Annotated in this window: 62 protein-coding genes and 8 pseudogenes (1 of these 70 running past the window's edge); 31 read left to right on the top strand and 39 right to left on the bottom strand. The window is 35.5% G+C overall.

Annotated elements, in window-relative coordinates:
• Nucleotides 1-275 carry the 3' portion of a DUF2621 domain-containing protein gene (locus AC1M36_RS22900; protein WP_336453072.1) on the top strand. It extends 157 nt beyond the left edge of the window, so 275 of the gene's 432 nt are visible here — the last part of the coding sequence; the start codon falls outside the window, past its left edge; it ends in the stop codon at nt 273-275.
• 26 nt (nt 276-301) lie between these two features.
• Here AC1M36_RS22900 and AC1M36_RS22895 read toward each other — a convergent pair whose 3' ends face one another.
• Nucleotides 302-808, bottom strand: coding sequence for a CcdC family protein (locus tag AC1M36_RS22895; protein ID WP_336453073.1), 507 nt, complete (start codon nt 806-808; stop codon nt 302-304).
• Between the two features lie 89 nt (nt 809-897).
• Nucleotides 898-1,605 carry a cytochrome c biogenesis CcdA family protein gene (locus AC1M36_RS22890; protein WP_336453074.1) on the bottom strand — a complete coding sequence of 236 codons (708 nt, stop codon included), beginning with the start codon at nt 1,603-1,605 and terminating at the stop codon, nt 898-900.
• 657 nt (nt 1,606-2,262) lie between these two features.
• Between AC1M36_RS22890 and AC1M36_RS22885 the strand changes: the two genes are divergently transcribed.
• Nucleotides 2,263-3,171, top strand: a complete 909-nt coding sequence (locus AC1M36_RS22885; protein WP_479846225.1) for an EamA family transporter — start codon at nt 2,263-2,265, stop codon at nt 3,169-3,171.
• Nucleotides 3,172-3,186: 15 nt separating this feature from the next.
• Here AC1M36_RS22885 and AC1M36_RS22880 read toward each other — a convergent pair whose 3' ends face one another.
• Entirely contained in the window at nt 3,187-3,348 is a 162-nt protein-coding gene (locus AC1M36_RS22880; protein WP_336453076.1) for a hypothetical protein, read from the bottom strand.
• Nucleotides 3,349-3,637: 289 nt separating this feature from the next.
• On the opposite strand from AC1M36_RS22880, the gene AC1M36_RS22875 reads away from it, so the two are divergent.
• Complete coding sequence (locus AC1M36_RS22875; protein WP_336453077.1) at nt 3,638-4,783, top strand: M20 peptidase aminoacylase family protein; 1,146 nt, start codon at nt 3,638-3,640, stop codon at nt 4,781-4,783.
• 53 nt (nt 4,784-4,836) lie between these two features.
• Here AC1M36_RS22875 and AC1M36_RS22870 read toward each other — a convergent pair whose 3' ends face one another.
• The 3 genes from AC1M36_RS22870 to AC1M36_RS22860 form a co-directional block, all read right to left on the bottom strand.
• Nucleotides 4,837-5,781: an ABC transporter permease gene (locus tag AC1M36_RS22870; protein ID WP_336453078.1), complete on the bottom strand. Its 945-nt coding sequence runs from the start codon at nt 5,779-5,781 to the stop codon at nt 4,837-4,839.
• Entirely contained in the window at nt 5,774-6,685 is a 912-nt protein-coding gene (locus AC1M36_RS22865) for an ABC transporter ATP-binding protein (protein ID WP_336453079.1), read from the bottom strand. The genes AC1M36_RS22870 and AC1M36_RS22865 overlap by 8 nt, the downstream gene beginning before the upstream one ends.
• Before the next feature lie 92 nt (nt 6,686-6,777).
• On the bottom strand, nt 6,778-7,353 hold the full coding sequence (locus AC1M36_RS22860) for an ABC transporter permease (RefSeq protein ID WP_336453080.1): 576 nt from the start codon (nt 7,351-7,353) through the stop codon (nt 6,778-6,780).
• Nucleotides 7,354-7,548: 195 nt separating this feature from the next.
• Between AC1M36_RS22860 and AC1M36_RS22855 the strand changes: the two genes are divergently transcribed.
• Nucleotides 7,549-8,160 (top strand): hypothetical protein, encoded by a 612-nt coding sequence (locus tag AC1M36_RS22855; protein ID WP_336453081.1) that lies wholly within the window; start codon nt 7,549-7,551, stop codon nt 8,158-8,160.
• A 21-nt stretch (nt 8,161-8,181) separates the two neighbouring features.
• Here the strand turns inward: AC1M36_RS22855 and alsR are convergent, their stop codons facing one another.
• Nucleotides 8,182-9,084, bottom strand: a complete 903-nt coding sequence (gene alsR / locus AC1M36_RS22850) for an acetoin biosynthesis transcriptional regulator AlsR (RefSeq protein WP_336453082.1) — start codon at nt 9,082-9,084, stop codon at nt 8,182-8,184.
• A gap of 149 nt (nt 9,085-9,233) precedes the next feature.
• On the opposite strand from alsR, the gene AC1M36_RS22845 reads away from it, so the two are divergent.
• Complete coding sequence (locus AC1M36_RS22845) at nt 9,234-9,599, top strand: CidA/LrgA family holin-like protein (RefSeq protein WP_016131827.1); 366 nt, start codon at nt 9,234-9,236, stop codon at nt 9,597-9,599.
• Nucleotides 9,596-10,273, top strand: a complete 678-nt coding sequence (locus tag AC1M36_RS22840; protein ID WP_336453083.1) for an LrgB family protein — start codon at nt 9,596-9,598, stop codon at nt 10,271-10,273. The genes AC1M36_RS22845 and AC1M36_RS22840 overlap by 4 nt, the downstream gene beginning before the upstream one ends.
• Before the next feature lie 160 nt (nt 10,274-10,433).
• On the opposite strand, the gene AC1M36_RS22835 is transcribed toward AC1M36_RS22840, so the two are convergent.
• Nucleotides 10,434-12,074, bottom strand: a complete 1,641-nt coding sequence (locus AC1M36_RS22835) for a M20 family metallopeptidase (protein ID WP_336453084.1) — start codon at nt 12,072-12,074, stop codon at nt 10,434-10,436.
• Nucleotides 12,075-12,150: 76 nt separating this feature from the next.
• Nucleotides 12,151-12,900 carry an IclR family transcriptional regulator gene (locus AC1M36_RS22830; RefSeq protein WP_431613244.1) on the bottom strand — a complete coding sequence of 250 codons (750 nt, stop codon included), beginning with the start codon at nt 12,898-12,900 and terminating at the stop codon, nt 12,151-12,153.
• A 254-nt stretch (nt 12,901-13,154) separates the two neighbouring features.
• On the opposite strand from AC1M36_RS22830, the gene AC1M36_RS22825 reads away from it, so the two are divergent.
• Both AC1M36_RS22825 and AC1M36_RS22820 read left to right on the top strand, forming a co-directional pair.
• Complete coding sequence (locus AC1M36_RS22825) at nt 13,155-14,579, top strand: amino acid permease (RefSeq protein ID WP_336453086.1); 1,425 nt, start codon at nt 13,155-13,157, stop codon at nt 14,577-14,579.
• Nucleotides 14,580-14,778: 199 nt separating this feature from the next.
• Nucleotides 14,779-14,979, top strand: a complete 201-nt coding sequence (locus tag AC1M36_RS22820) for a DUF3903 domain-containing protein (RefSeq protein WP_336453087.1) — start codon at nt 14,779-14,781, stop codon at nt 14,977-14,979.
• Nucleotides 14,980-15,283: 304 nt separating this feature from the next.
• Here AC1M36_RS22820 and AC1M36_RS22815 read toward each other — a convergent pair whose 3' ends face one another.
• From AC1M36_RS22815 to AC1M36_RS22790, 6 genes are all read right to left on the bottom strand, one after another.
• Nucleotides 15,284-15,874 (bottom strand): DUF2238 domain-containing protein, encoded by a 591-nt coding sequence (locus AC1M36_RS22815; RefSeq protein ID WP_336453088.1) that lies wholly within the window; start codon nt 15,872-15,874, stop codon nt 15,284-15,286.
• 27 nt (nt 15,875-15,901) lie between these two features.
• Nucleotides 15,902-16,657, bottom strand: a complete 756-nt coding sequence (locus AC1M36_RS22810) for a sulfite exporter TauE/SafE family protein (protein WP_336453089.1) — start codon at nt 16,655-16,657, stop codon at nt 15,902-15,904.
• Between the two features lie 119 nt (nt 16,658-16,776).
• A complete protein-coding gene (locus tag AC1M36_RS22805; protein WP_336453090.1) occupies nt 16,777-16,923 on the bottom strand; it encodes a BC1881 family protein in 147 nt (48 codons plus the stop codon).
• Nucleotides 16,924-17,628: 705 nt separating this feature from the next.
• Nucleotides 17,629-18,192, bottom strand: a complete 564-nt coding sequence (locus AC1M36_RS22800; protein WP_336453091.1) for a hypothetical protein — start codon at nt 18,190-18,192, stop codon at nt 17,629-17,631.
• Between the two features lie 30 nt (nt 18,193-18,222).
• Nucleotides 18,223-19,266, bottom strand: coding sequence for an NERD domain-containing protein (locus AC1M36_RS22795; protein ID WP_336453092.1), 1,044 nt, complete (start codon nt 19,264-19,266; stop codon nt 18,223-18,225).
• Nucleotides 19,267-19,884: 618 nt separating this feature from the next.
• On the bottom strand, nt 19,885-21,492 hold the full coding sequence (locus tag AC1M36_RS22790; protein ID WP_479846224.1) for an esterase/lipase family protein: 1,608 nt from the start codon (nt 21,490-21,492) through the stop codon (nt 19,885-19,887).
• Nucleotides 21,493-21,865: 373 nt separating this feature from the next.
• Here AC1M36_RS22790 and AC1M36_RS22785 point away from each other — a divergent pair.
• Nucleotides 21,866-22,384: pseudogene (locus tag AC1M36_RS22785) on the top strand (YxiF family protein).
• A gap of 34 nt (nt 22,385-22,418) precedes the next feature.
• Here AC1M36_RS22785 and AC1M36_RS22780 read toward each other — a convergent pair.
• The 5 genes from AC1M36_RS22780 to tkt form a co-directional block, all read right to left on the bottom strand.
• Nucleotides 22,419-24,182, bottom strand: a complete 1,764-nt coding sequence (locus tag AC1M36_RS22780) for an ABC transporter ATP-binding protein (protein WP_336453094.1) — start codon at nt 24,180-24,182, stop codon at nt 22,419-22,421.
• Entirely contained in the window at nt 24,182-25,933 is a 1,752-nt protein-coding gene (locus AC1M36_RS22775) for an ABC transporter transmembrane domain-containing protein (protein WP_336453095.1), read from the bottom strand. Before AC1M36_RS22775 ends, AC1M36_RS22780 begins: the two co-directional genes overlap by 1 nt.
• Before the next feature lie 123 nt (nt 25,934-26,056).
• Nucleotides 26,057-26,278 (bottom strand): YneF family protein, encoded by a 222-nt coding sequence (locus AC1M36_RS22770; RefSeq protein ID WP_003199214.1) that lies wholly within the window; start codon nt 26,276-26,278, stop codon nt 26,057-26,059.
• A 78-nt stretch (nt 26,279-26,356) separates the two neighbouring features.
• Nucleotides 26,357-26,797, bottom strand: a complete 441-nt coding sequence (gene sirA / locus AC1M36_RS22765) for a sporulation inhibitor of replication protein SirA (RefSeq protein WP_336453096.1) — start codon at nt 26,795-26,797, stop codon at nt 26,357-26,359.
• Nucleotides 26,798-26,954: 157 nt separating this feature from the next.
• The gene (gene tkt, locus AC1M36_RS22760; protein ID WP_336453097.1) at nt 26,955-28,955 is read right to left on the bottom strand and encodes a transketolase; all 2,001 of its coding nucleotides are present in this window, start codon (nt 28,953-28,955) and stop codon (nt 26,955-26,957) included.
• Nucleotides 28,956-29,306: 351 nt separating this feature from the next.
• On the opposite strand from tkt, the gene AC1M36_RS22755 reads away from it, so the two are divergent.
• On the top strand, nt 29,307-29,606 hold the full coding sequence (locus AC1M36_RS22755) for a hypothetical protein (protein WP_336453098.1): 300 nt from the start codon (nt 29,307-29,309) through the stop codon (nt 29,604-29,606).
• On the opposite strand, the pseudogene AC1M36_RS22750 reads toward AC1M36_RS22755, so the two are convergent.
• Nucleotides 29,603-30,084, bottom strand: a pseudogene (locus tag AC1M36_RS22750) (coproporphyrinogen III oxidase). The gene AC1M36_RS22755 and the pseudogene AC1M36_RS22750 overlap by 4 nt on opposite strands.
• A gap of 156 nt (nt 30,085-30,240) precedes the next feature.
• Here AC1M36_RS22750 and AC1M36_RS22745 point away from each other — a divergent pair.
• A complete protein-coding gene (locus AC1M36_RS22745; protein ID WP_431613243.1) occupies nt 30,241-31,824 on the top strand; it encodes a bifunctional metallophosphatase/5'-nucleotidase in 1,584 nt (527 codons plus the stop codon).
• Between the two features lie 43 nt (nt 31,825-31,867).
• On the opposite strand, the gene AC1M36_RS22740 is transcribed toward AC1M36_RS22745, so the two are convergent.
• Together AC1M36_RS22740 and AC1M36_RS22735 are read right to left on the bottom strand one after the other, a co-directional pair.
• Nucleotides 31,868-32,107 carry a DUF896 domain-containing protein gene (locus AC1M36_RS22740; protein ID WP_017151388.1) on the bottom strand — a complete coding sequence of 80 codons (240 nt, stop codon included), beginning with the start codon at nt 32,105-32,107 and terminating at the stop codon, nt 31,868-31,870.
• A gap of 45 nt (nt 32,108-32,152) precedes the next feature.
• A complete protein-coding gene (locus tag AC1M36_RS22735; RefSeq protein ID WP_336453100.1) occupies nt 32,153-32,809 on the bottom strand; it encodes a YneB family resolvase-like protein in 657 nt (218 codons plus the stop codon).
• 142 nt (nt 32,810-32,951) lie between these two features.
• Here AC1M36_RS22735 and lexA point away from each other — a divergent pair, with 142 nt between their 5' ends.
• A complete protein-coding gene (gene lexA, locus AC1M36_RS22730) occupies nt 32,952-33,572 on the top strand; it encodes a transcriptional repressor LexA (RefSeq protein ID WP_336453101.1) in 621 nt (206 codons plus the stop codon).
• A 29-nt stretch (nt 33,573-33,601) separates the two neighbouring features.
• On the opposite strand, the gene AC1M36_RS22725 is transcribed toward lexA, so the two are convergent.
• The 6 genes from AC1M36_RS22725 to AC1M36_RS22700 form a co-directional block, all read right to left on the bottom strand.
• A complete protein-coding gene (locus AC1M36_RS22725; protein ID WP_336453102.1) occupies nt 33,602-34,402 on the bottom strand; it encodes a DUF4097 family beta strand repeat-containing protein in 801 nt (266 codons plus the stop codon).
• 5 nt (nt 34,403-34,407) lie between these two features.
• Complete coding sequence (locus tag AC1M36_RS22720) at nt 34,408-34,950, bottom strand: DUF1700 domain-containing protein (RefSeq protein WP_336453103.1); 543 nt, start codon at nt 34,948-34,950, stop codon at nt 34,408-34,410.
• Between the two features lie 4 nt (nt 34,951-34,954).
• Nucleotides 34,955-35,266, bottom strand: a complete 312-nt coding sequence (locus tag AC1M36_RS22715) for a PadR family transcriptional regulator (RefSeq protein WP_336453104.1) — start codon at nt 35,264-35,266, stop codon at nt 34,955-34,957.
• 325 nt (nt 35,267-35,591) lie between these two features.
• Nucleotides 35,592-36,014: a YfmQ family protein gene (locus tag AC1M36_RS22710; RefSeq protein ID WP_336453105.1), complete on the bottom strand. Its 423-nt coding sequence runs from the start codon at nt 36,012-36,014 to the stop codon at nt 35,592-35,594.
• Between the two features lie 281 nt (nt 36,015-36,295).
• Nucleotides 36,296-37,207, bottom strand: a complete 912-nt coding sequence (locus AC1M36_RS22705) for a DUF2935 domain-containing protein (RefSeq protein ID WP_336453106.1) — start codon at nt 37,205-37,207, stop codon at nt 36,296-36,298.
• Between the two features lie 169 nt (nt 37,208-37,376).
• The gene (locus AC1M36_RS22700; RefSeq protein WP_241816275.1) at nt 37,377-37,712 is read right to left on the bottom strand and encodes a YmaF family protein; all 336 of its coding nucleotides are present in this window, start codon (nt 37,710-37,712) and stop codon (nt 37,377-37,379) included.
• Nucleotides 37,713-37,876: 164 nt separating this feature from the next.
• Between AC1M36_RS22700 and AC1M36_RS22695 the strand changes: the two genes are divergently transcribed.
• Together AC1M36_RS22695 and AC1M36_RS22690 are read left to right on the top strand one after the other, a co-directional pair.
• Nucleotides 37,877-38,056: a small acid-soluble spore protein H gene (locus AC1M36_RS22695; RefSeq protein WP_336453107.1), complete on the top strand. Its 180-nt coding sequence runs from the start codon at nt 37,877-37,879 to the stop codon at nt 38,054-38,056.
• 127 nt (nt 38,057-38,183) lie between these two features.
• Nucleotides 38,184-38,285: pseudogene (locus tag AC1M36_RS22690) on the top strand (IS3 family transposase); the annotation flags it as partial.
• Between the two features lie 50 nt (nt 38,286-38,335).
• Here the strand turns inward: AC1M36_RS22690 and AC1M36_RS22685 are convergent.
• Nucleotides 38,336-39,307 carry a glycoside hydrolase family 25 protein gene (locus AC1M36_RS22685; protein ID WP_336453108.1) on the bottom strand — a complete coding sequence of 324 codons (972 nt, stop codon included), beginning with the start codon at nt 39,305-39,307 and terminating at the stop codon, nt 38,336-38,338.
• A gap of 310 nt (nt 39,308-39,617) precedes the next feature.
• Here AC1M36_RS22685 and AC1M36_RS22680 point away from each other — a divergent pair.
• The 5 genes and pseudogenes from AC1M36_RS22680 to cdiI all read left to right on the top strand — a co-directional run.
• Nucleotides 39,618-40,379: pseudogene (locus tag AC1M36_RS22680) on the top strand (cytoplasmic protein); the annotation flags it as partial.
• A gap of 31 nt (nt 40,380-40,410) precedes the next feature.
• Nucleotides 40,411-40,773 carry a hypothetical protein gene (locus AC1M36_RS22675; RefSeq protein WP_336453109.1) on the top strand — a complete coding sequence of 121 codons (363 nt, stop codon included), beginning with the start codon at nt 40,411-40,413 and terminating at the stop codon, nt 40,771-40,773.
• A gap of 268 nt (nt 40,774-41,041) precedes the next feature.
• Nucleotides 41,042-41,341 (top strand): contact-dependent growth inhibition system immunity protein, encoded by a 300-nt coding sequence (locus tag AC1M36_RS22670; RefSeq protein WP_336453110.1) that lies wholly within the window; start codon nt 41,042-41,044, stop codon nt 41,339-41,341.
• 201 nt (nt 41,342-41,542) lie between these two features.
• Nucleotides 41,543-41,794, top strand: coding sequence for a CdiA family toxin C-terminal domain-containing protein (locus AC1M36_RS22665; RefSeq protein WP_479846223.1), 252 nt, complete (start codon nt 41,543-41,545; stop codon nt 41,792-41,794).
• A 27-nt stretch (nt 41,795-41,821) separates the two neighbouring features.
• Nucleotides 41,822-42,202 (top strand): ribonuclease toxin immunity protein CdiI, encoded by a 381-nt coding sequence (gene cdiI, locus AC1M36_RS22660; protein WP_431613242.1) that lies wholly within the window; start codon nt 41,822-41,824, stop codon nt 42,200-42,202.
• 208 nt (nt 42,203-42,410) lie between these two features.
• Here the strand turns inward: cdiI and AC1M36_RS22655 are convergent.
• Nucleotides 42,411-42,524 (bottom strand): annotated as a pseudogene (locus tag AC1M36_RS22655) (N-acetylmuramoyl-L-alanine amidase); the annotation flags it as partial.
• Between the two features lie 290 nt (nt 42,525-42,814).
• Between AC1M36_RS22655 and AC1M36_RS22650 the strand changes: the two are divergent.
• From AC1M36_RS22650 to AC1M36_RS22630, 5 genes and pseudogenes are all read left to right on the top strand, one after another.
• Nucleotides 42,815-42,901 (top strand): annotated as a pseudogene (locus AC1M36_RS22650) (TIGR04197 family type VII secretion effector); the annotation flags it as partial.
• The gene (locus AC1M36_RS22645) at nt 42,894-43,076 is read left to right on the top strand and encodes a hypothetical protein (protein ID WP_431613241.1); all 183 of its coding nucleotides are present in this window, start codon (nt 42,894-42,896) and stop codon (nt 43,074-43,076) included. The pseudogene AC1M36_RS22650 and the gene AC1M36_RS22645, both read left to right, overlap by 8 nt.
• Before the next feature lie 15 nt (nt 43,077-43,091).
• Nucleotides 43,092-43,400, top strand: coding sequence for a hypothetical protein (locus tag AC1M36_RS22640; protein WP_431613240.1), 309 nt, complete (start codon nt 43,092-43,094; stop codon nt 43,398-43,400).
• 296 nt (nt 43,401-43,696) lie between these two features.
• Nucleotides 43,697-44,395 (top strand): SMI1/KNR4 family protein, encoded by a 699-nt coding sequence (locus AC1M36_RS22635; RefSeq protein ID WP_431613239.1) that lies wholly within the window; start codon nt 43,697-43,699, stop codon nt 44,393-44,395.
• A 196-nt stretch (nt 44,396-44,591) separates the two neighbouring features.
• A pseudogene (locus AC1M36_RS22630) lies at nt 44,592-44,948 on the top strand (tyrosine-type recombinase/integrase); the annotation flags it as partial.
• A gap of 118 nt (nt 44,949-45,066) precedes the next feature.
• Here the strand turns inward: AC1M36_RS22630 and glnA are convergent.
• From glnA to hflX, 4 genes are all read right to left on the bottom strand, one after another.
• Nucleotides 45,067-46,401 (bottom strand): type I glutamate--ammonia ligase, encoded by a 1,335-nt coding sequence (glnA, locus tag AC1M36_RS22625; RefSeq protein WP_336453114.1) that lies wholly within the window; start codon nt 46,399-46,401, stop codon nt 45,067-45,069.
• Between the two features lie 48 nt (nt 46,402-46,449).
• Nucleotides 46,450-46,839, bottom strand: coding sequence for a transcriptional repressor GlnR (gene glnR / locus AC1M36_RS22620; RefSeq protein ID WP_002014475.1), 390 nt, complete (start codon nt 46,837-46,839; stop codon nt 46,450-46,452).
• A gap of 174 nt (nt 46,840-47,013) precedes the next feature.
• Nucleotides 47,014-48,285, bottom strand: a complete 1,272-nt coding sequence (locus AC1M36_RS22615; RefSeq protein WP_336453115.1) for a methionine gamma-lyase family protein — start codon at nt 48,283-48,285, stop codon at nt 47,014-47,016.
• Complete coding sequence (gene hflX / locus AC1M36_RS22610; RefSeq protein ID WP_336453116.1) at nt 48,278-49,555, bottom strand: GTPase HflX; 1,278 nt, start codon at nt 49,553-49,555, stop codon at nt 48,278-48,280. The genes AC1M36_RS22615 and hflX overlap by 8 nt, the downstream gene beginning before the upstream one ends.
• A 92-nt stretch (nt 49,556-49,647) precedes the next feature.
• On the opposite strand from hflX, the gene AC1M36_RS22605 reads away from it, so the two are divergent.
• Together AC1M36_RS22605 and AC1M36_RS22600 are read left to right on the top strand one after the other, a co-directional pair.
• On the top strand, nt 49,648-50,271 hold the full coding sequence (locus AC1M36_RS22605; RefSeq protein ID WP_336453117.1) for a trimeric intracellular cation channel family protein: 624 nt from the start codon (nt 49,648-49,650) through the stop codon (nt 50,269-50,271).
• A gap of 248 nt (nt 50,272-50,519) precedes the next feature.
• Entirely contained in the window at nt 50,520-50,654 is a 135-nt protein-coding gene (locus tag AC1M36_RS22600; RefSeq protein ID WP_001051869.1) for a hypothetical protein, read from the top strand.
• Between the two features lie 42 nt (nt 50,655-50,696).
• On the opposite strand, the gene spoVK is transcribed toward AC1M36_RS22600, so the two are convergent.
• Complete coding sequence (gene spoVK / locus AC1M36_RS22595) at nt 50,697-51,653, bottom strand: stage V sporulation protein K (RefSeq protein WP_479846222.1); 957 nt, start codon at nt 51,651-51,653, stop codon at nt 50,697-50,699.
• Nucleotides 51,654-51,772: 119 nt separating this feature from the next.
• Between spoVK and AC1M36_RS22590 the strand changes: the two genes are divergently transcribed.
• The 4 genes and pseudogenes from AC1M36_RS22590 to AC1M36_RS22575 all read left to right on the top strand — a co-directional run bounded on the left by AC1M36_RS22590 (nt 51,773) and on the right by AC1M36_RS22575 (nt 55,562).
• Nucleotides 51,773-52,735 (top strand): tyrosine-type recombinase/integrase, encoded by a 963-nt coding sequence (locus tag AC1M36_RS22590; RefSeq protein WP_336453119.1) that lies wholly within the window; start codon nt 51,773-51,775, stop codon nt 52,733-52,735.
• A 115-nt stretch (nt 52,736-52,850) separates the two neighbouring features.
• Nucleotides 52,851-53,291: pseudogene (locus tag AC1M36_RS22585) on the top strand (collagen-like repeat preface domain-containing protein); the annotation flags it as partial.
• Between the two features lie 43 nt (nt 53,292-53,334).
• Nucleotides 53,335-55,179, top strand: coding sequence for a hypothetical protein (locus tag AC1M36_RS22580; protein WP_479846221.1), 1,845 nt, complete (start codon nt 53,335-53,337; stop codon nt 55,177-55,179).
• Nucleotides 55,180-55,214: 35 nt separating this feature from the next.
• Nucleotides 55,215-55,562, top strand: a complete 348-nt coding sequence (locus tag AC1M36_RS22575) for a Gly-Xaa-Xaa repeat protein (protein ID WP_336453192.1) — start codon at nt 55,215-55,217, stop codon at nt 55,560-55,562.
• Between the two features lie 71 nt (nt 55,563-55,633).
• Here AC1M36_RS22575 and hfq read toward each other — a convergent pair whose 3' ends face one another.
• Together hfq and miaA are read right to left on the bottom strand one after the other, a co-directional pair.
• Nucleotides 55,634-55,858, bottom strand: a complete 225-nt coding sequence (gene hfq / locus AC1M36_RS22570; protein WP_000813896.1) for an RNA chaperone Hfq — start codon at nt 55,856-55,858, stop codon at nt 55,634-55,636.
• Between the two features lie 25 nt (nt 55,859-55,883).
• Nucleotides 55,884-56,834, bottom strand: coding sequence for a tRNA (adenosine(37)-N6)-dimethylallyltransferase MiaA (gene miaA, locus AC1M36_RS22565; RefSeq protein WP_336453121.1), 951 nt, complete (start codon nt 56,832-56,834; stop codon nt 55,884-55,886).
• Nucleotides 56,835-57,163: 329 nt separating this feature from the next.
• Between miaA and AC1M36_RS22560 the strand changes: the two genes are divergently transcribed.
• On the top strand, nt 57,164-57,400 hold the full coding sequence (locus AC1M36_RS22560) for a hypothetical protein (RefSeq protein WP_336453193.1): 237 nt from the start codon (nt 57,164-57,166) through the stop codon (nt 57,398-57,400).
• Between the two features lie 90 nt (nt 57,401-57,490).
• Here AC1M36_RS22560 and AC1M36_RS22555 read toward each other — a convergent pair.
• Nucleotides 57,491-57,671 (bottom strand): 3D domain-containing protein (locus AC1M36_RS22555; protein WP_479846220.1); only part of this gene is annotated, 181 nt, incomplete at its 5' end.

Genomic DNA, 57,671 nt, shown 5'->3' with positions numbered 1-57,671 from the left:
ACCAAACAAGACACTTATGGGATGATGAGCAAAAACAATTATTAGAAGAACTTGTAAGCCCTGTTCCCGAACTGTTCCGTGACGTCGCTCGTTCCAAAATTGCTGGTAAAATCGGAGAACTAGCGTTAAAAGAAAAAGCAAAAAAAATAACTGAAGATTTAATCATTAAAGGATATATTGTAGCAACCCCAAAACGAGATCATAAGTTTTTAATTAAAAAATTACAAGAAAAGCAAATTGACTATTCCCGTTATCAATCACTTTTGGCAAAATAAAAAACCTCAAGGAGTCTTGAGGTTTTTTACGTTAACTTCATATCTTTCTCATTATAAAAACCATCTTCTTTTTCCATTTCCTTTTGCAATTTCGTAAACGAGCGATACATTGCAATTCTCCAAGAGACAATCATTGCAAAAGCAAGTAAGAAGAACATTCCACTTAGTTGTCCTAAATCAAGCGATTGACTTAAATATGTTTTAAAGACAATACGTACCACGAGCAAACCAATTAAAATAAATACGAAAGCTTTGGAACGCTTTAAATAAATATCTTGTCCACGCACTTCAAATTTAGATGTTTTAATCAGAAAAATTGAGAAAAACAAACCGACACAGATTGCTTCTAGCATTTCTGCTGGTGTGAGACGAAATTCCGGAAAAATGTACATCAGTGCTCCCGTACTCATAAAAAACGGAGGGAGAATGATTTTTTTCAATGTTGCTGGTTTCTTTGCTGCTTTTAAACGAATAAACATCGCACCTACAGCCATACAAACAGCAATAATACTTGATAAAAGAACTAAGTTCATACTTTCTCATCCTTTTTTGTGGCAATATGAAAATATAGTTTCATTATATGCTTTTCTGTTAGTATTTCCAACATTTTCACAGAATAATACTAAAAACCGGTAAAACCACCAAATAGGCTTGAAAAATATGCAATAATTTTTGTCATCCAATTAAAGTATAAGAAAATCCCCATAACAATCATGATATATCCGCCTACTTTCACAAACGTCCCACTATGTCGTTTAATCCAAGACATTTTCGTAATAAAAAATGAAAGTATAAAAAACGGTATTGCAAATCCAAGTATATAAGCAATCATATACATCATTGCTGATTCTGGATTCGTGGTAGCTAATCCAATTACAGCTACTAAAATTGGTCCGGTACATGGCGTCCAACCAGCCGCAAATGCTAAACCAATTAAAGTAGATCCTATATAACCACTTGGACGGTTTTTAAATGTAAACTTACGATCTTGCATTAAAAACTTTGGTTTGAATACTCCCACAATTACAAGTCCGAATACAATGATGAATATTGCTCCTAACTGCCTAATTAAGTCTTTGTAATCTTGGAAGAACGATCCAATAAAACTTGTACCAAATCCAATCGCAATAAACACGATAGAAAATCCAAATAAGAAAAACGCTGTATGTATCATACTTCTTTTACGAAGCATTGCATTTTCTTCTTTTAATTCAGAAATCGACATTCCCGTTATGTACGATAAAAATGCTGGATAAAGCGGTAAACAACAAGGGGAAATAAATGATAAAAAACCGGCCCCAAATGCTAAAAAAATATTAATATCTTGCATCCTTTCACTCCTCTCCTCTTCAATTATTGTAGCAAAAACAACAGAAAATACTATGAACAATTCATGAATTCACTATTTACAACTTTTTAATAAGAAAAAAGCTGCACACTGCTATACAAATTTGAAACCGAAATACCCCCCTTCTTTTCAGGAGAAAGAGCATCCCGCCATGCATAGAAGCGGTCAGATCCTTTTCCTGCCCCATGCTAGGTGAAAACAAAGAGAGAAAACAAGTAGCAGTCACCTTTTGTTATCCATAGCCACAGCTTATCTGTCGAAAAATCAAAGTGGATTTATATATTTTTCTGAAGCGTTTTCATTTTTCTTCTATTATAAATAATATGCTGTTACTCATTAACATATCAAAGCTTCTTCCAAACAACAAATGATTTGTATATCACATCTCTGTGTACTATACATTTCCTGTAAAAAAATATTTTTTTCAAATGATAACTTTATACAATCCACTCCTTGTCTTACAATACTTCTATAATTATAAGTTTCAAGATTATGCATAAATATCATACTTTTATTATTATTCTATAAAATGTCACACTTTTCTTTCATTTGACCCTTCATTTTTAATTTTGTATACTTCCATCTAGTTATATATGTCCGTTTTGGAACAACTAAATATATAGGATGGGAGGAATTTTCATGCTTCGTTATTCTCTATTAGTTTTATTAGGAGCATGTAGCTATGGAATTTTAGCTATTTTTGTTAAACTTGCATACGCAGAAGGGTTTTCACTTGGAGAAGTAATTGGTAGTCAATATTTGTTCGGTTGGTTTATTTTGCTTGGAATTACTCTCCTATTTTCTAGACACCGCGTTCCACTTAAACAAATGCTTATTTTATTTGTCGCTGGAACATCTGCAAGTTTCACAGGAATTTTTTATTACGCTTCATTGAAAACTGTACCGGCATCTATTGCCATTATCCTTTTATTCCAATTCGTTTGGGTGGGAATTATCATTGAAGCTGTTGCGACAAGAACATTACCGTCAAGAGAAAAAGTCATTTCCGTTATCTTTTTACTTGCTGGTACATTCTTATCGAGCGGATTATTAGAAAAGTCAGCGGGTGACTTCGATACAACTGGAATCATATTAGGTTTACTATCTGCTGTTACATTTGCAACATACATTTTTGTCAGTGGTAAGGTTGCTGTTGAAGTACCATCCTTACCACGGGGCGTTCTCTTAATGGCGGGTGCTTTAACTTTAGTAATGATAGTATTCCCACCAACATTTATTTTTAACGGAGCTATTTCACAAGGACTTTGGAAATACGGTTTAGGGCTAGGGACGTTTAGTATCGTAATTCCATCCATTGCCTTTACAATCGGAATTCCAAAAATCGGTTCCGGCTTAGCAACTATTCTTGGGGCAGCTGAACTACCTGTTACAACAATTATGTCTGTATTTATTTTAAAAGAAGCCGTACTTTCTTCTCAATGGCTTGGTGTGGCGCTTATTTTGGTTGGAATTGCAATTCCGCAAATTGCGTATACGATGCGCGGGCGTTATCAAAAACATCATACACATAAGAAAGTTGCTGCTTAAACAAAAAGAGGTTTCTCAAGATGAGAAGCCTCTTTTTAATTGTTTCATATTACTTTTAGCTCGATTCGCAATTTCTAACGCACGGTCTGTTTCTTTAGCTGCTTGATTTAATGCCTGTTTAACATTTGTTTCTTCTATTTTCTCCCCTTTTTCATACAAAAAGACCATAAATAACAATAGCGATTTCCAAACATTCCCCGCTGCGTTATACTATGGTCTCTACACGAATTTTGTATGTATTTGTATTTACATGTTTTAGTATATCTTGCTTTTATGAATTTCTTGTAAATAACGATCTTAAAATGTAAAAGATACAATATTTATATGTAAAAAATTATAAAATTAACTCAAAAGATATTTTTATCGATTCGTTCAAAAGAACTAAGTTCCTATATACTTACTAATAAATACATTTTACGAAAACCACCAATTGAAATTTACCTTGAGAAAGAAGGCACATAATATAATGAAACCTATCACAAATCAATTAACAGAAAAACTAATCTCTATCCACCGTCATTTACATCAATATCCAGAACTATCTTACGAAGAATTCGAAACAACAAAAGCGATACGTAACTGGTTAAACGAAGCTGACATAACAATCATTAATTCTGATTTAAAAACTGGCGTGATTGCTGAGGTTTCTGGTAATAAAAACGGGCCCACTGTTGCGCTCCGTGCCGATATTGACGCTCTTCCTATACACGAAGAAACGAATTTATCTTACGCTTCTAAAAACCCTGGAAAAATGCATGCATGTGGTCACGATTTTCACGCGGCATCCATTCTCGGTGCTGCCTACTTATTAAAGGCGAATGAATCTTCACTTAACGGTACTGTTAGGTTCATATTCCAAGCTGCAGAAGAAAGCGGTGACGGGGCACGTAAAGTAATAGAATCGGGCCATTTACAAGATGTCCAAGCAATCTTTGGTATGCACAATAAACCCGATCTACCAGTTGGAACAATCGGTATTAAAGACGGTCCACTAATGGCAGGAGTCGACCGTTTTGAAATCGAAATTAAAGGGATTGGAACACATGCGGCTGTACCTGACGCTGGTGTTGATCCGATTGTCGCTTCTTCCCAAATTGTTATGGCACTGCAAACGATTGTAAGTCGAAATATTAGTTCTTTTCATAACGCTGTCATAAGTGTAACGAATATCCATTCAGGAAATACATGGAACGTTATTCCTGAAAATGCAACTTTAGAAGGAACTGTCCGTACATTTCAGGCAGAAACACGTACAAAAATCCCCAAATTGATGAAGCGTGTTATTAAAGGCGTCGCTGATGCACTTGGTGTCCAAGCTAAATTCCATTGGTATCCAGGTCCTCCTGCTGTTCATAATGATGTAACACTTACAGAATTATCTACTCATATTGCTCAAAGAATGGGACTTCAAATTATTTCACCAAAACCGTCTATGGCAGGAGAAGATTTTTCGTTCTACCAACAAGAAATACCTGGTTCATTCGTCTTTATGGGGACAAATGGTACGCAAGAGTGGCACCATCCTGCCTTTACATTAGATGAAGGTGCGTTACCTATTAGTGCACAATTTTTTGCTTTACTAGCTGAGGAAGCGATTAACAAATTAAGATAAAGAAAAACCGTTAAGATTATTCTTCTTAACGGCTTTTTCATCTTATCCTATCATTAGGTTAAATCGCGTTTTAAAAATACAGTATAGGAAATGCCTAAAAATACAAGTAAATATATAAGAAGCATACAAGACGCAAATGGGAATGTTACACCTTGAATGAAACTACCACCATTTAAGATTCCATATAAATCTGTATTTGCTGGTAATAAAAATTTCATCCATTCGTACCTAGACGCTGGTATTAAAATAACCCCCCCAGATAACGCCACGAATAAGGAAATACCAATAGCCCCTCCACTTGATCTCGTTAAAACAGAAATCATAAAAGCAAATGCTGCGTACACAAGAGTTGGCAACCATTCTAATATATAATACTTACTTACATCAACAAATATATTTTGCTGAACGATATTTCCATTTTGTACGATAAACTCTACCCATGCAGGCTGTTGAAATTTATAAATAATAAACCCACATAAAAGTGAGAAAACCATATTAAATATAAATAATAATGCAGAGAAAATAACAATTGCGATATACTTTGCTGTTAAAATTTTAAATCGACTTGCCGGACGAATCATTAAAAATTTATAAGTTCCCCAATTGTACTCGTTCGCAAAAATTGTACTTGCATATACAAGAATAAATGGTAATAAAATTGGAAACACAATTAAACCTGTATCTCTCATAAAAGTTAGCGGTGAATCGCCTGCTGGTGGAGTATTTGTATCTAAATGCTTCATTTTTAACTGATACTCTTTAACAAGCTCATCTCCCGATCTTTGATTGATAATATCCTGTTTTGTACTCCCAAGTTTTTTTTCAATTTCTGTCGTTCGATCTTGATATTCTACTTTCCAATCTCCTGATGAAGATGGAAAATATTTAACTGACACCCACCCTAAACCGATAACTAGAATTGTAATAACAGCAAACGGAATGATCGTTCGCTTTCGCTTAAAGATTTTATACAACTCATTATAGATTAAATTAAACAATATCCTTTCCCCCTGTTAATTCTAAAAACTTCTCTTCCAATGTCTTTCTTTCTTCATACACACGATAAATACGAATCCCTCGTTCTGTTAATGTACGAATCACATTTGGAATTTCTTTATTTTCCATAGTCATAATCAATTCATTATCTTGAATCGTGACATCATATTCTAAAAGTTCTGCTGCTTGTTTCACATCATCAACACGTATATGTATTGTCTCCAGCTCCATGCTTTCATCTTGCTGAATATTTTGTGTTGCCACATATTCTCCATGCTGAATAATAATAACTCGGTCACACATTAATTCAACTTCAGATAATAAATGACTTGAAACAAGCACAGCCTTCCCTTGTTCATGTGCAATTTTCTTTATGTACATTCGCATTTCATGAATACCATTTGGATCTAATCCATTTGTCGGTTCATCTAAAATGAGTACATCTGGATTATGTACAAGCGCTTGCGCAATTCCTAATCGTTGTCTCATACCAAGCGAATATGCTTTTACTTTACGATTAATGACTTGTCCCATACCCAGTAGTTGAACGACTTCATCAATGCGTTCTTCTGTAACATTGCCATTCATACGTCCAAAGTATGTTAAATTTTCATAACCACTTAAAAAAGGATAGAATTCTGGATTTTCAATTACAGCACCAATTTTTGCTGCTGTACTTTCAAACTCCCGTTTTACAGATTGACCATCTATCCATACTTCCCCTTCCGTCATGCGAATCATACCGACCATCATTCGCATTAATGTTGTTTTCCCAGCACCATTTGGCCCTAACAAACCAACCACTTCACCTTTTTTCACTTCAAAGCTTATATTTTCTACTAATGTCTTTGAACCGATTCGCTTTGTTAACCGATCAACTTTTACTATCGACTGCTCATTTGTCATTCCATACAACCTTTCTTTTTCACACTTATTAAGTTCTTTTCACTGTATCACGATTATTTCCTCATGTAAAACAGAGAAAAAGACATGATGTTTCATGCCTTTTTCTCTGTTTTATGTGAACTTTTCTTTTTTAAACCTTGTATATATTGATAACATTGCCACATCGATAATACAATTAAAATAATAATAAATAATGTCGTTACTAATAGTGAAGAAATTGTAATTGGCGCACTACATCCCCCATAAATCCTCGCTATTTTCATGAAAATAATTGTACATAACTTTAAAAATAGCATACCATGAATCAATCCAAAAAAACCAGCCCCACCAAAAATCACTAACTGTTCCTGCCACAACAAACACACCATTGTTCTTTTTTTCATATCACTGCCTTCATACAATTGAAATTCTCGTTTTCTTGTCTTTAAAAAACTATTTATCATTTTGTATGTAATAAAACTACATACAAACAACAAAAAAATAGACACATAATAAAAAAGCGCCACAAATAACGGAATATGTTGCAGCTTTTCTACTATCATTTCGTTTGATTGAATAGATACAATAAAAAAACAAATTGTTGTACTCGTTGCAATCCATATAAATTGCTTTAATCTTTGGGCAGCATAGTTCTGTATATTTTTCCTTGCTAACCGAAATAAAGACATAATTGATTCCCCTACCTTACTTTATAACGTCCAATCTTCTATACTACCAGTGTATAAAAATATGATTTTTTTAACATCGAACTACAACCGGAATCTTTACTAGGTCTTAAGTCGGAGAAAAATGACTTTATGTCTACGGTTATACTGAACAGAAAAACCCCTATAAGAGCAAATATATTAATATGGAGGGATTAAATGAGAAAACTGTTTCTTCTCAGCATCATTTTATTGATTACTTTTCTTAGTAGTTGTGTTGTCGAGCAAAATACAGACTCATACACAATTGTAAAACCATATAAATTATCAGAAAAGGAAACTGCTCTTTTACAATTATTACCCTTACAACAAGAACATGTTTCTTTTTATGAAGTTACCATTCCTCATAAACAAGCTAAAATATTTACAACTATTGAATATTACCAAAATGGAGAAAAAATAAAAGATATAGTTAGGCTTTCTTCTTCCGACTTTATAGATAAAAAAATAAAATTAGCCGTTGGTCAGCAAATATTTCAACATACGAATAATGAAACTTGGCAATGGTTCATAGGTATTGATGGTGGTTCCATGACTGCTTCTGAAAATGGCTTACCTAATATTAATGGATCTGCATTTGAAGAAATTAACAATCCTCAAAACATAGAATATAACAAAAGAGCAGTCCTTGCTGCTTGGATAAAAACAAATAAAAACCATATATCCGCACTCTCTATAGAAGATGAAGAATCACGCCAACGATTGCTCCGAGAAAATGAACATGTCTACTTAGTCAGTATTGAAATAAAAAGAGGAGATGCCTCAGAATAGCATCTCCTCTTTTTTGTCATTTTACTTATCGTTTTCTACTTCTATTCGTTTCTTTTCCCTAGCAATTTTTAAAAACTCTAACAGCTCAGGGTTACTATTTGTTTTCCGATATGCAACTGACATCTCTGCTACAAAATTAGAATCATATATAGCCTTATATACAACTTCTGTTTTGTACAACTTATTCGCAGAAACCGGAATCACTGTTAATCCAATTCCCGCTGCTACAAGCCCCATAACAGTTTGGTACTCTGTTGCCTCCTGTACAATATGTGGACTGAATCCAGCGTTCCTACATAATGATAAAATCGTATCATATAACGCAGGCCAAACCGGTCTCGTTATGAATACAAATGGCTCATCTTGCAAATCTTCAATATGAATTTCTTCTTTCTCTGCTAGCGGATGCGCTTTTGGTAAACATAGTGTACACGAAAGCTTTTGAATTGGTTCTAACTCTAGTAATTGCGTATTAATTGGCGGCCGTAAAAATCCAATATCAATTCGATTATCATGAAGCGCGTGAACTTGATCTGGTGTTGATAATTCATGTAGTGCAACAGATACTCTTGGAAACTTCTTTCGATATTCTCTAACAATAGACGGTAAAATATCGTATATAGCTGCCCCTACAAATCCAATTGAAAGCGAACCAACCTCTCCTCTTTGTGCACTTTGTGCAACCTCAACTGCTTTTTCAATTTGATCAAATGCTTTTTTTACTTCTTTTAAAAACATTTCTCCTGCTTCTGTTAGCTCAACTTTCCGCTTTGTTCTTGAAAATAACGTAACCCCCATTTCTTTTTCTAATTGCTGAATTTGTTGACTAAGTGGGGGCTGTGTCATTTGTAAACGAGCGGCTGCTCGACCAAAATGCAGCTCTTCTGCCACCACAACAAAATATTGCAAATGCCGTAATTCCATTTCGGACACCCTTTTCCATTAATATGTATAATAAATTAATAACATATAATTTATATATTAGACAAATTTTTTGAAAGAACGTATAGTAGAAATTGTTAATTCTTTTTACAATTTTTATGTAACAAACGAAACGAAAGAGGTGTTACTGTATGAAATGGTGGAAATTAAGCGGACAAATTTTACTATTATTTTGTTTCGCTTGGACAGGTGAATGGATCGCAAAACAGGCACACCTCCCTATTCCAGGAAGTATTATCGGTATTTTCTTATTATTAATTTCATTAAAATTTAACCTAGTGAAAAAAGAATGGATTCAAGACGGAGCAGACTTTTTACTAAAAGAACTTATTTTATTTTTTATTCCTTCTGCTGTCGCTGTTATCCGCTACAAAGATACATTATCGCAATATGGTATCGATCTCATTTTAATTATCATGATTAGTACTCTTTGCGTAACACTCGTAACTGGGATCTTAACAGAATTGCTTTTAAAGCGGAAAGGATCAGCACAATGATTGCCTTTTTATGTTTATTATTAACACTATTCACATATTGGATATCTAAAAAACTATATCAGCGCTGGAACTGGAGTATACTTTCTCCCCTTCTCGTTTGTCCAATTGTGTTAATCGCATTATTACTCGGGTTAGATACATCTTATGAAACATACGATTCTGGTGGTCACTGGCTAACTGAACTATTAAAGCCAGCAACAGTTGCTTTTGCATGGCCGATCTATAAATACTTTGATCTGTTTAAAAAACATGCAAGTGCTATTTTAATTAATGTTGTTGTCGGCTCTTTTTTATCCGTTATCACTTCAGCTTTACTAGCAAATGCCTTTCAAATTGATTCATCGCTAGAACATAGCCTAGCACCACACATCGTAACAACACCAATTGCCATGGCAATTTCAGAAATGATTGGTGGTATGTCTCAATTAACAGCAGTATTTGTTGTATTAACCGCATTAACAGGAGCACTCTTAGGTCCTTCTCTCATTCGCATATGCCGTATTAAAACAGCTATCGCAAAAGGTATTATGTTAGGTACTAGCGCAAATGGAACTGGCACTTCAAAAGCATTTGAAATTGGGCCAGTTGAAGGTACAATTGCAAGTTTATCTATGCTTTTGACAGCTGGCGCAAGTTTAGTCATTGTTCCACTTTTCTTATCTTGGTTACATTAAACAACACTATACTCTTATTTTATTTATCCCGATCAATCAGGTTTACTACCCACAAATAACAAGATAGAAATAAATCATTACAAGAAAAAGGATAGAAACTGTAATATAACGCTACATTTTCTATCCTTTTCTTAATCCGCTTCTCTCCTATATAAACTAACTACGACTGTGTAATTTTATTAGAAACAAGTAATTTTTCAATACATATAGGTAACATATCTAATAGCGTTTCAAATGCGTAATTTACGTCCAGGCGTTCTGTCCATTGATGTGCATCTTTTCCTACTGGTCCCATATTTAATACCGGAACATCAAACTCTTCTAATTCCCCAAGTGGAATCGAATAACCTTTATTCCATAATGGCATATTGTCTACGAGTGAACTCATCGAATCAGCTGGGTACTGTAAGCCCACATAACTCAAATCTGAAATTCCCCCAAAATAATTTTGATTTTTAAATGTAATTCCATGATTGTAGTGAGCATATCTTTCCATTTCTACAACCACCTCTTTAATTAAAGAGTTATGCCGTGAACTCACAGCCGGATAATACGGTGGGGCAAAGAAAGTTACAATCATCGGTGCCTTTTCTTTACATAAGATAGCTAATTTATCAACTAAATCAATTGTGACTGCACGATCATCTTTATTCCCTCTATTTTTTATAACAGCAGATTGAACCCTATCTATTTTTTCTTTCCCATGCTGCTCAATTGCATAAGCGGTAAGCTCTTCATACGTTAATACATTTACTTGAAGATTAGGCGGTATGAAAGGATTATACTTAGAAAACCGATATGCTCGCTTCTCATACGACTCTTCGATTTTCTCTGCTACTTTTATTACTTTTTGATGTAACAACGCCATGACATCCGTCATCGTTTTTTCTAATAAAAACAAATTAAATAATGTGACTGCACGATGAGGAATTTGTACAGAATAATCCTCTTTTAAGTCTCTTTGTAACAAGTTAGTTGGTGGGGGGCTCGCCTCACCTTCTACAATATCACAAAATTCCGTATTTAATTCTAATTCAGCTGTCAATAATGAAGCCATATAATTCGCATTTAATCCTGCAAATGGTTCGCCTACATGTGTTTCTTTTCCATAACAAAGAAAACCAGGTAACACCTTACCAATAGAACCAGTATAAATATACTTATTTTGATCACCAGGGTGTCGCGAAAACATAGGTTCTGAATTTAGGACTGTTTTATATTCTAAGTTATATTCTTCTGCTAAATCTAATAATCTTGGAACAGCAGTCCTCATCCCTACGGAGTTCACTTCTTCATCTGGAACAGCCAATAAGAGGATATTCCCATCAAATCTTCCTTCACAAGCTTGCTCAATCATCGCCATTTGCAAAGCTAGACCGCATTTCATATCCATTGTTCCTCTACCAAATAACCAGTCCCCCTGTTCTATATCTTCACGTACATGATCTGGTAATTCATCTTTATGAGAATAAAACATAGATGTTAATTTTTGAGCGTTAAATGCATCTTCTTTCCATACTCCATAATCTTGTACATCTACAACATCAAAGTGACTAACAAGAATTACTGTATTTTTTGTACTATTATTTTTCTTTACTAGAGCCGTAACAAAATATCTTCCATCCCCTGTCGGATTCTTTTGCAAATGATGTGGATTTTGTTTGAAATAGTGTAAGTCAGATAATTGTTCCATAACAAAATCTGGCAATATAACTTCAGCTTCCGAGCCAGTAATACTAGGAATTTCAACAAGATTGCTTAATAATTGCACCAATTGTTCCTTTGATTGCCACTTTGACATATAAATCCCCCTATTTTTCCACATTATGAAATTCATTTCCGATATACGGACAAAAAATGACGACAGGCTATCAAAATTATGATTCTGATGTTCTGCCGATTTTTATTGATATTTCACTAGCTGCTTGTTTTACCTTACTAATAAGAAAAGATAGTCGATCATCGTTAATGCGATGACTAATTAACCCAATACTTAATGCTCCTACTACTTTATGATTAAACCCTATAATAGGTGCAGCTACTGAGGCTGTCCCCTCTGTTTTTTCACCATAACTCACAGCATATCCTTCATTTCTTATCTGTTCGATTTGATCAAAAAGAACTTGCTTTTGTTCTGGTAAAGAAGAAAGTAAATGTTCTACAATGTGTTCCATTTCATTTGTTTTCATATTGGCAAGCATCGTTTTATTTGCGGCGCCAATGGATAGAGGAATCTGTTCCCCTAAGTTATCAATAACTCGAATTTTTAAAGGGCTATCAATTCTTTCAATAATGATAGAATGTGTTCCATTTGGAATGTTCAAGTAAACACTTTCTTCAATTTCAGAGGCCAAACGCTTCATCACTTCTCTTGCAACAGATCTGTAGTCTATCTTCTCTAATTGACGTAATCCTATTTCCATCCACATCGGTCCAGTTGTGTACTGTTTTGTTTCTGAAATTTGCGTAACTAATCTATGCTCCATTAGAGAGTTAAGTAACCTATGTACCGTACTAACCGGGAGATGTGTCCTATCAGCTATATCAGAAATAGCCCAATACTTTTTTTCATTTGTAGAATTCAATAACTTAATAATACCTATCGCTCGATCAATGGACTGTACCATAACTCGCCTCAACTTTACTTGTAATATGTTAGTAACCTTAATTAACTATCAATTTAGCAAAAATCCAAACTGAAATCAATTAAATTTTCTAAAAATAAAAACAAAAATAATAATTTGAAAACGGAAACAAAAAAATATTGACTTTTCTTTTTAATTATCTGAAAATTATAACAAGATTCTGCATCACGGAATATATTCCATAATACGGAAAAATATCGATTTTCACCCCATCAATTATGAAAGCGAGGAAAACAATGACGCAATTAGGTAATACAAATAATGAACTAAAACGTACGATGAAAAGTAGGCATTTATTCATGATTGCACTCGGTGGTGTAATTGGAACGGGACTATTTAATGGATCTGGCTTTATTATAAGACAAGCTGGGCCTGGTGGATCCGTACTTGCCTTTATTGCCGGTGGATTATTAATGTACTTCGTTATGCTATGTCTTGGTGAGCTTGCTGTAGCAATGCCTGTTTCAGGCTCCTTCCAGGAATATGCCACCAAATTCATAAATCCCGCAACTGGGTTTACCATTGGATGGTTATATTGGCTAAGCTGGGCAAATACTACTGGTCTTGAATTTACAACTGCAGGTATTACAATGCAACGTTGGTTTCCTGATATTCCCGTCTGGGTTTGGTGTTTAATATTTGGTGTTACAATATTCACCATTAACGCCTTATCTGCTCGTAGTTATGCAGAAACAGAATTTTGGTTTTCAAGTATTAAAGTATCTGCCATCATCGCTTTCATTATTCTTGGCGGCGCCGCTATGTTCGGTTTGATTGATTTAAAAGGAAACGAACCAGCTCCGCTTTTTTCAAATTTCATTAATCATGGTGGTTTATTCCCAAATGGAATTGCAGCTATCTTACTAACAATGGTTACAGTTAATTATTCCTTCCAAGGTACAGAACTTGTCGGAATCGCAGCAGGCGAAAGTGAAAATCCAGCCAAAACTTTACCACGTTCTATTAGAAATATTATATGGCGCACGATGTTTTTCTTCGTCTTAGCAATCTTTGTCCTCGTGGCCTTGATTCCTTGGGAAGAAGCAGGATTAACAAAGAGCCCATTTGTTGCTGTTTTTGATAATATAGGTATTCCATATGCAGCTGATATTATGAACTTTGTCATTCTTACTGCCGTTCTTTCTGTTGCAAATTCAGGGCTATACGCCGCGACTCGTATGCTTTGGTCGTTATCAAAAAATGATATGGCTCCAGCCTTTTTAAAGAAATTATCATCACGCGGGATACCCCTATACGCTTTAATCATGACAATATCTATTTCAGCTTTCTCTCTTTTAACAAGTGTTGTAGCTGCTGAAACTGTTTACTTATGGCTAATTTCAATTTCCGGAGTCATTACAATTATTGTTTGGATGTCAATTTGTGTTTCTCAATTCTTTTTTCGCAAACATTATTTAACTGAAGGTGGAAAATTAGAAGACTTAAAATTCAGAACTCCACTTTATCCTCTTGTACCAATTCTTGGTTTTGGATTGTATGGTATTATATTAATAAGTCTTATCTTTATCCCAGAGCAAAGACTAGGAATCTATTGCACTGTACCATTTATCATCTTTTGTTATAGCTACTATTACATCAAGATAAAGAAAAAAGCTACTCAAAACACTCATACAGAAACTAAAATTAGCAAAACTTTGTAATACTATAATAATCCCTATACATAAAAGACCGCACATTACTCTTAGTTAATGTGCGGTCTTTTATCATTGACGCTAGTTCTATTCTCTCTCTCCCTACTCTTCTCCTTGAAAATAGAGGAAAATGCTGAATTTGTAACGAAAGATTATATCAACTTCAACGACAACTCATTCGTAGAAATTCAGTCGGAAGGATGAGAAGATGATTTCTAAATATGTTGTAGAATGTGTCTTTTGTGAAGAAAATCGAAAATCTCGCCAAGCAACTGTCACCGTGTCTGCCACTTCTCATGCACTTGCCATTCAAAAAGTAAGAGATGAATGCAAACGCCGCTTTGGAAGAACACTGCTATTACAAACCGAAATTACCGAAGAATTGTTTTTACACAAAAAAGAAAGCTGACCATACATTGGTCAGCTTTCTTCATCCGATCATATTTTCACATGAAGATTAGGGGCATCCTCTTTAAGGATCGGGATTTCTCCATTATGTACGTTCCATAATGGACATCGAACAATATATTTCTATACAATTAATATTGAATAGAATAGGGCAAAACTTGTTCGCATTTTTAGAAAAGGGATAGGGATATAATACTAGTAGTACGTCGAATACTCGAACGTTACACTCATTATATTATAGTAAATCCTTTTATATGGGAAATATGAATTACTTACATAATTCATACGTAAAACATATTAATATATCATTTTATATTTTTAACATTACGAAATAAGCTCATTGCCAACATTGCTCCAATTAATGCAAGTGTCATATCCCATTGCGTATCCCAAACATCTCCTTGCGTTCCAAGAAACGCTTCCGCCCCTGTCCCTGTTAGTTTTGCAACCGTAAACTCTAGCAACTCATATAACGCACTAAATGCTAAACAAACTGATATTACAAGTAGTTCTAGCCATCCTTTTTTTTGAATTTCAACTACCTTTATAAGCACTTCCCTTGTTAATAATGCCGGCACGAATCCTTGCATAAAATGTCCAACACGATCGTAGTAATTTCTTTCTAAATCAAAAGCATCACGAAAATAATTGAATAGCGGTACTTCTGCGTATGTATAATGTCCTCCAATGAGCAATATTAACATATGAATAAAAACCCATACATATGTGATCGTTGTAAATCGAAACCGTCGATATGTAATCATTAAAATGAGTACTAAAATAATTGCAGGTACAACTTCTAAAAACCATGTAAAAAGATCTTTTGGATATATTCCCGATATAAGTAATGCAATCCAGAAACTTACACATAACAATTTATGAAAATGAACAGTCACACCTCTCTCCCCCCAGAATTCTATTTCTTATTCCATTAATAACATACATCCAGCTAAAACAGGTGTCATAATCATCGAAAACTTCAAAATAATACGAGGAGCATAATTAGTAAACCTCGCCCCTATATATGCTCCGAGCATTGTTCCAGCTAATACTTGCACTAATAACATGTAATCTAAATATCCTGCCGAAGTATATCCAATTCCTCCACCAATTGCAATTGGTAAAATAACAAGCATTGTAGTCCCTACAGATTGACGAATTGATAAACCAAGTAATACCATTAACCCTATCTGAATAAAAGGTGCTGAACCAATTCCAAATGCTCCTGCTAACATCCCAGTTACAACTCCTAACAGAGCACCTTTCCCTAGTACAGATGGCGTTAACTGATCCGACAAACCAGCAGACAACTCCCTATGATTTTGCACAAAAAACAAACGAATTAACATGAATATTGCTGATAAAAATAGCATTCCAGCTGTAAACCAATGAAGAAGATGCGCAGGAATCACAGCACCAAGTTTAGATCCAATATATGATCCAATTGCACCACATCCCCCTACAATACAGCCAATTCTCACGACAACATTTCTTTCTCGGTAATGACTTATAACTCCAGAAAGTGTGGTAAATGCCATTGCTGTTAATGATGTTGCAACCGCTATATGAATCGGCACATGAAATACGAGTGTGAGCACGGCAATAATAAAGCCTGCTCCGCCTGCCCCAACAAAACCTAATAAAACACCCATTAGAAACATTGTAATAATAATAGCCACTTTCTTTCCCCTCCAATAGCTCTATTATCCAATATATTTCTTTTTTTAAGCAAATAAAAAAGCATCCACACAGGATGCTTTTATTATTTTTCTATATTCATCATATGTACTATACTCAGTTAATCTTGATTAATTAAAATTATAGCTGGTCCAGATACCACTACTCCACCTACTTCAATTTTCTCAAATTCTTTAACTGTAATAGATATAACCCCTTCTCTTTCCATCAATTCCTTACTCAGGACCTCAGTCGGTATTTTCTTCACCGTCTTACCTCCTTTTCATTCTTATTACTTAAAACTCCTACCTTTTATCAGTAATATTTCGTCATGGAACTGGGATGTAAAATTATGAAATTCTTCCAATGCATCTATATATACACTTCACCTGCCATTTTCATTCCTTATTCCATAAAGAATATACGATTCCTTTTTGTAGCATATTGAAAAAAAGCATCCTGTACGGATGCTTTCATCATTTTGATTCACGTGAAAATTTTGTATACACACCAATACCTGCAAGCAGTACCCCTAATCCTGCGAACATTGTACCTAGGCCTAAAAAAAATGAACCGAGTGTTTGTAAATCTTCCATATGTACACCCCCTTTTGTTTTATCCTTATATTCAATAAATTAATTATATATTGTTTTCCATTTCTTTTTATAAAATTTTAACTTTATAGCATCCCGCTGACCAATAAGGTGAAACTTTAATCAGTGTTTTTTTCTTCATCCCTCATCAATCAGATTTTTACGTGCAGTTGATTTCCCATCTAACTTCTTAGCTTTTACTGAATTTTAAGGTGGAGGTCTTACTGCCCATAAACTTCTAGATTACTAAACTAGTTTAAAGTATAACGAAATTTCTCCAATTCGTATAGACAGAAATTTCTATTATTTTACTTATTTTTACATAGACTACAAAAAAACAGAAGACCATAACTCATAACGGTCTCCTGTTTTTTTTTATTTCAATCTTTATATACCTTATACTCTACTACCTTATTATCATTGTCAAATTGAAGAATGAGCCATTCACTATCTATCGAAATAAACCCTCTTTCATCTCCAAGGTAATACACCGCTTGATTCATTTCCTTCAAACGCCCTGTTTCACTTGGTTTTCCTAACAATTGTATAATCTCTTTCTTAGGTTTTCCTACTAGTTTATGTTTAGCTAGAAGATCATCTACCATATATACACGTTTCCCTTCATCTTTTAGCCATCTATCTGTGTGAAACTTTGAATTATACTCATTTACACCTAGTTGTACAATACAAATACTAAAGAATACTGTTCCTACAATTGTAATCCCTTTACATTTCCCCTTATTATTACCACTAGAGAAATATAAAACAATTCGCTGAAGGGTTAGTAAAAAAATAAAAGGAAGTGATACCGCTAAAACACTCACAATAGTATAAGACGAATGAGCCATGCTAATGATGAATATGAAAACGATATATATAAACAAATATAAAAAGATATAAACATACAATGTTCCCCACAATAAAGTATCTCTATACGTCCCCAATGAAAAATCACCTTTATCCCATCAGATTTTTTACAACTTCACTTCTTCTATACATTCAAGCATTTCTTTTATCCCTTGTAACTCTTGCACTGTATATCGTACTTTCCCTTCCAATCTTTCATTTCTAAAATACGTAACCAGTTGCTCTCTGTCCTTCAATCTTGGCAGTACTTCATTGGAAAGATCGATTATTTCATTTCCACTTCCACTTGTCTCATTTCCGAAATAAACCATCGGCTTCACTTCTTCTTTTAGCGTTTGAGGATTAACCTTTTTCAAATAATCATATAAAATTGTTGAAAGATATCTTGCTTTATAAGCAGGATTCTCTATGTTTTCTACCGTTAGAGTCATTGAATCTCCCTTTTTTATAAAAACAAATGTCTCTTCCTTCTCATAATCATTTTGATACATACCAATCTCATCAATCATAAATGAATATATCCCTGCATTTTCTTTCGTCAATCCGTGAATCATTCTTCCTTGCCACTCTGTAGTCTCAATTACATATATTCCTGTTATCGATAACAATATATGATCAACTCGAGCATACTCCATTTTATTCCCGTTTCTACTCTTTATCTGGGGAAGAAATACACTTGGGATAATATGTAATTCATCTTCAGTTATGATTCCTTGCTGAACAAAACCTCGTTTCATATAATGTAATATTTCATGCGTATTCATTTCCTCACTATTTTTAGCATACGTTCGTAACTCTGTAATTAGATTTTGCAGCACATGTATCTCGTTGTTATATTTCTGTTGCATTTCACTGCGTTCTTTATTATGTTGCACCGCTAATTGATTTTTCATCATTCTCATGTTCTCTACTTCTCTAGCTGCACTCTCTTTTAAATTATTGTATTTTTTACGCTCTATGTTTTTTAATGTCTCCTGCTTTTCTTCATAATCCGCTACAGTTGCAGCCATCTCACTTTGATAGTGTTCTATGGACTTTGTCTTTTCAAATTCTACTTGTTGGTTCTCTGATTCTAGTTGTTTGTTTTTATAAAACAATACAAACACTCCGGCTAATAATGCTAAAATGACACATATAAGTACGTATTCCATCTTTTTTCTCCTTTATGGCTTAATCAAATATTATCTAAACTTTTAATATCATTTTTAATCCATTATACTACGTATTATAATAACGCTCTGTAAATTTGGATATATTTTGCATACTTTATTTACTATAAAAAATGAACAAGTTATCCTTCAGATGATTCACGACAGGAGGAAAGTATACAAAATATTTAGCCTGTGTAGAAAGAATTGACGAACTAATTGAAGAAGAAATTACATTAAATATTAATGGTGTAATAATTCATAGCCTTTCCCACCATTTATCTATATAAATTTGAAGAAAGAAAATGTTATCCAATTATTCTAGGGATTACAATACTTAATGACACTGTAATAAATAAGAGAAAAGAAGGAGTCAACAACTTAAAAAAAATCAATCATAAAAAAAGAAGCCCTCGAAACCTCAATATTACAAGAGTTTCCGAAAGCTTCTTCTATTATAAAGTAAAAACATCCCATCCTGTAGGAGATTTTTCATAAACCTTTGTTACGCTGTACTTAGACCAAAGCGTTTACAGTCTTCTTACCATTATCTCCACACCTTTTTAAAAAGAATAGCAGCATATAACAAGCCTTAAAACATACTGTTTTTGCAAATACAGTTTATTTTTCAATATACACAGAACGCACAATCGTACGAGTGTAAGCTTTCCCTTCTGGGTTAATACCTTTAATATCAATCGTCACATTATATACACCTGATTTTTCAATATGATACAAAGAGCCTGTGAATGTATTTTCATCTAACTTTTGCAGCTGATTCGATTGGGATACTAAATTCCCTTCTCGATCAACAACTCGTACATTGAGAGAAAGATTCTCTTGTTTTATTGATTCTTTAGTAGATGATTTCAATTGAAATTCAGCCTTATTAGCTTTAATTTTCCCTGGCATTTTCAAAGTAAACGGTGCTTCTTGTTTGTAATCACTAACAACCATATATGCATCTTTTTCATGTGCTGTCATTATTTTAACATGCCATTCCCCGATTTCCATTTGATTAATTTTAAATGTTCGAATGGACGCCCCCTCAAAATAGGAAGTTTCATCTCCTACCGTAAACTTACTATCTTCATTCATATATACTTTGCCCGACGGAGAAATAAGTTGTATTTTCACTTCTGAAGATGCTGTTAACACAGAGATAACGCCTTCCGTTTTTGCATCTATCGCAATCGTTTGATCAATCCATTTATTCGGCTCCAGTTCTCCACCTAAAATGGTTTGATTAGATGTAGTATTTAAATTATCAACAAATTCCCTATTATGATTTAAAGTATAAGAAGGAACGGATGTAGCAGTAGAAGTACGTAAATACGATTCAATTCGAGAAAAGACAGCTGACCCTTTTCTTATATTATCATGATCAAATCTAGAATCGGTAAATAAATGTGTTCCATACGGTAATTTTGTACTCCATTCATTTACTAAACCATCATTAGAGCCATACGCGGAAAGATATAACCCACCTAAAGATAAAGCAGAGAAAATCGGCCCCCAGCTTGTACCTGCAACTGTATAGTAACGATTTAATTTAGCGTTCGGATTGTTATCTATTACAGAACGAAATTGTGCCATTTCACCTGTTTGTAAAGAATACGTGCCATCGTCTCTTTGTCCGAGTAATGAAGCCAGCCATCCCGCCCACCAACTATAGGATAAGTCTGCTAAATTTGACCCATAATGTGGCGAAGCTAGTGTAATAACTTTTCCTACAAAACGATTCGCACCGTATTGAACGAGCGCTGCTTGGGTATCAATTCCACCTTTACTGTGAGCCACAATATTCACTTTTTTACCAAAATGATTATAAATCTCCTCTAACTTTGCAGCCAACAATTTACCATTGTCCCACTGACTAGCAGATCCCTTTCCAGCTGCATCGTATAGTTGAACAAACACAGTTTGATATCCCGCACGATAAGCATAATCATACATGTCGTTTACATCGTGATAAACTGTTTTTCCATACCAACTATCTGCACTTCCATTTCTCCCTTGTACAAAAACAATCGGTGGCCTATTTTCATCATAATTTAAAGGCTTCTCACCTAAAAACCAATCTCCTGGATTAAATGCTTCTTTTGGTGGAAGCATCCCACTATAAATTGGCTTAATATTTGTCTCAGCAGTTGTAATTCCACTAAAAGAAGTAATTAGTAAAATGAAGGCAGCAATCAATACCATACATCTTTTAAACGACGCTTGCATAATAAATACCCTCCTTTTTTTAAAAGATGACGCAGAGTTTATAGGTTGCTATACTATTACAATAACTGCTATAATTTCCAAGTCTCATATTCTTCTAAAATTTCTAAGGGTCATATTTATTCAATTAATGAGTAGGATAGTTTGACCGCATCGCCTTATTCTTTATAAACGATATTCTTCCTATGCGCCTTAATTCCTTTCATTCATCCATAGTACAAATGTTTCTCAACAAAAACTCACAGATTTTATCGATATTAATATGAATTAAAAAGTACTACTAGAAAAAGAAGTTATAATCAGTATGCTGGAGATTCTCTTAAAAATTCTATTAGATTCAATAAGAAATAAAATCATTTAAAAAGAGGTGAAAAAATTGAGTAATGCAAGAAAACAAAGGATTGAAGTACTGAGAAGAAAACTTTGGAGAAACACGCAAAGAAAAGACCTTATAGACGAAGTCTCTAAATTCATTCCTATTTCTATAGATTCATTTATGGATCCGGAAGCTAACTCTATTTTTTGTAAAGAATTATTTAGTAAGTTAGACAACTTGTCAGATAAAACAATTTTTGGAAATACGAATTATGAAGAAAACAGAAAGTTATCGTTAGATTTATTAGCAGAAGTAGCTAAAATCATCAAATTCCCAGCTAATCAAGGTAGATTATTTTTCTTTAGAGAACATGGAATTGAAGCTATTAACCTGGATATAAACGAACTATTCCAAAACTTAGCATAAATATCAATCATTACAAATTTCCTAAATGGCTATGGAGATTTTATATTAGTCGGAGATAATTTAGAATTTGGTGTATGTATTGAGCGAACAGAGTATCACTACGAATTCAGTATGTGGGGTGTAACAGAAATTACAGAGATAGAGGCATTTTAAAAAAATAAAAAAAGAGGCCTTCAAAACCTCAATACTACAAGGCTTTCTGAAGGCTTCCTTTATTCTGAAGTAAATACATATTGTAATACAATCCTTGCTTACTCAGTAATTCTTGATGTGTGCCTCTCTCTACGATTTCACCATCATGCATTACAAAGATTTGATCAGACTCTTGAATAGTAGATAAACGGTGCGCAATCGCAATTGTTGTTCTCCCTTTTCGCATGCGCTGCAGTGCTGTTTGAATGGCTTCTTCTGTTTCTGTATCAATATTTGCTGTTGCTTCATCTAATACTAACACTTTCGGATTCGTCGCAATTGTTCTCGCAAAAGCAATGAGCTGCCTTTGTCCACTTGAGAATGCAGCTCCACGTTCTACTACTTCTGTATCATACTGCTCTGGTAGCTTTTCAATAAACGTATTCGCTTGCACAAATCGTGCTGCTTCTTCTACTTCTTCATCGGTAATGCTTTCATTATACATACGAATGTTTTGTTTTACATTTCCAGCAAATAAGAATGCATCTTGAAGTACAAGTCCCATTCTCTTTCGAATTTCCTGCTCTTCAAATTCTTCTAAGTTTACACTGTCTATTAAAATATTACCCGATTTAATATCATAAAAACGCATCAATAAGTTCATAATTGTACTTTTCCCGCTTCCAGTATGCCCAACAAAAGCTACTGTTTGCCCAGGTTTCACATGGAAAGATACATTTTTTAAAACATTACGTTTTCCATCATATGAAAATGTAACATTTTTAAATTCAATTTCTCCTTCATGTACTTTCGGCTCTCCAACTCCTTGTTGAACAGGCGCTAAATCTTTTTCATCCATCAAATGAAAAACACGTGATGAAGAAACAAGGGCTTGCTGGAAGAAAGAGAGCTTCATCATCATTTCATTTACAGGTTGGAAAAAGCGATGAATATAATTAACAAAAGCATATAATACACCGACTTCAACTGGACTATTTAAGGCGTTAATACCAAATAATGCAAGCACGAAAGCGATAGCCATAATATGAACAAGATCTGTTGCTGGACGTAAAAATAACGCATCTAATTTTAACGTACGACGCCCAGCACCGTAATGCTTATCGTTCACTTCTTCAAATTCTTTTCGCATCCGCTTTTCTTGGCGAAACACTTGCACAATATTCATCCCTTGAATCGATTCATTGAGCTTCGCATTTAAAATGCTTAATTGATTCCGAAGTTCCAAATAAAAAACAGAGCTTTTCTTACGATACATCGCCATAATTGTAAACATAATTGGAATTAATATAAGAGAACATAAAGCAAGCTTCACATCAAGTAAAAACATTGCCACTAAAATCCCGATTAAAAACACAACATTTTTTACAAAGGTCGATAACACGCTTACATAAAAATCTTTAATTGCTTCTGTGTCATTTGTTATACGAGAAACAAGAGTACCAATTGGTGTACGGTCAAAAAAGCTTAATGATAACCTTTGTACATGTTCATACACTTCAACTCGCATATCTTGCACAATTTTGAAAGCAATGTTTTGGAAATATAGTAAATTTAAATACGTAAATACAACCTTTAATAAATGAGCAATCATATATACAACAAATAGGGTTACAAGCGCTGACTGCTCAAAGTCACGCGGAACTAAATGTTCATCCAGAAACTGTTTAATTAAAAACGGTCCCATCATTTCTGTAACAGTTGCCCCAACTAAAAATAGAAATGCCAGAGACAATAAACCTTTATATGGTTTCATATAAGAAAGTAATCGCCATAAATCGCTTCTTTTTTTCTCAGCCATTATATGCCTCCCTTCTCAACTAACGCTTCTAACTGCTGGCTTTCATACATCTCTTTATACCAACCTTCTTGCCCCATTAGTTGTTCATGTGTACCACGCTCTACAATTTTCCCTTCATCAACAACAAGAATAAGATTTGCATGTTGGATTGCACTTAATCTATGCGCTGTAATAATCGTTGTTTTTTGCTCTCTTTCTCGTTTCAGCGCTGTTAAAATCGTTTCCTCTGTCTTTGCATCGACTGCGGATAAACAATCGTCTAAAATTAAAATTTCAGCATTCGTTAGTAATGCACGCGCGATAGAAATCCGTTGTTTTTGTCCACCTGATAATGATACCCCTCGTTCGCCTACTACCGTATCATACCCTTCTGGAAATTGAACAATATCATCATGAATACAAGCTATATCAGCAGCACGTGCAATTTCTTTATATGTAGCATCGGTCTTTCCAAATGCAATATTTTCACCTATACTTGCTGAAAATAAGAAATGGTCTTGAGGAACATACGAAATAGCAGATCGAATGCCATGAAGCGTCATATCACGAATATCTTTTCCTCCAACTTGCAGTGCTCCATTAAAATGATCATATTCCCTGATTAAACATTTTAACAAAGTCGTTTTCCCTGCACCTGTGCGGCCAACAATACCTAATGTTTCACCTTTATTCAGGGTAAAATGAATATCTTCTAAATTAAGTGTTTCATTTTTCTTATAAGAAAATGTATCAATTGCAAACGTAATATCACCGCTTGCTACATTATGTACCGCACTCTCCTTATTCACAACATCTGAAGTTTGCGATAATATTTTTTCCACACGATCATACGAAGCACGACCACGTTCCATAATATTAAATAACCAACCAAATGCAAGCATCGGCCAAACGAGCGTCCCTAAATATGTTGTAAATGTAATTAACTCACCCACCGTAAGTTCACCACGAACAACTAATAACGAGCCATAACATACAGCAATTAGGAATGAAAAACCGACAATAAGAGAAATTGTTGGATCAAATAATGAATCGATGCGAGCAACTAACATATTTTTATGGACCACATCTTCTGACTTCTTTCGAAATGCTTGTAAATCTTCCTTTTCTTGACCGAGTGAGCGGATTACTTTCATCCCACTCATACTTTCTTGTACTTTATCGTTGATTTCAGAAAACGCTTGCTGTGCTTTATGAAAACGTTTGTGCAGTAAAGTACCATAATAATTAGTCGAGAACGCTACAATCGGCATTGGGATTAGGCTTAATAACGTTAACTTCCAACTAATTGTAAACCCCATAGCCAAGAGTACACATCCACCTACGGCTAACGAATCAACAAGCGTCAAAACACCCGCTCCAGCAGTTTGTTGAATTGCTTGAATATCATTCGTTGCATGTGCCATTAAGTCCCCTGTACGATGTGATTGATAAAAAGATGGACTCATATTTGTAAAATGTTCATATAACTTCTTTCGTAATTGACGCGCGAGCTTTAAAGAAGACCCAAAAATCATAATACGCCATATGTAACGTAGTATATACATTGTAATCCCGACAACCACTAAAAGAACAACCCACTGTAACAGCTTTTCAGATGTTAGCGTTTGGTTGTTAATTTCGTCTACGACAATTCCAATTACTTTTGGTGCAACAAGTTCAAGAAGTGCTACACCAAATAACAAAATAATTCCCGTTATGTACGCCCGTTTTTCTTGTTTAAAAAACCAAGCTAAATTAAAAAATACCTTCATTATATCCCCCTCCCTTGAAATGAGCGATGTTTTCAGTTTATCAAAAATACAGAATTTTTAAAAGTTTTAAACACTAAAGTTTTCCAAAAGGAAAGGACACTCTCAGCGAGTGCCCTTTGGCGCTTATTTCATTTGTTGTTTGTTCATTGCGCTCATCATTTGATTGATTTTCTTTTGGGATGGTTTTTGTCCCATTTGCATCATCATCATTTTTAACATTTGCTCATTGATTGGTGGATTTTTTTGCAAGTAATTCATCATATATTTGCGGGCGATGAAAAATCCTAACGCCACGCCTGCTACTAGTGCTAATACGCCCACTAGAACAACTACCCAAATTGACATATATTTTCCTCCTTCATGTTGTCTACCTTACAGTGTACTAAAACCTTTTCAATAAGACAAGATTGTATTCGACATTTTTTACACATATGTTCGTGCTTGTTTCAGAGGATTGAGCCAGCCATACTTTTTATTTTCATAATCCATTGCTAAAAATGTCAATTCGCATTTCCTAAGTACTTCAAAGAAAGTCGTTTCCATCGATACATTTCCAGATGTACTCATTTGAATATATTGTGATTTCACCGTTATTTCGCCATATTCTGCCCCAGTATAAAGCATGTGTGTATGATGTGTTCGATCATACTTCCCAAAGCCGCGTAAAACTTGTTCTAATTTATGGTGAATTTTCATTACTTGTAATGGCATCGTAATATACATCATCTGCTTATATAACACTTTCTTTTCCGAAAGGGAACCAGATTCTGAAAATCGAGCAAATAAATCGAAAAACAAATACTCACGACCAAAGTATGCCTTCGCAATATCTTCTTGAATTAAATACAATTCATACGTTTTCATGCTTTCCCTCCCGCTCTGGACAACCTTTTTCTCTACATTATATAGAAGAAAATGTGCAATGATTGTCTGACTGCGGAGAAAGAAAAAACTTTTTCTGTCGAATAAACTCATTTACATAGAAAAATCTCTCCATGCCGGAGAGATTTTTCACAAATCATTAAAGCATTTCTTTTACTTTACGAACAACATTTTCTACAGTAAATCCATACTCTTCCATGATCTTTTCACCAGGAGCAGAAGCACCGAATGTATCGATACCTAATACATCTCCTTCAAGACCAACATAGCGATGCCATCCGAAAGTAGCACCCATTTCGATTGCGAAACGTTTTGTTACTGCTTTTGGTAATACAGATTCTTTGTACTCAGAAGATTGTGCTTCAAAGCGATCCATAGATGGCATGCTGACAACAGCTGCGTCAACTCCATCTGCTGCTAATACTTTTTGTGCTTCAACTGCTAAGCTTACCTCAGAACCAGTTGCAAGTAAGATTACATCAGCAGTTTCTTTTTTGCTTGCAGAAATTACATACGCACCTTTTGCAACTTTTTCATACGTATCGTCTTTTGCGCCTTCTAATGTTGGAAGATCTTGACGAGTTAAAATTAATGCAGTTGGTTTATTTGTAGATTCTAAAGCTAATTTCCAAGCTGCAACAGACTCGTTACCATCAGCAGGACGAATAACAGATACATTTGGCATTGCACGAAGCGCCGCTAATTGTTCGATTGGTTCATGTGTTGGGCCATCTTCACCAACAGCAATACTGTCATGTGTAAACACATATGTTACAGGCAATTGCATTAATGCTGCCAAACGGATTGCTGGGCGTAAGTAATCAGAGAATACGAAGAACGTACCACCGTAAGTTTTTAAACCGCCATGAAGTGCAATACCGTTCATTGCTGCACCCATTGCAAATTCACGTACACCGTACCAAATATTTTTACCGCTGTAGTCAGCTCTTGTGAAGTCTTTTTCGTTATTCATGTATGTTTTGTTAGAACCAGCAAGGTCAGCAGATCCACCAAAGAATGATGGTACAGCTTCAGCAATTGCATTAATTACAGCACCTGAAGAAGAACGCGTTGCTGTTTTTGATCCTAATTCATAAGTTGGTAAGTTTTTATCCCAACCTTCTGGAAGAAGACCTTTCATTGCTGCTTGTAATTCATTTGCTAATTCTGGATATGCTTGTGCATATTCACCAAGCATTGTGTTCCACTCAGCTTGTGCTGTTTCACCAGCATCTTGTACCGTTTTACGGAAGTTATCATATACTTCTTCTGGTACATGGAAGTCTTGTTCAGCTGTCCAAGCATACGCTTCTTTTGTTAATTTTGTTTCATCTACACCAAGCGGAGAACCATGTGAAGCAGATTTTCCTGATTTGTTTGGAGAACCGAAACCGATTGTTGTTCTTACTTCGATTAGCGCCGGGCGTTTTTCGTCAGCTTTTGCTTCTTCAATTGCTTTTGCAATTGCTTCAACATCGTTTCCATCCTCAACACGGATTACTTGCCAACCATATGCTTTATAACGATCTTCTACACTTTCAGAGAATGAGCGATTTAAATCACCATCTAATGAAATATCATTAGAATCGTATAAAACAACAAGTCGACCTAATCCTAAGTGAGCTGCTAGTGAAGACGCTTCAGCAGAAACACCTTCCATTAAATCGCCATCACCGCAAATTGCGTATGTATAATGATCAACCACGTTGTATGCATCACGGTTATATTTCGCTGCTAAATGTCGCTCAGCCATTGCCATACCTACAGCTGTTGAAATACCTTGTCCAAGTGGGCCAGTTGTTGCATCTACGCCTGCTGTATGACCATACTCAGGATGTCCTGGAGTTTTACTTCCCCATTGACGGAAATTCTTTAAATCATCCATTGTTACGTCGTAACCAGATAAATGAAGTAGGCTGTATAATAACATTGAACCATGACCTGCAGATAATACGAAACGATCGCGGTTAAACCACGTTGGGTTATTTGGATTATGTTTCATAAATTGAGTCCATAATGTATAAGCCATTGGTGCTGCACCCATTGGCATTCCTGGGTGACCAGAGTTTGCTTTTTCAATCGCATCGATGGATAATGTGCGAATCGTGTTGATAGAAAGTTGTTCGATTGAATGTGACATGCTATTCTTCCCTTCGCTTATATTAGTAAACGTTTTACACATTTATATGATATCTTCCCACGCAAGATTATACAACATGTATCGACAAATATGTTGATGTTTTTTCGATTTTTTATAAAAAAAACTGTAATTTTCGGAATGTATGGGCATTCAATATGTTATACTTTTTCTTTATTTTTTTATTAAAAATAAAGGGAATTATCTGTATCTTAATGCACGAACACTAAAAATTTTTAGCCACCTTCCTAACCCCTATTCTATTTTCCATTTAATCACAACATGTATAATAGAAATGAATATATATTAATTTTCATCGTATAGATTAAATAAAAAACGGAAGAAGGCGAAATAATGAGTGAAGAAGCAGCTTCCTACACCTTTATTATTGTTATGACTCTCATTTCAACTCTTTCTATTTACTTTTCAGTCAAATTAAAATCCCACCACAAATACATCCCAGGTGTTGTCATGCTTATTCTTTCCATTAGTACGTTTGGCATACTGTATTTTGATCGGGACGTAATGATAACAAGTGAAGGATTAGGATATCTATATAGTTTCATGGCCATTCTCTTGTTTCTTATTGCCGTTATTTCTTTATTTATTGCAAATGCTAGTTCTTTTATTTCAGCTTTATTTAGAAAAAATTAAACTCCAAAATGCAAAAGATATCCTTCTCCTTCTTTCACTTTATGAAGTAGTTTGACTAAAGATTTTAAATCTGCACAGAGACTATCTCGATTAAAAATAAGTTGTTCATACTCTCCATCCGTATCACAATCTACCGTCCATTGAAATGAGCCTGTGAGTTCTACTTTTTCAGGTCCCAATGAAAATAGATTGATTAATGAGCGAAATAAATCAATCGCTATTTCCGCTCCTTCATTCTCAATTTTTGTAATGCCATAATAATGAAGGCCAAATCCTTTTTCTTTCCGAAAAGGATTATAAGTCGGAATCCACTGCAAAAAATCTGACACATACAAAACTATTTCATCACTTAATATCACACAATCTTCAACAACCGATCCATCTTTATAAAAAACTCCCTGTTATGCCAAGAAAAATCTTCAGAACTTAGCTCTCCTTTTTCATTTGAAACAAATACAAATTCATGTTGCAAAGCCATAATATTCTCCTCCTTCTCCTGTCATCATACGATAATCCGAAAACACTTTCATTTTCTTCTTTATAAATTTTAGCTTTTCTAAACATTCAATAAAAAACAAATATATATTATCTGTTATGATTTATCATAAGATAACAAAAAAGAAGGTTGATAAGCTTGAATAAGAACAACATTGTTCATATACACATTCTACTAACAAGCGATGTACATGGTACGGTCTATCCGATTCACTATCAAAATAATGAAAATGCAGAAATAGGATTAGCCAAACTTGCAACACGTATCACACAAGAGCGTAGCCAGCACGAACATGTAATTGTGATCGATAACGGCGATTTTATACAGGGAACTCCATTCACCTATCACTACGCTAAATATATACCGCATACAAACAACCCAATGTCACTTATCGCTAATTACATTGGTTATGATGCTGCCGTTATCGGAAATCACGAGTTCAACTATGGAATGGATGTATTAAACAAAGCTGTATTAAATGCGAATATGCCTTATCTATCCGCAAATATTTTAAATAAACATACAAAGGATCCTTACTTCGGCAAACCCTATGTCATTAAACACATACACCCTAATATAAAAGTCGCTATCTTGGGAGTTACAACACATTACATCCCGAATTGGGAGCAGCCACACCATATTAAAGATTTACTATTTGAAGATGCGCTAGAGTCAACAAAAAAATGTGTTTCCTACATTCGTGAACAGGAACAACCACATTTACTAATCGTAGCATATCATGGTGGCTTTGAAAGGGATTTACAATCTGGAGAACCAACAGAAATTTTAACTGGTGAGAATCAAGGATATGCGATGTGTCAAGAAATAGATGGTATTGATATATTACTAACAGGTCACCAACATCGCTCTATTGCAAATACGAAAGTAAATGGTGTAACAATTGTACAACCCGGATCTAATGGGCATTCATTAGGAAAAGTTCGGGTAGAATTAGAACAAAATAAGGATCGATGGATAATTAAAAAATGTCATTCGGAACTGTTGTCTGTTAAAGGCGTTCAAGCAGACGAAAAAGTACTTTCACTTGTATCTAACTACGAAAATCAAACGCAACAATGGCTAGATCAACCAATCGGCACCATTATTGGTGACATGCAAATTCACACTGCGATGCAAACACGTTTACAAGACCATCCTTTTATCGAATTTATAAATAAAGTGCAGATGGAAGTAGCTGAAGTCAATATCTCTTGTACAAGCCTATTTCATAATGAATCTTCTGGCTTTCCAAAACATATTACAATGAGAGATATTGTTTCAAATTATATTTATCCAAATACATTAAAGGTCATAAGGATTACAGGAAAAGATATAAAAGAAGCCCTTGAGCTATCTGCTGAATATTTCACGTTACATACAGATGGGAATATTATTGTAAATCCTGCTTATACCGAACCAAAACCACAGCATTATAATTACGATATGTGGGAAGGAATTTCGTACACATTAAATATTTCAAAGCCCATTGGTGAAAGAGTCGTTTCCCTACAATATGATGGATCTCCCATTCACCTTGATCAAGAATATGACGTAGTCATGAATAATTATCGCGCAAGTGGTGGCGGAAATTATTCTATGTACCAAAATAAACCCATCATAAAAGACATACCAATTGATATGTCTGAACTTATTGCGAATTACATATTAGAACGGGGAACAATTGAAGCGACAATCAACCGTAATTGGAAAGTTATCAAATAAACAATTCTACTAAAATCAAAAAAAGATGGGCTTCGCCCATCTTTTAATTTAACTTTGCATTATCTTGTTTTTTTAATGCTTTTAATTTCGCTGGTGTAATATCTTTACCTTCTTCGTTAACGACTTTAATGCCTTTTAATTCGTTTAACATATTTTGACGAAATCCTTTTAAATATTGTTCACGGAGCGATTGGCGCTCACGTTGTTCTTCTTCAGTTAATCCTTCAGCTTTTGCTTTTTTCGCTAAGAAATTGATGCGTTCAATGAGTTCGTGACTTAGCATCTCGAATCCCCTTTCTACTTAAAACTGATTATTATCATACAATAGTTAGTCTTGTTTATCAAGCAATTGCTTCGTATATTCCACGTATCTGCGATGTACTGTTGCTTTTGATACATCATGTCCAAAACCACGAAGCGTCGCAGCAATTTCCTCAAATGTTAATTCATTACGACGAAGACGTACAATTTCTTCAATCGGCACTTCTTTCTTTTCACGTCCTGTACTCAAATGACGATTTTTTAAATTTTTTTCTGGACGAAACCCTCTTTCTACCGCTCTCTGCATTCCACGTTTAATCTTCAAATTATGAATCTTCCTCTGATACTCTTCAACTATACCAATAATATCTAATACCATAGAATCTGAATCAGAAAGCTGTAATTCCCCATTATGCGTATGTGTATATACTTTGATCCCTTCTTTATGTAAACAGTGCATTAACGCAATCTTTGCATTCCCTCTTCCAAGCCGCGTTTCATCTTGAATGAGAAGCACATCAATCTCTTCATCTCGAATCATGTCCAGCACTTCTAATATACCGTCTCTTTCAATCGTATAACCGCTTGCCTTCTCCTCAATCACCTTTATAACATTCATTTGATACCGCTCAGCTAAATGCAATAATTCATCTTTTTGGCGTGATAATGATGTTTCCTGCGCTTCTTTCGTTGTGCTTACACGGGCATAAATGATTGCATTCATTTTAAAACCCTCTTTCTCATTTCGATTTTTCCTTTAGTGTATCACAAATCGTCTTTTTGTTCGAACTTATGTTTGTAGAATGTTTTTTCGCATGTTATACTTATAAGTAAGAAAATTGAAAGAAAACGAGGTGTTAAAAAACATGGAAAAGTTAACAAAACGCCAGCAAGACATTCTCGACTTCATCAAACTAAAAGTACAAGAAAAAGGTTATCCACCTTCCGTACGCGAAATTGGTCAAGCGGTTGGCCTTGCTTCTAGTTCTACTGTGCACGGACATTTATCACGTCTAGAAGAAAAAGGTTATATTCGACGTGATCCAACAAAACCGAGAGCCATTGAAATTTTAGGAGAAGTGAAAATCGAAACAGAAACACAATCAGTTGTTCAAGTTCCTATCGTCGGGAAAGTTACAGCAGGCTTACCGATTACAGCAGTTGAAAGTGTAGAGGAACACTTCCCACTTCCTGCAAGTGTTGTTGCTGGAGCAGACCAAGTATTTATGTTACGAATCTCTGGAGATAGTATGATTGAAGCGGGTATTCTGGACGGAGATTTAGTTGTTGTTCGCCAACAACATTCTGCATACAACGGGGAAATCGTTGTTGCTTTAACAGAAGATAACGAAGCAACTGTAAAGCGTTTTTACAAAGAAAAAGATCATTTCCGCTTACAACCAGAAAACTCTTCTTTAGAACCGATCCTTTTAGATAAAGTTTCTGTTATTGGAAAAGTAATCGGTGTATACCGCGATTTACATTAAAAAATAGACCAGTTAAACTGGTCTATTTTTTAATTCGCTTCAATTGTAACGTCTCCTGCAGATGTTTGTCCGCTAATTTTTACACTACCATTTCCTAATGTTACATTTTTCGTTTCTTCTTTGAAAATCTCCACTTCTCCTGCAAATGTTTTCCCACTTATAGTCGCATCTTGAGGCTTCTGAAGTAATCGAATATCAACTTCTCCTGCAGTTGAACTTGCCTCTAAATCATATTTAGGATCATGATCTACAATATCTACATCTCCACTTGTTGTTTTCGCTACAACTTTTCCACTTACTTTTTTCATTTTAACTTCTCCTGCTTTTGAAGACCCTTCTACTTTCTTCGCTATCACCCGCTCCATTTCTACATCTCCACCAAACGTCGTTGCTTCTACACGTTCACTTTTTATATCATTTACTGTTATCTCACCCGCAGAAGAACTTACTTTTATATCTTGGTAAGAACGTTCCGGAACAACGATTATTATCCCTGGCGCTTTAAACCCGAAAGATAAAAATGAAAAATCGAATGAAACCCCTTTTTTTATCTTACCTTGAACCTTTAGCGTATCCCCTTGTTCATCAACACTCACTTTTTGTTTTGCAATATTTCCTATTTGTTTTATATAAAAAGAAGAATCATTTCCTTTTTGAATCGTAACATCTCCAGCATCTAAATCAATTTCCAAATTTCGGATTTCTTCATTTTTAATAACCTTTTCTTTATTCCCCCTTTCTGCCGCATCTACTGCTTTTGTATATGTTTGTGATATACCAATAATTCCAATAATGATACAAGCGACAGCTACTAACAATATCTTTTTCATCTCATCTATTCCCCTTTAATCATTTTGAGATTCCAATTGACATAGCCCACACAAAAATTTTTAAACCCTTTTGTACAGTAGTAAGCAACTATACATAACAATAATCCAACTCCAACAAATGTAATAGAAACAAATATATCAAGCCATAAGAATGTACCCGTTAGTATCTTAATCACTACTAGCAATGGCGCCACAATCGAGACCGCGCCTCCAACCCAAAGGGAAAATATAAAACTTACGATTGCAATTAAAGGTCCTAATACAATAATAAAGTTTAATAAACTAAGACCAATTGCCGCCATTACAGCTCTTGTTATATTCGAAGCAGACGGATCTTTCTTCATCTCATCAAAACGATATAATGCCAACATCTCTTTCGCAATTGCTTTTGGTGAACCAAGTCCTTTTATAATTTCAGCCTCTGTCTTCCCTTCCTCTAATCCAAATTGGAAGTGCTCCTCATAATCATATAAAATATCACGTCTTTCTTCTTCTGGTACCTTTCTAAGATGTCCCGATAATTCTCGAAGAAACTGTTCTTTGTTCATCTCATTACACCTCTTCAATAATTTCTTGTACCCCTTTAGCAAAATCACGCCACTCCGTTACAAGTAAATGAAGTTGCGCTTCTCCTTGAGTCGTTAATTGATAATATTTACGTGGTGGTCCTTCTGTTGATTCTTTTAAATACGTTTGAAAATATCCCTCTTTTGTTAAACGACGTAATAATGGGTATACTGACCCTTCCGATATTAAAAATTTATTGGAGATTTGCTGAACGAGTTCATAACCGTAGCAATCTTTTCGTTTGACAAGCGCCAGTACACACAGCTCTAGCACACCTTTTTTAAACTGGACGTTCAAAGACAATCCTCCTTTCCAATCAGTACCACTCAATACAAGGTACTTGCGTTACCCATAATATACCATTTACTATTGTTTATTGCAAGGTACTGTTGTCTATTAAAAACCATTTTATACCCAACTAATTAAAAAATCACGATCCCCCCTAACTACAGGAAAAACCGTGATCAATCATATTTTTTATAGATTGTTATGTCCTAACATAACTACATCAGAGATATATCCCTAATTCTCCTCCTAAATATACCGTTTCATATGTAATATCATTTTAAAATTAACTTATCAGTATTTATAATATGTTTAAACAGTTTCTTTAATGATCTCTTTAAGCTAAATTTCCCGTTACTAAAAGAGAATAGTTTTGAAGGCTTTTGGAACGCAGACTATACGCGACTACTTTCTTCTTATACTGCTTGACTACATCAACGTGATCATCGTAACTGTACACAGAAAACCTAACATCGTTTTTTCCCCTCTTAGTATCGATGATCAATGGCGTCCCACTGCTTTGTGGAGGAAAATAATATTTTTCTAAAAATATCGCTTCGTTAAAATAATCAACAATTTGAATTTTCTCTTCACCTTCTAAGCGTTTTCCATCGACAGTTACAGTAACAGCCTCATTATTAAGTTGCGGATGCAGTTCAAATCTACTAATAATAGACTCTACAACAGAAGTTGGTATACTCGCCACTATTATTTTAAAAGCACCGAAAAGAATTAACATAACTACAAACCACGTCGTCATATTTTATCATCTCCGTTACGTTCTAAATTCATATTATTCCATTACTAATATTATCACAGTGTAATTAGTTATTTTTTGTATATTGTGTGAAACTTGATACGAAGTTGGATCATCCACTTTCGTACAGTCTATATTTATGAAGAAAGGCGAGCATACAGAAAAGGCCGATAATTCCTTAGAATAGAAATTACCGACCTTCTCATGATAAAAAAATAAACTATTAAATAGAATTCTTCGAAATCTATAGGCTCTATTATGTATCTACCATGATAATAAAGCACTTATCCCATCGACTGTTGCATCTGTTTTTGTTTCAACCTTTCTTCCAACACATGAATCATAAATAAGAAATGCTCAGCTTCTCTTACAACATGGTCAGCTAATAACGGATTAATTACACTTTTAATTTGACATGTTTGGATAAGCTCTAATCCAGCTTTTTTGAAATTCCTCAATTCAACTGTAGCATTTTCACTATCTTTATTTAATTTTCCAATAATCGGATATGTCGGCTGTTTCTGATATAACATAGATTCAACATCCCTCGCTTGACCAAGAAGAACCTCAAAATCATCACCAAATTTCGAAGCAGTATGAACTAAATTTCGCTCTGATTGATCAAGCAGCGAGGCAATAAAACGAGAGTGCTCCATCATAATTCTTAGCCAAAACACATTTTCACTAATTATCGCATCTTGAATTGGATCCATTTTTCCTTCATTAAATTTCTGAAGTGTTCTTATAAAATATTCCGCTTCTCGTGCAATATGATCTACTAATAACGGAAAATTGAAACCACTTACCTTACAATTAATAATTAAAATTAAAAGGTTTCTTTTATAATTACGAAAAGCATAAACGAGCTGAATACTTTCTTCGTTTAATTGCCTGACTGCTTGAACAGTTTGAGGAATAGAGAATGCTTTTTGTAAATGTCGATCAAAAAGCTGAAAAAACTGCTCTACTTGCTGAATTAGATTTTTATCTTTCCGATTAAACCCTTCACTAAGAAAGAGCGCATGCTCCTTCATAATCCGTAACCAAAATCGATTTTCAGTTAAGGACCTTTCAATAAATAATTGTTCTGTTAATGATTCAGAAGGTGCAGCTTTCAATTCCGGCGGAAGCAACATAGCCCGCTGTGTATCCATAACAAAGTGACCAGGAATAGGTTGTTGTTGCCCGTTAGTCATTAAAATCCCCCCTAATGCCCTTAAGAGCATTCATACTATATTATGTATATGAATTAGTAATATTTACTATACCAAAAAACAACAACTCAAATTCCATATATACTGTTTTTAAAAACAGTATATATAATAAAAAAGCTCACATTCTGCTGACATGTGAACTTTCCTTTACCTATTTATTACCTGGAGCAGGCTGATCCACTCCTCTTATACGATGCTTATGTCCATTATCTTCTGTTGTATAAAAATCGTAATAATGCACATGCATTCCATCTCCAACTGGAATAGCTGGTCCTGAGTATGCCTTATAATAATGAGTATGTCCATCTTCAAATACTACATATCCTTCTGTATAGTGTATATGCCCATCCTGCGTTTGAATTGGTGGAGAGGTTACATCTAAACATTGATGTACATGGCCCGCATCGACAGATGTATAATCAACTGATCCATGATTATGATTCGGTACAAACCCTGAAACAAAATCAGCTTTCCCTACCCTGTTCATTCTACTCACTCCTTGTCCATACAGATAAACTTTATACACTTATATGTTTAAAATCAAAATTAATACCTATTAATTCTCTATTCACTTACCATTAAATAATAAGAATAATTAAGTAGTTCAAAGTAAATATTATGATTGTTATAAGTCAAAAGGAGGTCATTATCATGAATACACAACGAGCACAAGAGATTGCGGCTTCACCTGTTATGGCTAATGTAACCTATAATGGAATTCCAATCTACATTCAAAATGTAGATGAAAATAACGAAACAGCTAGAATTTATCCTCTTAGCGAGCCGCAAAATGAACAGGAAATTCCTTTATCCAATTTAATAGAACATTAAACAAACAATAAAGTGAAACTTTAATCAGTGGGGGTTTTCCTCATCCCCCACTGATTATTAGCTCTCACCAATCGGGCCGTTACGGGCAGTCTATCTCCCACCTAACTTCTTTAGAAAAAAGGTAGAATTAGAGAATTATATTCATTATTACAACCACAAAAGAATTAAAGCAAAGTTAAACGGAATGAGTCCAGTTCAATACCGGACTCATATCCAATCAGCCGCTTAATTTTTCTGTCTAACTTTTTGGGGTCACTTCATAAGAGCCGGCTTTTTCTTTTATCTAATATCAAAATGTTCTTCTTTCACAAATGTACTTTGTCCAAGATCAATCCATCCATCTTTACGGGAATAAATATCATACGGAATTGATCCATCGACATTTCCAGTGAAATCACCATTTGGCGCATTATACGTATTAATACCGTATCCAGGGGGATATTTTGAGTATGCCTTAAACCATTGAACGTTAACATGTTCCTGTGGAACCCATTGTTCCCAACCTAAGCAAAGCATGTTTTTATCTCCACCATACCAAGCACCTTCAAGAATTAAATATGGTGTTTTATCTTTAATTGATTCACCAGTAAAATGACCATCCGGTGCGTTATAAAGATTAACTCCATAACCAACAGGATACTTAGAAACTGCGATACCAATACCATTTTGTTGGTTATTACTTGTATTCTCTCCTGTAAACCAAGAAAGCGGTTTATCTCCAACTAATTGATTCAAATCACATTTACCAATGCCAGGAACATGTCCTGTTTCAGTGTATTGCCAAATATCACATGGATACGCGGGTTTGTTTCCACCGTAGCGAGGGATCCATACAAAGTCTACATTCACTTTATCCATGCCAAATGGCTTGTACATATGATGGCCGACATATAACCCAACCTTCTTAGCGCCTAAGCGACGTAACTCATCGATGAAAGCTTGTGTTCCCGCTCTCATATCAGTCATTGTTTTCACTTCTACATCAGCAACCCAAACCGTAGCAGATTTATCACCGCGGTTCCAAAAGTCCCTTGCCTCTACTTTCGCATCTTCTACAGAAACGAAGCGGCAGAACGCGTAATTCCCAAATGGCACACCATGATTCTTCATAGAAGCTACATACGACTTGTACATTGGGTCTACATAGGTTGAACCATCTTGTACACGGGCAATAACCCAATCAAGCTGTGGAGCCGCAACTGACCAGTTAATATTGCCATTCCATTTAGAAATGTCTACAATATAACCCATTATTCAACACCTCCTTTTTTATTAGTATATTCAGATTTCATTTTATAGTCTGATCAAATGCCTAATGTGATACCAACTGATAACAAATAAGGCGCTAATTCATCTAAAAAACTCTTTGCTTCTGGCATACCAAATCTCGTAAATAAGAATCCAACCAATAAAAAAAACCGCAACCCATGTTTTCCAGTTGCGGAATCTTTTTTTGATATTCTCTTTTGACATATTACATTCCACCCTTCAGTAATAATCCAATTAAACCAGTGACAATTGCCCAATAATAATCCGGAGAATTCAAGTCGTATTAGCACTGACTTTTTCAAGTACTACGAAACGAGATATATTAGATGGAGATGCAGAGAGCCGTACGCAATGGACTACTTATGGATTAACACAAATAGCTATCGGTCTAATTCTCGATAAGGGACTAGGTAAAGCAGGCCTCGTCACAAAAGGAGCAGGTGGAGCAAGTACATTATCTAAAGGAGTAGCGCTAATAAAAGACTTGAAGCAAGCAAACGATATTTTACAATCTTTTAAGAAAGATGTTTCTTTTGCTTTCTCTGGTGGAAATATCATAACCAAGATACCTCAAAGCGAACTAAATCAAGCCTATTATAATTTTGCAAAGACTAATAACGCTACTAATACTACCGGTTCTACTAAACCTAATATCTCAAAAAAGCATGATGAAATAGCTCATGATAGTTACTATGGTAGAAAAGATTTTAGAACCAAGATAAATAATGCAAATTACTCTCCTCATGATAATAAACATCTAAAGGCTAGAACTTCTGAAGAAGCAAAAAAATTTAGTGAAACAGGTAAAAGGCATGCTCAATATTTACCGAGTGCAAATAATAAGGTAATAGAAAAAGAAGCACTGATAAAAGGGCATATAATTGATAATGGTAATAATAATTACTATTTCATTTATGATACGGGAAAAGTTATCGGTTATGATAATGGTAATCCAACTAGTTGGATTAGAGCAGAACTTACAAGTGGAAATGTGTATCACGGACATCCAATCGCTGGAGAAAGGTTAAATAAATATTTAAGAAAATTAGATTAAGTGACTAGAAATTGTGAAAGAGGTTATGATTATGAGAAAATCTGTTAAGTTAGATGTTCCTAAAGTAAATATTCATCCCTTGAGGATAACAGAAGGATGGAAAGTGAACTATAACAATTTTGTTGAAATAGATCCGCGAAATTTGGAACCCGATGACGATTGCTGGTTTATGTTTACTGAAAGTTTGTTGCAGCTTTATCATGAGAAATCATCGATTACATTGGATCTCGGTTGGAACCCTGATATTTCCCCCGATGGTAATTACCTAGTTTTAATTATGAAAAACATGGATTGCGAAAACCCAATTCACGAATTTACATCTGATAATTATAAAGAAGTTATTGAATATATTGAATTTCATTTAAAACAAATTACCTCTACATTGTGGAAATAAAATTATTATTAGTTGAAACTAGATAAGATAAGATAAGAAAATAAATAATTCTTAAATAACCTTGATTGGATAAATGTCTTTCAAACTTTCTGGATAAATGAGTATAGTAACTTAAATAGAATCAATGAGGAAACTGTAAAGAATATATTATACAAAAGAGCATCCTTTAAGTGGATGCTCTTTTGCAACTCTTCCTTTGCAGAAAAGACGGCAATAGAAATTTTATTTTAACAGGTTATCCAGTTGACTAATAGGAGGAAAGAAATATATGCTATTAAAAAAAAATCTAGAAGATCCGGTTTATCAGTTCTTAGCAGCAACATTTCATCAAGATACATTTTATGAAGAAGCACTCCAAGAGTTACTTCAAGAAGAAAGTACGGAATATTTACAAGACGCTATTATTTTTCTAGCTGAATTTATTCAAAGTGATTATAGTGATAAAGAAAAAAATGAGTACATACAGTTTTCTGCAGATGGAATATATTTTGAAGGATTAGAAATAACACCATTAGAATGGCTTGAACAAATAGGTAAAACGCTAAAACAAGCATTAAAAAACACTTAATAAGAAAAATCGACCGCCCGTAAAAGGCGGTCTTTTTTGTTAAATTAACGAACATTCACATTAAAAACATAGTCCCAGCTGTTCCAAGAAGGAGAGGTATTGGTGGAGCACACAACAGTGAAGAGTTCTTTAAAAACGATATAAAAAATAGTCCGTGAGTCACCTTCAAAAATTCCAGGTGTAAAAACAGTAGAATACAATATGCCTAAGCTAAATATGGATAGCACTCCTACAGGAGAGTATGGAAATAAAGTATTCACAAAAACCATTTATGATCCTAAAATTATAAGTGATAAGGAATTTGTCAGCCGTGGAATTGAAGCAGCTAGTGACGCTAAATTAAAAACTAGTGATGGAGTTCTTTCAAGAGAATGGACAGGTGTTGACAGTAAAGGGATAACTTGGAGAGGATACCATAAAGATAGAGAAATCTCTTCTTTTTTTCCAGAATAAATTAAAGAGATACGAGGATAAATATGTATGCAAAGAGAATTTAGATTAAAAGATGAGGATTTACTAGATTCAACTCATTTCCCTATACAAGCAGTGTTTAATATGGTGGATGATGAAAGATTTTTAAGAGTAATAAATTCAGTTTGTGAAGGAGTAGGATTTGGAGAGGAATATGGCGCATGTACTTTTCCAGGAGATTTGGATGAGTATGATATTGCCAATGGAGATTCATTTGAAGGTGTAGAATTTGCATTATACAGTGGTGATGAGATAATAATTGATTATCAAACACTTTATCATTATTTGAAAAAAATGTGTGAGGGTTATTCAAAAAAGTATCCAAACACAATTAAAAGATTAGAAGACAGTCTTAACAAATTTATTGAATTATACAATATTAATAGGTAGAGACTATTTATAACTTCCACCAAAATCATTGTAAAATGTTATAAAAGCCAAACCATAATAAACAGCATGAAGTGAACCAAAAAAATTAGACACGAATAAGAGAACGTTACAAATGGAGAATAATCCACAAAAGAGACCTCACATTCGAGATCTCTTTTGTGGATTTAAATTAAAAATTATTATTTAAGTGGATACTCTTTTGCAACTCTTACTTCACATATACATAAGCTTCATTTGCAGTAATATAGTATGTTTTGCCCTTAATGTTGTGTACTTTGTATTGCGATGATCCATTTACAGTTACTTTTGCATCGATTATAAATACTATACTCATCTCTACTATTCAAGCCATATCTAATCTCTTTATCTATCATTTCATTCCTGGCAAAGCCCTTTCTCTCATTATGAACTCTCCGCTCTCAACTGAAGATTGTAAATACACACATGTTATAAAAAGGAATTTTTTAAGGAAAACATATCCAATTATTGTTATAATTAAATCCGTAATATTTTTCCAGGAGGATTCCTATGAAGAACAGTAGGATAATGGACATACATACTAGGCACTCCCCTCCTTAATACGTTCATAGAAATATAGAAAGGGTTTATGCGATGGGACAATTTCAAAGTAATTTTCAAGCGGCACAACAAATCGCTACGCAGATGAGAAATGCTTCGGATACAATCCAAATTGCAACAATTACTTAAACATGAATACTTTGAATCTCGATTTGAAGGAATTTTTAAAACTGATTATGTAACAGCACATCGTAAGACAGTTGATTCAGGACGTCCATGGGATTCACCTGAAGTCGAACCAATGATACCTTTTGATGAGCATTTAAAAATTCCTCTTGATAAAGTTTTTGATTAAGGAGTGCTGAGAAAAATGGGGAGATATCCACTAATAGCAATAATGAAAGAGAATGAGGATAAAGAAAATGTAATTTACAGTTTCGGTCCAGATACGGAATCTTGTATGTTAAATCCAGAGCTTTATAGTAGATGGAATTTTAAAGTTGTAAAGAATGCAACTAGCCGTAATGAAGCATTTATTTTACTAGATGATATGCCTGAGAAACATATTTCCTTATTATATAAATGCATTCACAAAATATATGTTCACATAGAAGAAAATGGTGGTATAGAAAACATGAATAACATTTACTTTTCGGAATATTTTGAGTTTATCGTGTAATATTTATCATCATTAAACATTTGACATAATAATTCTAAGAAACCGACTCTTTAGTAGGAATCGGTTTCTTTTTCATGCTGTTGCTAGGTTAATAGACGTTTACATAGGCTTCATTCGAAGTTACATAATATGTTTTACCTTTTATAAGAAAGAAAATATTGAATTTGACCCTAAGTTTAGAGAAGAAATGATAAGGAAAGAAAAAGAATTAGAAATGAAATTACAAAAACAAATTGATGATTTTGCTGAAGAAAATAAAAAAGGATATAGATAAATAAAGGAGATGACATAGTAGTATGGAACAAAAACTTGAATATTTAAGAAAATATGAAAGAAACCCACAACTTATATCATGCCATGAAATTAATAAACTTGATTGTGGGAAAATACCAAATTCATGGTATGAATTGTTTCAAGAAGAAAACGTAGACAAGAGAATTGAGATTATTTTATCGATATGGAAAGAGCACGTAGGAGTGGAATTAAGAAACACTATTTCTTATTTGTCTAAGCATCTTGAAGAAGTAGAGCTCATGGATATAAACGGTAGATATTCGATTTTATACACTATTAAAACAGATAATGGTGAAATTCGATATTATGAGGGAAGAAATCCCAAAGATGAGTTTAATAATGAAGAATTAGAAAAATCCTGGGATAAGTTTCCTTCAACAATACGAAATTTTTATCAAGCTGTTCATAATGGTTTCTATTATTATGCGAGCCAATCTATGGGTTTAGTTCCTTTAGAAAATGTAACTTTTTTTGATGATGATGAATGGGGTATTATCGAAGAGTTAGAAGAGCCTTTACAAATTGACTTACAAACTACTTTTGGTTTCTTCACAAATGGTATGGGTGGTTATGTTGCAGTAGATTATAAGAATTCTAATAATGATAATGCGACTTTATGGTGGACGAATAAAGAGCCTAGATATAATATTAATTTTTGGGACCTAGTTGATGAATGGATAGTAATTGGATTTGAGGCTTAGTTTAAATAAGGATAATATAGATTTTCTAGAACAACTTGAATTTATTGTGTAATCTTTTTAAACATAAGTCATCCTACTCAATAATGAATAAACTAGTTTAAACTAAAAACGCCAGCTCCTCTGAACTGTACCTCCGATTGTTAGGCTGTGTCTAACAACCGGAGGTGCAGTTCATTTTAAGAGGTAGCTTTTTCCTTTGGCACATAAAAAGTGGCAGAATGCCAATAAGCTTGTTTTACAAGAAGCATATGAACATGAATTAGACTTAGTATTTTCAAGAGTTGATGGAAAGTTCTTACCGAAGTCAACATTGTTCAATGCATTTTCACGCATACTAAAAAAAGCAAATCTGCCTAGATTAGAAATCCATTCACTCCGACACACCCACGCGGTTCTTTTATTAGACTCCGGTGCAAGTATGAAATTCATTCAAGATAGATTAGGACACAAAAGTATCGAGATTACTTCTAATGTGTATTCTCATATTAGCGATAAGATACACAAGGATTCTATTTCTGAATTCGAAGAATATATGAATGATGTATTAGGATAAAATTTTTTTGGATTTTTTGTGGCTGTTTTGCGGCTGCTTTTCATTTTATAATGAACTCGTTGTTTTTTACACTAAAATAAAAAAGCCTTGATACCAGTAGTATCAAGGCTTTACACTCTTAGTAAAGAGTCATATATTGATCGCGTTCCCATTGGTGAACTTGCGTGCGGAACATATCCCACTCAATTTCTTTCGCTTCGATGAAGTGCTCAAGTAAGTGTTCGCCTAATGCGCCACATACCACTTCATCAGATTGTAATGTAACTAATGCTTGCGCTAACGTTGCTGGTAAGTCAACAATACCTGCTTCTTCACGCTCTTCTTTTGTCATTACATAGATGTTACGATCTACTGCAGCTGGCGGAGTTAATTTATTTTTAATTCCGTCAAGACCTGCTGCTAATAATGTTGCCATTACTAAATATGGGTTTGCAGCTGGGTCAACACTACGTACTTCTACACGTGTACTAATACCGCGAGATGCTGGAATACGTACTAACGGGCTACGGTTTTGTGCAGACCACGCTACATAACAAGGTGCTTCGTATCCAGGTACTAAACGTTTGTAAGAGTTTACAGTTGGGTTAGCTACCGCTGTAAATGCTGGTGCGTGGTTTAGGATACCAGCGATGAAGTGGCGTGCATCATCACTTAATTGTAATTCACCGTTTTGATCATAGAATACGTTTTCTCCATTTTTAAATAATGACAAGTTACAGTGCATACCAGAACCGTTCACACCGAATAATGGTTTTGGCATAAACGTTGCATGTAAGCCGTGTTTACGAGCAATTGTTTTAACAACAAGCTTAAATGTTTGAATATCATCACATGAACGAAGTGCATTTGCATATTTGAAATCAATTTCGTGTTGCCCTGGAGCAACTTCATGGTGAGATGCTTCAATTTCAAAGCCCATTTCTTCAAGTTCAAGAACGATATCACGACGACAGTTTTCCCCTAGATCCATCGGCGCAAGGTCGAAGTATCCACCGTTATCGTTTAGTTCTAATGTTGGATTTCCTTTTTCGTCAACTTTGAATAAGAAGAATTCTGGTTCCGGTCCAAGGTTGAATTCTGTAAACCCTAGTGCTTCCATTTCTTTTAACATACGTTTTAAGTTATTACGTGGGTCACCTTCAAACGGAGTACCATCAGCATTGTAGATATCGCAAATCAAGCGAGCTACTTTACCTTTTTCAGCAGTCCAAGGGAATACTACCCAAGTATCTAAGTCTGGATATAGGTACATGTCAGACTCTTCAATACGAACAAATCCTTCAATTGAAGATCCATCAAACATCATTTTGTTATCTAGAGCTTTTGTTAACTGACTAACTGGAATCTCTACGTTTTTAATAATCCCTAAAAGGTCCGTAAATTGTAAACGGATATACTTTACATTCTCTTCTTTCGCTAAACGGAAAATATCTTCTTTTGTGTACTTTGCCATTATAAATTCCTCCTTAGTCCCTCTAAACACCTTCAGAATCAGTTATCCCTAGTGAAAAAATCTTGAAATATCACCTTGTCGTAATGAAGTTCGATTAAATCTGCCTGTATGTTGCAGTTCATCACGAAGAATTTTACGAAGCTCAGATTTTGAAATTTCTTTTGTTTCTTCTTTTACTTTCACTGCTTCTGTTTGATTTTCTTTCATTTGCAATACTTGTTTAATACCAGCCATATTTAAGCCTTGATCTAACAAATCTTTAATTTCTAACAACTTATCTACATCGTTAAATGAAAACAATCTACGATTTCCCTTTGTACGGGTTGGGAAAATTAAATTGTGCTCTTCATAATAGCGAATTTGACGAGCAGATAGTTGTGTTAAATCCATTACAATACCAATAGGAAACAGCGGGGCAGAACGTCTATCTTCTTTCATTGTTTCAGTTCCTCCTTCGCCTTAACTGTCTCTCATTCTATATCATGTTATGTTTAATGTCAACAGATGTTAGCTTTTCTTACATGATTTTTTTATAATTTTTTCATTCCTTCTTAAAATGGTATAAATACCTTCTTCCATACAAAAAAGCTGCCGAAATCGACAGCTTCCCTTTTACGAAATTGTTAATAGATTTTTTTCAATCAGCGCATCAATTGCAGAACAAATTGCAATCTTCACATGAGAATACGTTAATCCACCTTGTACATAAGCAACATACGGCGGACGAATTGGACCGTCTGCTGATAGCTCAATACTTGCACCTTGAATAAAAGTACCCGCAGCCATGATGACATCATCTTCATAACCTGGCATATAGTTTGGATACGGTGTAAAGTGTGAATTAATCGGAGACGCATATTGAATCGCTTGACAAAACGCAACCATGCGCTCCTTGTCATCAAATTGGACAGACTGAATTAAATCTGTTCGTGCAGCATTCCAAGTTGGCGATGTATTCATTCCTAACTTTTCTAAAAATGCAGCTGTAAAGACCGCTCCTTTTAAGGCTTGACCAGCAACATGAGGGGCTAAGAAAAAACCTTGATACATTTCTTGTAAGCTATATAAAGACGCACCTGCTTCTGCTCCAATACCCGGAGACGTTAAACGATACGCACAAGCTTCTACAAACTGCTCTTTCCCAACAATATAACCACCTGTTTTCACAATTCCGCCGCCTGGATTTTTAATAAGCGATCCTGCCATTAAATCTGCTCCAACGTGACACGGCTCTAATTCTTCCACAAACTCTCCGTAGCAGTTATCAACAAACACAACAACATCTGACTTAATCTCTTTTACAAACGAGATCATCTCTTTAATTTCTGTAATTGTAAATGACGGACGAGTCGCATACCCTTTTGAACGCTGAATCCCAATCATTTTCGTATTTTCATGAATTGCCGCTTCTACAGCTTTAAAATCAACTCGTCCTTCTACTGTTAACGGTACAGCATTGTAACCAATGTTATATTCTTTAAAAGAACCAACACCTTTACCACGCACACCAACAATCTCTTCTAACGTGTCATACGGTTTTCCTGTTATATATAACAACTCGTCACCAGGTCGCAAAATACCAAATAAAGCTGTCGAAATCGCATGTGTACCTGAAATAATTTGTGGACGAACAAGTCCTGTCTCCGCTCCAAATACGTCAGCATACACTTTTTCTAATGTGTCACGACCGATATCATCATAGCCATACCCTGTCGTTGGGATAAAGTGTGAATCACTAATTTTATGCTCACGAAAACTTTCTAATACGCGAAATTGATTACTTTCAATCACTGCATCAATGCGGTTATGTACACCTGTAATTTGTTCTTCTACTTCTTCTACAATAGGAGCGATTCTTTCTCCATTTTTCAAACGATCAAACATTTTTATTCTCTTCTCCTTTTTCCAGTAAAAATCTTTTTAACTGCCCATTCAACGGTGAATGAGCAAATATATAACCTGTACATTCATACAAAAATTCATTTTCTTTGAATTCCATCCTAGTTAATACTGTTTCTGTTTTTAAAAGTGTTAGTAATCTACCTTCACTTGGAGGAATCATAGCCTTATACGCTTCCATCTCTTCCATCATCTTCATCTCTACCGATTCTTTCAAGTGTAATAAATCTACTTCCTCAAAAGCACTTGTCATAAGAAAATCACTTTTTGGAAATGGGATAAAATTTTGATGTAATTGATCCTTCTTATTGTAGACCGTAATAATTGGAATATGATCAATTTCAAGATCTTGTAGTAATTTTTTCACCGTCTGTTCATGACCTACATAATTCGGATCTGCAGAATCAACGACATGCAAGATCACATCCGCTTCACCTGCTTCTTCCAATGTAGAGCGAAATGCTGCGATCAATGATGTCGGCAAGTCTTGAATAAATCCTACCGTATCAGTTAGCAATACAGTATATCCACAAGGCAATTGCATCTTTCTTGTCGTTGGATCTAACGTCGCAAACAGCAAATTTTCTTCAAACGTATCGGCTTCTGTTAATCTGTTAAACAACGTTGATTTCCCAGCATTCGTATATCCGATTAATGCAACTTGAAATACTTGGTTATCTTTTCGGCGCTCTCGATACCTTTTCCGGTGCTCCACAACAACCGCTAGCTGTTTCTTAATTTCATCAATACGAGAGCGAATATGACGACGATCTGTTTCCAACTTCGTTTCACCAGGACCTCTCGTACCAATCCCGCCACCAAGACGCGATAACGCTAGCCCCTGTCCCATAAGACGCGGCATTGTATATTGTAGCTGGGCTAATTCAACTTGAAGCTTCCCCTCTCTTGATTTCGCACGTTGAGCAAAAATATCCAATATCAGTTGCGTTCGATCAATTACCCTTGCATCTAATACAGAAGATAAATTACGAATTTGACTAGGTGTTAACTCATTATTAAATATAATAACTGCCGGTTCTAATTCTTCCGTCAGCGCTGCAAGTTCTTCTAATTTCCCCTTACCTATGTATGTAGCAGGATGAAACTTAGGACGTTTTTGCGTTGTAGATACCAAAACCTCCGCACGAGCTGTCTTCGCAAGCGACGCAAGCTCTTTCATGGAATGCATAAACCGCTCATCATCATCTTGCGGCAATTGACAGCCAACTAATATGACTTTTTCTTTTTCTTCCATCAAATATATTCACTCATCCTTTTCGAAATTTAAACCTTCTAATATAATAGCAGAGGAAGCACATTTCATCTAGTTAGCGGGGGAGAAAATTCATGGCATGGGAGATTTTTAGCATCATTGGTACAATTGCCTTCGCACTTAGCGGAGCGATTGTTGCAATGGAAGAAGATTACGATATTTTTGGGGTATATATTTTAGGAATGGCAACCGCATTTGGGGGAGGTGCCCTTCGCAACTTATTAATCGGTTATCCAATCGTCGCTTTTTGGCAACAAGACATGTTATTTCAAATCGCACTCTTGTCAATGACGATTATCTTTCTATTTCCAAATAAATTAATTACACATTGGAAACGCTGGGAGAACATTACGGATGCCATCGGCTTATCGGCATTCGCTGTACAAGGAGCGCTTTATGCACAAAAGCTCAACTTACCTATTAGCGCTACCATTGTCGCATCTGTTTTAACAGGAATTGGAGGCGGTATCATTCGTGATTTATTAGCACGCCGTAAACCTCTTGTCCTTCGCGCCGAAGTATATGCATTTTGGACGATTTTAGCAGGATTTTTAATCGGTGCCAAAATCGTTGTTAGCGATTGGGCTTTGTACAGTTTATTCATTTTAATTGTTTGCTTCCGTATGATCTCTATTCATTACAAATGGCATTTACCACACAGACGCTTAGATAACAAGGAGCGTTCTCTTCATAAATAGCAACTTCATCCCTTTACAGGTCGTAAAGGTTTTTTTCTTTTCTAACGTGTTTTTCTGTCTATAGTGTCCATACTAAATCTTAAAGAGAGGTGAACATAGTGACAAACCACGTAAATAAAGGAGCTCAAAAAAGTTCAATCAACCAAATTAGCTTCGATCCAAAATCCGCCCATGAAAAAAGCAAAAAGATGGAGCGATATCATAGGGCATATCAACAAAAAGCTAAAGAAGAATAGAGGTGATAAAGAATGGCAAAAGGAAATAATAACCGCAACCGCGGACAAAGTAGTAGCGTTAATCCACAAGGACTTGCATCAGATGTAGCTGATACAAGCCCCAAAAGCAAATTAGAACAACGAGCAAAAACAAAAAATACAAAATAAAACATGATGCATTACATTTTCCATACAAAATAAACGCACAGTTTATGAACTGTGCGTCTCTTCTTCAAGCGTTAAATCACTGCTTGATATCCCAATTAAATCATACTTATCGTATGCATCCTCTTGCAATAAGCGCATCGCTTGTGTCCGAATAGATTTCTCAACAATATTTCGGACATAGCGCCCATTACTAAATGATGTAATTTGCGAAGAGTATTTCACCGCATGTAAATGATCACGGAATTTCCACTCCGCCTCTTTTGATAACTGATATTCTCTTTCATCATACATTCTCTTTCCAATTTCGAGTAACTCATTCACTGTATAATCCGTAAATTCAATAATAAACGGAAAACGCGATTGTAAACCTGGATTTAAAGAAAGAAAATGATTCATCTCTCTTGAATATCCAGCTAAAATCAACACAAATCCATGTTGCTTATCTTCCATATGTTTGACAAGCGTATCAATCGCTTCTTTTCCAAAGTCTTTCTCTCCACCACGTGCTAGTGAATACGCTTCATCAATGAACAATATTCCTCCCATAGCTTTTTTAATTAAATCTCTTGTTTTTTGTGCTGTATGCCCAATATATTCTCCCACGAGATCTGCACGTTCCACCTCGACCAAATGCCCTTTTGATAAAATGTTCATTTCAAATAATAATTTCCCAATCATTCTTGCAACAGTTGTTTTTCCCGTTCCTGGATTCCCCTTAAATAACATATGAAGCACTTGCTTTTCTGATTTTAAACCAATTTCTTGTCTTTTCTTATTCACATAAATCCATGCATAAATTTCTTTTATTATTTTTTTTATATCGTCCATTCCAACAAGTTTACCCATTTCCTCTTCGATTCGCTGTAGCATCTCATGCTTCGTAGACGTTTCCTGTGAAATTACCGATTTATTTTCTGTAGCAGGTACTGAAATTTTTTTTCGGTGATTTAACACGATATTAATTTGATTATTATTTTTCTTTCGCATCGATTGTTCCATACAATCACCTCTTTTTATCAACTCACCAAATAATATTATTAATATTTCCACTTCCCCTACAAATAACTATTTTCAGAAAAAATTTGCTATAATATAAGAAAAAACAGGGTGGTGGGAATATGGAAACACGGGAACTTCACGATACAGTACAAGCTTTTTCTTCCTTTTTATTAAATCAAGGTCGAAAACCTTCAACTATCAAACGTTACGTCTATGATATTGAAGATTTCGGGCATTGGTTAGAAAAAAACAAAAAACTTTCCTCTAGTAATATATGGGATACACTTTGTACAAAAGACTACGAAGATTATTTTTCCGACTTAAAAAAGAAACGACATTACTCTGAAAAAACAATGCACCGTGTATTTATTGTCTTAAATAGACTATACCAGTTTTTAAATCTCCCAAACCCATTAAAAGACATGGAACTCGTCATCCAACCTAATCGCGCGTTACGTGATGAGGACTTCATTTCAAAAGATGATGAAAAACGCTTAAAACATATTCTAACCTCATTAGAGGGATTATCAGAGAAACAACGCCCTGTCCGTCCATTACTAATGGATCGTAATATTTCTATTGTTAATTTACTCATCGATTACGGCCTATCCCTACAAGAACTTGTATCATTAAATATGCATCACGTTCATTTTGAAACGAATACAATTTCCATTCCAGCAGTAGCAGGTGTTGAAAGAACCATTCAATTGACTGACGAAGACAAAAAGCAACTATATAATTATTACAAAACAATTCCTGAGCCAGTTCGTCCCAAATACCATAGTGATGACCCGCTGTTTGTAGCATTCGATTTCAATCGTAATACATATCGGTGGGTGTACGAAAATGATGCTCCAAAAGCATTAACAGAAATAGCAGTCCAAAAAATGATTCGCCTTGAGGTAGCTAGAGCAAATTTACGTAAAGGAATTTCCAGTCAACATTTTCGAAATACCTTTATTTTACGATTAATTGAACAACACACCCCAGAACAAGAAATTATGAAACGTGTTGGTTTTAAATCGAAAATTTCCTTAAAAAGGTATTATCAATATGCAAAACAAAAAGAAAACGCCTCATAAATAGGCGTTTTTACTATTTTTTATATAAACAGCCCGTTTCCCTATTCCTTTTTACATTTAACTTGCATCTACTATGATAGGTTTTTAACCATCCCCATTAGAAAGGAGCATTTTAATGTCACACTTTAACGATACTTCGAAAAAGAGTTCAAAACCTTATTTCCCAACACAACCTCGCCGTATTCCAGCTGTCCATTATACCCCTATCCCTGAATTATACGCGAATCTTTTTTCTGATACCTTAAGCGATTTAACTGATATTATTCCGATTGTATTTTCTAATCCAACACATTCTAACATAAAAGAACTTACTAACCTATTAGAAATAATAAAAGGGTTCCTGGAACGTTTAAACTTATCACTAACACAACGAGAAACTGGTATTGCAATTGCCGAAAATTTAATGACGATTTTAGATAATGAACCTTTTGTAGCAAATGCAACTTATATTGAATTACAAAACTTACTCAACTTTTCACTGTATATCACTAAGTTATTTAGACTTAATCATCATATGTCCCAAAAAATCATCGAACAAATAAAGAATTTACAAATTACCTTACTACAAATTGCACCAGTTGGAATGATTGGGCCTCAAGGTGAACAAGGAATTCAAGGCGAACGTGGACCTCAAGGCGAATATGGGCCTCAAGGTGAGCAAGGGCCCCAAGGCGAACGTGGACCTCAAGGCGAATATGGGCCTCAAGGTGAGCAAGGGCCCCAAGGCGAACGTGGACCTCAAGGCGAACAAGGACCTCAAGGCGAGCAAGGACCTCAAGGCGAGCAAGGACCTCAGGGCGAGCAAGGACCTCAAGGCGAGCAAGGACCTCAGGGCGAACAAGGAATTCAAGGCGAACAAGGAATTCAAGGCGAACAAGGAATTCAAGGCGAACAAGGAATTCAAGGCGAACGTGGACCTCAAGGCGAACAAGGACCTCAAGGCGAACAAGGAATTCAAGGCGAACGTGGACCTCAAGGCGAACAAGGCTCTCAGGGCGAACAAGGAATTCAAGGCGAACAAGGACCTCAAGGCGAACAAGGACCTCAAGGCGAACAAGGAATTCAAGGTGAACGTGGACCTCAAGGCGAACAAGGAATTCAGGGGGAGCGTGGACCTCAAGGCGAACAAGGAATTCAAGGCGAGCGTGGACCTCAAGGCGAGCAAGGGCCTCAGGGCGAACAAGGAATTCAAGGCGAGCAAGGGCCTCAGGGCGAACAAGGAATTCAAGGCGAACAAGGACCTCAAGGCGAACAAGGAATTCAAGGTGAACGTGGACCTCAAGGCGAACAAGGAATTCAAGGCGAGCAAGGACCTCAAGGCGAACAAGGAATTCAAGGCGAGCGTGGACCTCAAGGCGAACAAGGGCCTCAAGGCGAACAAGGAATTCAAGGCGAGCAAGGACCTCAAGGCGAACAAGGAATTCAAGGCGAGCGTGGACCTCAAGGCGAGCAAGGGCCTCAGGGCGAACAAGGAATTCAAGGCGAGCGTGGACCTCAAGGCGAGCAAGGACCTCAGGGCGAACAAGGAATTCAAGGCGAACAAGGGCCTCAGGGCGAACAAGGAATTCAAGGCGAGCAAGGACCTCAGGGCGAACAAGGGCCTCAGGGCGAACAAGGAATTCAAGGCGAGCAAGGACCTCAGGGCGAACAAGGCCCTCAAGGCGAACAAGGAATTCAAGGCGAGCAAGGACCTCAAGGCGAACAAGGAATTCAAGGCGAGCAAGGACCTCAAGGCGAACAAGGAATTCAAGGCGAGCGTGGACCTCAAGGTGAGCAAGGGCCCCAAGGCGAACAAGGACCCCAAGGCGAGCAAGGGCCCCAAGGCGAACAAGGACCCCAAGGCGAGCAAGGACCTCAAGGCGAACAAGGACCTCAGGGCGAGCGTGGACCTCAAGGCGAGCAAGGGCCTCAGGGCGAACAAGGAATTCAAGGCGAGCAAGGAATTCAAGGCGAGCAAGGAATTCAAGGCGAACAAGGACCTCAGGGCGAACAAGGACCCCAAGGCGAACAAGGGCCTCAGGGCGAGCGTGGACCTCAAGGCGAGCAAGGGCCTCAGGGCGAACAAGGAGTTCAAGGTAAGCGTGGACCTCAGGGCAAACAAGGGATTCAAGGCGAGCAAGGACCTCAAGGCAAACGTGGACCTCAAGGCGAACAAGGAATTCAAGGCGAGCAAGGGGAGCGTGGACCTCAAGGCAAGCAAGGACCTCAGGGCGAGCGTGGAATTCAGGGCGAACAAGGGCCTCAAGGCGAGCAAGGACCTCAAGGCGAGCAAGGGCCTCAGGGCGAGCGTGGACCTCAGGGCGAGCAAGGGCCTCAAGGCGAGCAAGGACCTCAAGGCGAGCGTGGACCTCAAGGCGAGCAAGGACCTCAGGGCGAGCAAGGACCTCAGGGCGAGCGTGGACCTCAGGGCGAGCGTGGACTTCAGGGGTTTAGCTTTCCGGTAACTACAGCTGTACTAAAAAGTACACTTCCACAAGTTATAGAACCTAATCAAAACATACAGTTTAACCTTACATCAAACATAAATAACATACATTTCAATGCAACAGATACAATTACAATCCTTGAAGATGGTGTTTATATCATTGACTTTTCAGCTTCAACAATATTTTCAGGATCAGCTCCCTTCGGCTTTGGTATTTCCATTAATGGCAATATACCTTCAGATAACTTTTCAGCAAACGCAATTGGGAGCTCAATTACATTTTCAACCATCGAGACTTTAAAAGCACGAACTACAATTGCCATTCAATCTACTACTAATACAATCACTATTCCCGCTACAGGTGATACCACTGTTAGACTCACTATCTTCCGTATTCATTAGAGGATGTCTAAAAACACATAAATAAAAAAAGAGCGAATCTCTCGCTCTTTTTTGTTATGTACATTTCCTTGCTACTCTAGTTCAATTGAAACATTTTTTTGTGGAACAAATGTAGAAATAGCGTGTTTATAAATAAGCTGTTGCTTACCTTCTGTTTCCAATAATACTGTAAAGTTATCAAAACCTTTAATCAATCCACGAAGCTGGAAACCATTTAATAAGTACAGCGTCACAAACGTATTTTCTTTACGGAGTTGATTTAAAAACTGATCTTGAATATTGATTGATTGCTTCATGTCGAATCCTCCTCTTTTTCTCTACTTACTTATTATTCGACTTTAGTTGTAGTTTTCCTTCTATGTACCGCAAAATTTCTGCTGTTTTTTCGCCTTCGGTCACATCAAACCACGAGACATCCATTTTATTACGGAACCATGTTAGTTGACGTTTTGCATAGCGTCGTGAATTTGTTTTCAATTGAGCTATCGCTTCTTCCAGCGAAACTTGACCTTCAAAATAACTATATAATTCTTTATAACCAATCGCTTGGATTGATTGGCAGTCCCGAACACCACTTTCATACAAGGCTTTTACCTCTTGCAACAAACCTTGTTCGACCATAAGATTGACACGCAAGTTGATGCGATCATATAACATTTCACGATCCATCGTCAAGCCGATTAACGAAACATCATATAGCAACTTATTTTCCTGTTTTTCAAGTTGATCACTCATTTTTTGCCCTGTCGTATGAAAAATTTCCAATGCACGGATAACACGCCTTACATTGTTTTCATGTATTCGATTCGCACTTTCTGGATCCACCGATTGCAGTTTCTTATGTACATATTCTACACCATGTTCTGTCGCTAATTTCTCCAGTTTTTCTCGATACACAGGGTCTCCAGCTTCATCTGTAAACTGATAGTCATATAAAACCGATTGTATATAAAGGCCCGTACCACCAACAATAATCGGTAGTTTTCCGCGTTCTGTAATCTCTCGAATATGACCTCTAACAAGCTCTTGAAATTCCGCCACAGAAAATGAATCTTCCGGATTTTTTATATCGATCATGTAATGCGGAATCCCATCCATTTCTTCCGTTGTTACCTTAGCTGTCCCGATATCCATCGTACAATAAATTTGCATCGAGTCCCCGCTAATGATTTCACCATTTAAAGCTTTCGCAAGATCAATACTTAATTTCGTCTTTCCTACCGCAGTCGGTCCGATGATGACAGCAACTTTTTCACGTTGCAGTTCTCCCATATACTTCAACTCTCTTTATGTAATGTTATCCATCTAATCATTATATCCAATCTTACCAATTTTGATAGTCATAATGCAAGTTCTTTCAATACGGTAAATGAAATTCAAAAATAAAAATGACAATCCCATAATCAATAGGAATATCTTCTTCCCTCACCGATTATCATTCCAAACTAATCAACATTTTATAGAATTTTATATTTCACACCTCTCTCTGAATCTTGAGGTACATGCCTTACCACCTACAAACAGTGAAATAAAATTGACATAGTTTGTCCAACGATACATATACATGATAAAAAAGTAAGATCGGAGAGGATATAATGAAAATCGGACAGGCCACTATAAATTTTTCAACATTAACAGAAGAACTTATTTTAGCAACAGCATTAAAAGAAAAGAACTGCTCACAAGAAGAATTATATTTCGCTTTAAACTGCTTGCTACGTTCCTTTCACACTTTATTGGAAGACCAAGCTTTAGATGAACCAACTAAACAATATGCACAAACTCAATTTTGCAGTGCCTATAATATTATTACAGGACGAACTGTATATCCATTTTAATTCACAAAAGGCTGTTAGGAAATTCCTAACAGCCTGAAAAAACAGCACTCAATGCTTAAAAACTGGATGTATTTTTTAGCAACAATAACGTTATTTTAAAACTTTCACTTTAACAGTTTTACGTCCCCATTTGTTAGCAACTGTGTCAGAGCCAACTAGAACGTCGATACGGTTACCTTTAATTGCACCACCAGTGTCACCAGCAATTGCTTCTCCATATCCTTCTACCCATACTTTTGATCCTAATGGAATCACTTTCGGATCAACAGCA

This window comes from Bacillus sp. Medicinal_06, from assembly GCF_056711665.1.
The sequence above is the reverse complement of the archived record's forward strand: the minus strand, read 5'-3'. Positions and strand labels throughout refer to the sequence as shown.

Coding starts and splice junctions, on each gene's coding strand:
- AC1M36_RS22895 (WP_336453073.1), bottom strand. CDS start 808: ATGAACTTAGTTCTTTTATCAAGTATTATTGCTGTTTGTATGGCTGTA.
- AC1M36_RS22890 (WP_336453074.1), bottom strand. CDS start 1,605: ATGCAAGATATTAATATTTTTTTAGCATTTGGGGCCGGTTTTTTATCA.
- AC1M36_RS22885 (WP_479846225.1), top strand. CDS start 2,263: ATGCTTCGTTATTCTCTATTAGTTTTATTAGGAGCATGTAGCTATGGA.
- AC1M36_RS22875 (WP_336453077.1), top strand. CDS start 3,638: ATGAAACCTATCACAAATCAATTAACAGAAAAACTAATCTCTATCCAC.
- AC1M36_RS22865 (WP_336453079.1), bottom strand. CDS start 6,685: ATGACAAATGAGCAGTCGATAGTAAAAGTTGATCGGTTAACAAAGCGA.
- AC1M36_RS22860 (WP_336453080.1), bottom strand. CDS start 7,353: ATGTCTTTATTTCGGTTAGCAAGGAAAAATATACAGAACTATGCTGCC.
- AC1M36_RS22855 (WP_336453081.1), top strand. CDS start 7,549: ATGAGAAAACTGTTTCTTCTCAGCATCATTTTATTGATTACTTTTCTT.
- alsR (WP_336453082.1), bottom strand. CDS start 9,084: ATGGAATTACGGCATTTGCAATATTTTGTTGTGGTGGCAGAAGAGCTG.
- AC1M36_RS22845 (WP_016131827.1), top strand. CDS start 9,234: ATGAAATGGTGGAAATTAAGCGGACAAATTTTACTATTATTTTGTTTC.
- AC1M36_RS22840 (WP_336453083.1), top strand. CDS start 9,596: ATGATTGCCTTTTTATGTTTATTATTAACACTATTCACATATTGGATA.
- AC1M36_RS22835 (WP_336453084.1), bottom strand. CDS start 12,074: ATGTCAAAGTGGCAATCAAAGGAACAATTGGTGCAATTATTAAGCAAT.
- AC1M36_RS22830 (WP_431613244.1), bottom strand. CDS start 12,900: ATGGTACAGTCCATTGATCGAGCGATAGGTATTATTAAGTTATTGAAT.
- AC1M36_RS22825 (WP_336453086.1), top strand. CDS start 13,155: ATGACGCAATTAGGTAATACAAATAATGAACTAAAACGTACGATGAAA.
- AC1M36_RS22820 (WP_336453087.1), top strand. CDS start 14,779: ATGATTTCTAAATATGTTGTAGAATGTGTCTTTTGTGAAGAAAATCGA.
- AC1M36_RS22795 (WP_336453092.1), bottom strand. CDS start 19,266: ATGGAATACGTACTTATATGTGTCATTTTAGCATTATTAGCCGGAGTG.
- AC1M36_RS22790 (WP_479846224.1), bottom strand. CDS start 21,492: ATGCAAGCGTCGTTTAAAAGATGTATGGTATTGATTGCTGCCTTCATT.
- AC1M36_RS22780 (WP_336453094.1), bottom strand. CDS start 24,182: ATGGCTGAGAAAAAAAGAAGCGATTTATGGCGATTACTTTCTTATATG.
- AC1M36_RS22775 (WP_336453095.1), bottom strand. CDS start 25,933: ATGAAGGTATTTTTTAATTTAGCTTGGTTTTTTAAACAAGAAAAACGG.
- AC1M36_RS22770 (WP_003199214.1), bottom strand. CDS start 26,278: ATGTCAATTTGGGTAGTTGTTCTAGTGGGCGTATTAGCACTAGTAGCA.
- sirA (WP_336453096.1), bottom strand. CDS start 26,797: ATGAAAACGTATGAATTGTATTTAATTCAAGAAGATATTGCGAAGGCA.
- tkt (WP_336453097.1), bottom strand. CDS start 28,955: ATGTCACATTCAATCGAACAACTTTCTATCAACACGATTCGCACATTA.
- AC1M36_RS22755 (WP_336453098.1), top strand. CDS start 29,307: ATGAGTGAAGAAGCAGCTTCCTACACCTTTATTATTGTTATGACTCTC.
- AC1M36_RS22740 (WP_017151388.1), bottom strand. CDS start 32,107: ATGCTAAGTCACGAACTCATTGAACGCATCAATTTCTTAGCGAAAAAA.
- AC1M36_RS22735 (WP_336453100.1), bottom strand. CDS start 32,809: ATGAATGCAATCATTTATGCCCGTGTAAGCACAACGAAAGAAGCGCAG.
- lexA (WP_336453101.1), top strand. CDS start 32,952: ATGGAAAAGTTAACAAAACGCCAGCAAGACATTCTCGACTTCATCAAA.
- AC1M36_RS22725 (WP_336453102.1), bottom strand. CDS start 34,402: ATGAAAAAGATATTGTTAGTAGCTGTCGCTTGTATCATTATTGGAATT.
- AC1M36_RS22720 (WP_336453103.1), bottom strand. CDS start 34,950: ATGAACAAAGAACAGTTTCTTCGAGAATTATCGGGACATCTTAGAAAG.
- AC1M36_RS22710 (WP_336453105.1), bottom strand. CDS start 36,014: ATGACGACGTGGTTTGTAGTTATGTTAATTCTTTTCGGTGCTTTTAAA.
- AC1M36_RS22705 (WP_336453106.1), bottom strand. CDS start 37,207: ATGACTAACGGGCAACAACAACCTATTCCTGGTCACTTTGTTATGGAT.
- AC1M36_RS22700 (WP_241816275.1), bottom strand. CDS start 37,712: ATGAACAGGGTAGGGAAAGCTGATTTTGTTTCAGGGTTTGTACCGAAT.
- AC1M36_RS22695 (WP_336453107.1), top strand. CDS start 37,877: ATGAATACACAACGAGCACAAGAGATTGCGGCTTCACCTGTTATGGCT.
- AC1M36_RS22685 (WP_336453108.1), bottom strand. CDS start 39,307: ATGGGTTATATTGTAGACATTTCTAAATGGAATGGCAATATTAACTGG.
- AC1M36_RS22675 (WP_336453109.1), top strand. CDS start 40,411: ATGAGAAAATCTGTTAAGTTAGATGTTCCTAAAGTAAATATTCATCCC.
- AC1M36_RS22670 (WP_336453110.1), top strand. CDS start 41,042: ATGCTATTAAAAAAAAATCTAGAAGATCCGGTTTATCAGTTCTTAGCA.
- AC1M36_RS22665 (WP_479846223.1), top strand. CDS start 41,543: ATGCCTAAGCTAAATATGGATAGCACTCCTACAGGAGAGTATGGAAAT.
- cdiI (WP_431613242.1), top strand. CDS start 41,822: ATGCAAAGAGAATTTAGATTAAAAGATGAGGATTTACTAGATTCAACT.
- AC1M36_RS22640 (WP_431613240.1), top strand. CDS start 43,092: ATGGGGAGATATCCACTAATAGCAATAATGAAAGAGAATGAGGATAAA.
- AC1M36_RS22635 (WP_431613239.1), top strand. CDS start 43,697: ATGGAACAAAAACTTGAATATTTAAGAAAATATGAAAGAAACCCACAA.
- glnA (WP_336453114.1), bottom strand. CDS start 46,401: ATGGCAAAGTACACAAAAGAAGATATTTTCCGTTTAGCGAAAGAAGAG.
- glnR (WP_002014475.1), bottom strand. CDS start 46,839: ATGAAAGAAGATAGACGTTCTGCCCCGCTGTTTCCTATTGGTATTGTA.
- AC1M36_RS22615 (WP_336453115.1), bottom strand. CDS start 48,285: ATGTTTGATCGTTTGAAAAATGGAGAAAGAATCGCTCCTATTGTAGAA.
- hflX (WP_336453116.1), bottom strand. CDS start 49,555: ATGGAAGAAAAAGAAAAAGTCATATTAGTTGGCTGTCAATTGCCGCAA.
- AC1M36_RS22605 (WP_336453117.1), top strand. CDS start 49,648: ATGGCATGGGAGATTTTTAGCATCATTGGTACAATTGCCTTCGCACTT.
- AC1M36_RS22600 (WP_001051869.1), top strand. CDS start 50,520: ATGGCAAAAGGAAATAATAACCGCAACCGCGGACAAAGTAGTAGCGTT.
- spoVK (WP_479846222.1), bottom strand. CDS start 51,653: ATGGAACAATCGATGCGAAAGAAAAATAATAATCAAATTAATATCGTG.
- AC1M36_RS22590 (WP_336453119.1), top strand. CDS start 51,773: ATGGAAACACGGGAACTTCACGATACAGTACAAGCTTTTTCTTCCTTT.
- hfq (WP_000813896.1), bottom strand. CDS start 55,858: ATGAAGCAATCAATCAATATTCAAGATCAGTTTTTAAATCAACTCCGT.
- miaA (WP_336453121.1), bottom strand. CDS start 56,834: ATGGGAGAACTGCAACGTGAAAAAGTTGCTGTCATCATCGGACCGACT.